This is a genomic window from Pseudomonas sp. DF11 (assembly GCF_058148565.1).
The window spans coordinates 1,208,587-1,266,257 of sequence record NZ_JBYVYN010000001.1 but is presented as its reverse complement, the minus strand read 5'-3'; the positions used below and the strand labels follow the sequence as shown (position 1 = coordinate 1,266,257).

48 protein-coding genes and 1 pseudogene (1 of these 49 running past the window's edge) are annotated in these 57,671 nt (G+C 61.6%); 17 read left to right on the top strand and 32 right to left on the bottom strand.

What is annotated here, in order from left to right; all coding sequences use genetic code 11:
* Window positions 1-146 precede the first annotated feature (146 nt).
* Window positions 147-1,340: a YbfB/YjiJ family MFS transporter gene (locus AC30D9_RS05305; RefSeq protein ID WP_490143596.1), complete on the bottom strand. Its 1,194-nt coding sequence runs from the start codon at window positions 1,338-1,340 to the stop codon at window positions 147-149.
* A gap of 111 nt (window positions 1,341-1,451) precedes the next feature.
* Between AC30D9_RS05305 and AC30D9_RS05300 the strand changes: the two genes are divergently transcribed.
* Window positions 1,452-2,327, top strand: a complete 876-nt coding sequence (locus tag AC30D9_RS05300) for a LysR family transcriptional regulator (protein ID WP_134924994.1) — start codon at window positions 1,452-1,454, stop codon at window positions 2,325-2,327.
* 133 nt (window positions 2,328-2,460) lie between these two features.
* On the opposite strand, the gene AC30D9_RS05295 is transcribed toward AC30D9_RS05300, so the two are convergent.
* Complete coding sequence (locus AC30D9_RS05295; protein WP_490143595.1) at window positions 2,461-3,183, bottom strand: pirin family protein; 723 nt, start codon at window positions 3,181-3,183, stop codon at window positions 2,461-2,463.
* Window positions 3,184-3,515: 332 nt separating this feature from the next.
* Between AC30D9_RS05295 and AC30D9_RS05290 the strand changes: the two genes are divergently transcribed.
* Both AC30D9_RS05290 and AC30D9_RS05285 read left to right on the top strand, forming a co-directional pair.
* Window positions 3,516-4,466, top strand: coding sequence for a GlxA family transcriptional regulator (locus AC30D9_RS05290; RefSeq protein ID WP_134924992.1), 951 nt, complete (start codon window positions 3,516-3,518; stop codon window positions 4,464-4,466).
* Window positions 4,467-4,649: 183 nt separating this feature from the next.
* Window positions 4,650-6,140 (top strand): ATP-binding protein, encoded by a 1,491-nt coding sequence (locus AC30D9_RS05285; protein ID WP_490143594.1) that lies wholly within the window; start codon window positions 4,650-4,652, stop codon window positions 6,138-6,140.
* Here AC30D9_RS05285 and AC30D9_RS05280 read toward each other — a convergent pair.
* Window positions 6,087-8,891: an ATP-binding protein gene (locus tag AC30D9_RS05280; RefSeq protein WP_490143593.1), complete on the bottom strand. Its 2,805-nt coding sequence runs from the start codon at window positions 8,889-8,891 to the stop codon at window positions 6,087-6,089. The two genes, AC30D9_RS05285 and AC30D9_RS05280, sit on opposite strands and share 54 nt — an antisense overlap.
* Window positions 8,892-9,159: 268 nt before the next feature.
* On the opposite strand from AC30D9_RS05280, the gene AC30D9_RS05275 reads away from it, so the two are divergent.
* The 7 genes from AC30D9_RS05275 to AC30D9_RS05245 all read left to right on the top strand — a co-directional run bounded on the left by AC30D9_RS05275 (window position 9,160) and on the right by AC30D9_RS05245 (window position 15,969).
* Window positions 9,160-9,981, top strand: a complete 822-nt coding sequence (locus AC30D9_RS05275; protein ID WP_116832857.1) for an alpha/beta fold hydrolase — start codon at window positions 9,160-9,162, stop codon at window positions 9,979-9,981.
* Between the two features lie 139 nt (window positions 9,982-10,120).
* The gene (locus AC30D9_RS05270) at window positions 10,121-11,068 is read left to right on the top strand and encodes a LysR family transcriptional regulator (RefSeq protein WP_134924989.1); all 948 of its coding nucleotides are present in this window, start codon (window positions 10,121-10,123) and stop codon (window positions 11,066-11,068) included.
* Window positions 11,065-11,478, top strand: coding sequence for a DoxX family protein (locus AC30D9_RS05265; protein ID WP_134924988.1), 414 nt, complete (start codon window positions 11,065-11,067; stop codon window positions 11,476-11,478). Before AC30D9_RS05270 ends, AC30D9_RS05265 begins: the two co-directional genes overlap by 4 nt.
* Window positions 11,471-12,109, top strand: a complete 639-nt coding sequence (locus AC30D9_RS05260; protein WP_134924987.1) for an antibiotic biosynthesis monooxygenase — start codon at window positions 11,471-11,473, stop codon at window positions 12,107-12,109. The genes AC30D9_RS05265 and AC30D9_RS05260 overlap by 8 nt, the downstream gene beginning before the upstream one ends.
* Before the next feature lie 118 nt (window positions 12,110-12,227).
* Window positions 12,228-14,066, top strand: coding sequence for an amidohydrolase (locus AC30D9_RS05255; RefSeq protein ID WP_307572415.1), 1,839 nt, complete (start codon window positions 12,228-12,230; stop codon window positions 14,064-14,066).
* Between the two features lie 145 nt (window positions 14,067-14,211).
* Entirely contained in the window at window positions 14,212-14,841 is a 630-nt protein-coding gene (gene ycaC / locus AC30D9_RS05250; RefSeq protein ID WP_307571765.1) for an isochorismate family cysteine hydrolase YcaC, read from the top strand.
* Between the two features lie 249 nt (window positions 14,842-15,090).
* Entirely contained in the window at window positions 15,091-15,969 is an 879-nt protein-coding gene (locus AC30D9_RS05245; protein WP_134924985.1) for a LysR family transcriptional regulator, read from the top strand.
* Window positions 15,970-16,025: 56 nt separating this feature from the next.
* Here the strand turns inward: AC30D9_RS05245 and AC30D9_RS05240 are convergent, their stop codons facing one another.
* The 15 genes from AC30D9_RS05240 to AC30D9_RS05170 all read right to left on the bottom strand — a co-directional run bounded on the left by AC30D9_RS05240 (window position 16,026) and on the right by AC30D9_RS05170 (window position 32,935).
* On the bottom strand, window positions 16,026-16,502 hold the full coding sequence (locus tag AC30D9_RS05240; RefSeq protein ID WP_109755564.1) for a PA2171 family ribosome-binding persister protein: 477 nt from the start codon (window positions 16,500-16,502) through the stop codon (window positions 16,026-16,028).
* Window positions 16,503-16,695: 193 nt separating this feature from the next.
* Entirely contained in the window at window positions 16,696-17,805 is a 1,110-nt protein-coding gene (locus AC30D9_RS05235; RefSeq protein ID WP_490143592.1) for an NAD(P)/FAD-dependent oxidoreductase, read from the bottom strand.
* A gap of 183 nt (window positions 17,806-17,988) precedes the next feature.
* A complete protein-coding gene (nuoN, locus tag AC30D9_RS05230) occupies window positions 17,989-19,452 on the bottom strand; it encodes an NADH-quinone oxidoreductase subunit NuoN (RefSeq protein ID WP_109755563.1) in 1,464 nt (487 codons plus the stop codon).
* 7 nt (window positions 19,453-19,459) lie between these two features.
* Window positions 19,460-20,992 (bottom strand): NADH-quinone oxidoreductase subunit M, encoded by a 1,533-nt coding sequence (nuoM, locus tag AC30D9_RS05225; RefSeq protein WP_490143591.1) that lies wholly within the window; start codon window positions 20,990-20,992, stop codon window positions 19,460-19,462.
* A 39-nt stretch (window positions 20,993-21,031) separates the two neighbouring features.
* Window positions 21,032-22,885, bottom strand: coding sequence for an NADH-quinone oxidoreductase subunit L (gene nuoL / locus AC30D9_RS05220; RefSeq protein WP_490143590.1), 1,854 nt, complete (start codon window positions 22,883-22,885; stop codon window positions 21,032-21,034).
* The gene (gene nuoK, locus AC30D9_RS05215; RefSeq protein WP_003180046.1) at window positions 22,882-23,190 is read right to left on the bottom strand and encodes an NADH-quinone oxidoreductase subunit NuoK; all 309 of its coding nucleotides are present in this window, start codon (window positions 23,188-23,190) and stop codon (window positions 22,882-22,884) included. The genes nuoL and nuoK overlap by 4 nt, the downstream gene beginning before the upstream one ends.
* Before the next feature lie 4 nt (window positions 23,191-23,194).
* Window positions 23,195-23,695 carry an NADH-quinone oxidoreductase subunit J gene (gene nuoJ / locus AC30D9_RS05210; RefSeq protein WP_003180049.1) on the bottom strand — a complete coding sequence of 167 codons (501 nt, stop codon included), beginning with the start codon at window positions 23,693-23,695 and terminating at the stop codon, window positions 23,195-23,197.
* Window positions 23,696-23,704: 9 nt separating this feature from the next.
* A complete protein-coding gene (nuoI, locus tag AC30D9_RS05205; protein WP_003180051.1) occupies window positions 23,705-24,253 on the bottom strand; it encodes an NADH-quinone oxidoreductase subunit NuoI in 549 nt (182 codons plus the stop codon).
* A gap of 11 nt (window positions 24,254-24,264) precedes the next feature.
* Window positions 24,265-25,272: an NADH-quinone oxidoreductase subunit NuoH gene (gene nuoH, locus AC30D9_RS05200; RefSeq protein ID WP_092196998.1), complete on the bottom strand. Its 1,008-nt coding sequence runs from the start codon at window positions 25,270-25,272 to the stop codon at window positions 24,265-24,267.
* On the bottom strand, window positions 25,269-27,983 hold the full coding sequence (gene nuoG, locus AC30D9_RS05195; protein ID WP_134924982.1) for an NADH-quinone oxidoreductase subunit NuoG: 2,715 nt from the start codon (window positions 27,981-27,983) through the stop codon (window positions 25,269-25,271). Before nuoG ends, nuoH begins: the two co-directional genes overlap by 4 nt.
* Window positions 27,984-28,124: 141 nt before the next feature.
* A complete protein-coding gene (gene nuoF, locus AC30D9_RS05190) occupies window positions 28,125-29,483 on the bottom strand; it encodes an NADH-quinone oxidoreductase subunit NuoF (protein WP_109755559.1) in 1,359 nt (452 codons plus the stop codon).
* Window positions 29,480-29,977 carry an NADH-quinone oxidoreductase subunit NuoE gene (gene nuoE / locus AC30D9_RS05185; RefSeq protein ID WP_109755558.1) on the bottom strand — a complete coding sequence of 166 codons (498 nt, stop codon included), beginning with the start codon at window positions 29,975-29,977 and terminating at the stop codon, window positions 29,480-29,482. Before nuoE ends, nuoF begins: the two co-directional genes overlap by 4 nt.
* Window positions 29,978-29,979: 2 nt before the next feature.
* Window positions 29,980-31,764, bottom strand: a complete 1,785-nt coding sequence (gene nuoC, locus AC30D9_RS05180; protein WP_490143589.1) for an NADH-quinone oxidoreductase subunit C/D — start codon at window positions 31,762-31,764, stop codon at window positions 29,980-29,982.
* A gap of 72 nt (window positions 31,765-31,836) precedes the next feature.
* Window positions 31,837-32,511, bottom strand: coding sequence for a NuoB/complex I 20 kDa subunit family protein (locus AC30D9_RS05175; RefSeq protein ID WP_003180065.1), 675 nt, complete (start codon window positions 32,509-32,511; stop codon window positions 31,837-31,839).
* A 10-nt stretch (window positions 32,512-32,521) separates the two neighbouring features.
* Complete coding sequence (locus AC30D9_RS05170; RefSeq protein WP_003203367.1) at window positions 32,522-32,935, bottom strand: NADH-quinone oxidoreductase subunit A; 414 nt, start codon at window positions 32,933-32,935, stop codon at window positions 32,522-32,524.
* A gap of 864 nt (window positions 32,936-33,799) precedes the next feature.
* On the opposite strand from AC30D9_RS05170, the pseudogene AC30D9_RS05165 reads away from it, so the two are divergent.
* Window positions 33,800-34,816, top strand: a pseudogene (locus AC30D9_RS05165) (methyl-accepting chemotaxis protein); the annotation flags it as partial.
* The gene (locus AC30D9_RS05160) at window positions 34,802-35,719 is read left to right on the top strand and encodes a methyl-accepting chemotaxis protein (protein ID WP_432421868.1); all 918 of its coding nucleotides are present in this window, start codon (window positions 34,802-34,804) and stop codon (window positions 35,717-35,719) included. The pseudogene AC30D9_RS05165 and the gene AC30D9_RS05160, both read left to right, overlap by 15 nt.
* 130 nt (window positions 35,720-35,849) lie before the next feature.
* On the opposite strand, the gene aceA is transcribed toward AC30D9_RS05160, so the two are convergent.
* From aceA to AC30D9_RS05115, 9 genes are all read right to left on the bottom strand, one after another.
* On the bottom strand, window positions 35,850-37,175 hold the full coding sequence (gene aceA / locus AC30D9_RS05155) for an isocitrate lyase (RefSeq protein WP_063320477.1): 1,326 nt from the start codon (window positions 37,173-37,175) through the stop codon (window positions 35,850-35,852).
* Between the two features lie 456 nt (window positions 37,176-37,631).
* Window positions 37,632-38,393, bottom strand: a complete 762-nt coding sequence (locus tag AC30D9_RS05150; protein ID WP_490143588.1) for a secretin N-terminal domain-containing protein — start codon at window positions 38,391-38,393, stop codon at window positions 37,632-37,634.
* Between the two features lie 270 nt (window positions 38,394-38,663).
* Entirely contained in the window at window positions 38,664-39,089 is a 426-nt protein-coding gene (locus AC30D9_RS05145) for a GNAT family N-acetyltransferase (RefSeq protein WP_490143587.1), read from the bottom strand.
* A complete protein-coding gene (locus AC30D9_RS05140) occupies window positions 39,082-40,248 on the bottom strand; it encodes a ribosomal protein uL16 3-hydroxylase (RefSeq protein ID WP_072339630.1) in 1,167 nt (388 codons plus the stop codon). Before AC30D9_RS05140 ends, AC30D9_RS05145 begins: the two co-directional genes overlap by 8 nt.
* Before the next feature lie 84 nt (window positions 40,249-40,332).
* Entirely contained in the window at window positions 40,333-41,703 is a 1,371-nt protein-coding gene (gene purB / locus AC30D9_RS05135) for an adenylosuccinate lyase (protein ID WP_490143586.1), read from the bottom strand.
* A 273-nt stretch (window positions 41,704-41,976) separates the two neighbouring features.
* Complete coding sequence (gene hflD / locus AC30D9_RS05130) at window positions 41,977-42,600, bottom strand: high frequency lysogenization protein HflD (protein ID WP_134924976.1); 624 nt, start codon at window positions 42,598-42,600, stop codon at window positions 41,977-41,979.
* A complete protein-coding gene (gene mnmA / locus AC30D9_RS05125; protein WP_307571773.1) occupies window positions 42,597-43,721 on the bottom strand; it encodes a tRNA 2-thiouridine(34) synthase MnmA in 1,125 nt (374 codons plus the stop codon). Before mnmA ends, hflD begins: the two co-directional genes overlap by 4 nt.
* 60 nt (window positions 43,722-43,781) lie before the next feature.
* Window positions 43,782-44,228, bottom strand: coding sequence for an NUDIX hydrolase (locus tag AC30D9_RS05120; RefSeq protein WP_490143585.1), 447 nt, complete (start codon window positions 44,226-44,228; stop codon window positions 43,782-43,784).
* Window positions 44,229-44,461: 233 nt separating this feature from the next.
* Window positions 44,462-46,687, bottom strand: coding sequence for an NADP-dependent isocitrate dehydrogenase (locus AC30D9_RS05115; protein ID WP_490143584.1), 2,226 nt, complete (start codon window positions 46,685-46,687; stop codon window positions 44,462-44,464).
* Between the two features lie 482 nt (window positions 46,688-47,169).
* On the opposite strand from AC30D9_RS05115, the gene icd reads away from it, so the two are divergent.
* Entirely contained in the window at window positions 47,170-48,426 is a 1,257-nt protein-coding gene (gene icd, locus AC30D9_RS05110; protein ID WP_024779303.1) for an NADP-dependent isocitrate dehydrogenase, read from the top strand.
* An 80-nt stretch (window positions 48,427-48,506) separates the two neighbouring features.
* Here the strand turns inward: icd and AC30D9_RS05105 are convergent, their stop codons facing one another.
* The gene (locus AC30D9_RS05105) at window positions 48,507-48,776 is read right to left on the bottom strand and encodes a cold shock domain-containing protein (protein ID WP_307571776.1); all 270 of its coding nucleotides are present in this window, start codon (window positions 48,774-48,776) and stop codon (window positions 48,507-48,509) included.
* Between the two features lie 226 nt (window positions 48,777-49,002).
* Between AC30D9_RS05105 and clpS the strand changes: the two genes are divergently transcribed.
* Both clpS and clpA read left to right on the top strand, forming a co-directional pair.
* Entirely contained in the window at window positions 49,003-49,365 is a 363-nt protein-coding gene (gene clpS, locus AC30D9_RS05100; RefSeq protein WP_109755548.1) for an ATP-dependent Clp protease adapter ClpS, read from the top strand.
* Window positions 49,366-49,394: 29 nt separating this feature from the next.
* The gene (gene clpA, locus AC30D9_RS05095; RefSeq protein WP_003203340.1) at window positions 49,395-51,665 is read left to right on the top strand and encodes an ATP-dependent Clp protease ATP-binding subunit ClpA; all 2,271 of its coding nucleotides are present in this window, start codon (window positions 49,395-49,397) and stop codon (window positions 51,663-51,665) included.
* 277 nt (window positions 51,666-51,942) lie between these two features.
* Here the strand turns inward: clpA and infA are convergent, their stop codons facing one another.
* The 4 genes from infA to trxB form a co-directional block, all read right to left on the bottom strand.
* Window positions 51,943-52,161 carry a translation initiation factor IF-1 gene (infA, locus tag AC30D9_RS05090; protein WP_002553999.1) on the bottom strand — a complete coding sequence of 73 codons (219 nt, stop codon included), beginning with the start codon at window positions 52,159-52,161 and terminating at the stop codon, window positions 51,943-51,945.
* 122 nt (window positions 52,162-52,283) lie between these two features.
* Window positions 52,284-52,991 carry an arginyltransferase gene (locus AC30D9_RS05085; protein ID WP_109755547.1) on the bottom strand — a complete coding sequence of 236 codons (708 nt, stop codon included), beginning with the start codon at window positions 52,989-52,991 and terminating at the stop codon, window positions 52,284-52,286.
* 57 nt (window positions 52,992-53,048) lie between these two features.
* Window positions 53,049-53,729: a leucyl/phenylalanyl-tRNA--protein transferase gene (aat, locus tag AC30D9_RS05080; RefSeq protein ID WP_490143583.1), complete on the bottom strand. Its 681-nt coding sequence runs from the start codon at window positions 53,727-53,729 to the stop codon at window positions 53,049-53,051.
* Between the two features lie 83 nt (window positions 53,730-53,812).
* A complete protein-coding gene (gene trxB / locus AC30D9_RS05075) occupies window positions 53,813-54,772 on the bottom strand; it encodes a thioredoxin-disulfide reductase (RefSeq protein ID WP_307571778.1) in 960 nt (319 codons plus the stop codon).
* A 308-nt stretch (window positions 54,773-55,080) separates the two neighbouring features.
* Here trxB and AC30D9_RS05070 point away from each other — a divergent pair, with 308 nt between their 5' ends.
* Together AC30D9_RS05070 and lolA are read left to right on the top strand one after the other, a co-directional pair.
* Window positions 55,081-57,486 (top strand): DNA translocase FtsK, encoded by a 2,406-nt coding sequence (locus AC30D9_RS05070; RefSeq protein WP_134924968.1) that lies wholly within the window; start codon window positions 55,081-55,083, stop codon window positions 57,484-57,486.
* A gap of 58 nt (window positions 57,487-57,544) precedes the next feature.
* Window positions 57,545-57,671 carry the start of an outer membrane lipoprotein periplasmic chaperone LolA gene (gene lolA / locus AC30D9_RS05065; protein WP_134924967.1) on the top strand. It continues 497 nt past the right edge of the window, so the window shows 127 of its 624 coding nt (coding positions 1-127); the start codon lies at window positions 57,545-57,547; its stop codon lies off the right edge, out of view.

Sequence of the window (57,671 nt, the reverse complement as noted above, 5' to 3'; positions counted from 1 at the left end):
GATCCCCCTGGTCCGTGGCAACAGACGAGCGCAATTCAGCTAACCCGTGAGCCCCGCCTTAGACGCCGCCGCTCCATTAGATCAAAGCCTGAATTGACCCATTCGCCTGACTTTTTTTAGATGTTTTTCGTCTGAGGTGCATGATTTCAGGACTTTCGAGTGTTTTCTGCCACGGAAGGGAAATCGAGCATCAACGCAAAAAGAATCGCCCCGGCGGAGATCAGGAAAAGCCACGCGTGGTGTCCACCACTGGCATTGAACAGCGCCGAGTAGGCAAACCCGGCCACCGCCTGGAAGGTGGCAAACGAGACGGTGGCGCGGCTCCAGGCCAGTTGTTGGCGATGATGGCTGGGCACCAGTTCATGCACCCGGGCCAGGGCCAAGGGCACGATGCCCGGTGGAAATGAGCCGATGATCACAGCCAGCAGCGCCAGTGCCACGAAGGTGTGTGAAATCGCCAGCAAGCCGAGGGCAATCGCCTGCACGGCCAGGACCAGTCGAATGCTCTTGCGTGCGCCGAGGTGGTCGGCGAGAAAACCGTAGCTCACCGGCCCGATAATCGCCCCGAGGCCATACATCACCCAGACCATTGCCCCCACATGTGCCCCGGCACCGAGGCCGCGCGCCACGTAGTCGACCAAGAAGACCATCGCGGGCACGAGCCCGGCGGCCATGAACGCATACTGGGCGAACAACCGGTAAACCGCAGGGGGCATGGGCTCGTCTGGCGCAGCGCTGGCGATCACCTGCACCGTGTCCCGGGGCCAGCCAAACCAGCTCAACCCGGTCAATGCCAGCGACAGGGCGCCAAGCCCCAGCCAGGTGGCCGGCAGGCCCAGGCTCAACAGTGGCGGCACAATCGTTCCCGAACCGGCGATGCCAAGGCCGATGCCAAGGAAAATCGCACCACTGGCCAACCCTTTGCGTGCCGCCGGCACATGGGGCAGTACGGTCGCCGCCACCAGTACCATGATCGCGCCGCCGGCGATTCCCGACAGCAACCGCCAGGCGAAGTACCAGGTGACCGACACCGGGAAGGCACAGGCGAAAAACGCGCCGGTCACGACCAGCATCATCAGCCGCAGGGCGTTCCTGTTGGTCAGTCGGTGGGCCACGGGACGGCCGAGCAGGGCGCCGATCAGGTAACCGACCAGGTTCGCCGCCCCCAGGTAGACCACGTCGTTGGCCGAAAACCAGTGGGCCTCGATCAACGAAGGGATCAGCGGTGTGTAGGCGAAACGCGCCAGGCCGATGCTGACGAGGCTGGCACAGAGGCCGGCGAAGATGGGCAACCAGATGCCCGTGGGCGCGGAGTCGAGCGCAGCGGAAGAGGTGGTCATGACAGCGATCCTGTGAAGGGTTTATGGCGTCCAGCATATCGGCTATCGTTGATGCGTTTATGCAGCGATTTCGCGGCAATACGATGCAGATTTGCATCACGGGAGGAGCAGATGAATTGGGATGATGCGCGGGTGTTTCTTGCTGTTTGCCGGGCGTCGACCTTGCGTGGTGCCGCGCGGACATTGGGGGTGGATCAGGCGACTGTGGGGCGGCGCATCACAGCGTTGGAGAAATCCCTGAGTGCCGCGTTGTTCCTGCGCACCTCCGACGGTTACGCACTGACAGCCGTCGGCGAGGCGGCGCTCGCGGCAGTGGAAAAGATGGAACATTCGGCGCTGGAACTGGAGCGCCGGATACAAGGCCTGGATGATCGTCTGATCGGCAACGTCCGGGTCGCCACTACCGATTCACTGGCCATTGATTTCCTGATTCCAGCCATTGCCCGCTTGCATGGCCAGCATCCCGATGTGCGGGTGCAGTTGGACGCTTCCACGCAGATACTCAGCCTGGTCAAGCGTGAGGCGGACATCGCCGTGCGCAACACCCGGCCCGACAACCCTGACCTGATCGCCCGGCGGATCGCGCGTTGGCCGGTGGGGCTGTTCGCGTCCCAGGCCTATGTCGATGCCAATGGCCTACCGTCGCCCGGCAGCGAATTCGAAGGCCATGACCTGGTGGTCTACCAGCCCTATTTGCAGGGCAGCAAGGACTTTACCCTGGTCTGCGAGCCGATCAACCGCGGTCGGATCGTGGCAAGCCTGAGTTCGAGCCTGTTGGTGCGCCGTTCGATTGCCGCGGGCATCGGCGTGGGGGAAATTCCGGTGTATATGGGGGAGCGTGACGGGCTGCTGAGGATCTGGCCGGAACGCACGCGCCCGCTGCCTTACGAGGTATGGCTGGTCACCCACGCGGACCTGCGCCATACCGCACGGGTGCGGGCGGTGATCGATGAGATTGTCGAGGTGTTTGCGCTGGAGAATGAGTGAAGCGGTCATGAGGTCCAATGTGGGAGCGAGCCTGCTCGCGATGGCATAGGGTCATTCAGCGTTGATATTGAATGACAGGCTGCTATCGCGAGCAGGCTCGCTCCCACAGTGGGGGCAGGCATAGGCACGGCTGTCATGGCATCTGTGGCAGTTCCTGCGGCCGCAGATCGAACACCAGCACCTCGGCATCCTGGCCGTTCCTCAAGGTCAGGACCTGCTCCTCGCGCACCCGCACGCCATCACCTTCCTGTAACGGCACGCCGTTGAGCTCGACAGTGCCTCGGGCGACATGCACGTAGGCATAGCGATCCGGGGCCAGGGTCAGGGTGGCGCTTTGCTCGTCATCGAACAACCCGGCGTAGACCCGTGCATCCTGGCGCACCTGGAGCGAGCCGTCGGCACCATCCGGGGAGATGATCAATTGCAGACGCCCCTGTTTCTGCTCACGGCTGAAATGCTCCTGTTGATAACGTGGCGTGGCGCCGCTGACGTTGGGCACGATCCAGATCTGCAGGAAGTGCACCGGCTCGTCCGCACTGTGGTTGAACTCGCTGTGGGCCACGCCGCTGCCGGCGCTCATCAACTGCACGTCACCCGGACGAATGACCGAGCCCGTGCCCAGGGTGTCCTTGTGTTCCAGCGCCCCTTCGAGCACATAGGAAAAGATCTCCATGTCCCGGTGGGGATGCTGGCCGAAGCCTTTGGCCGCGGCGACCCGGTCATCGTTGATGACCAGCAGGTCGGAGAAGCCCTGTTGGTTGAGGTCGCGGTAGCTGGCAAAAGAGAACGTGTGGAACGAGGTCAGCCAGCCGTGGCGGGCGATGCCGCGGTCCGAAGCTTTGCGAAGGGTCAGCATGATGATTCTCCTGATGTCTATGGGCGGCGGCTGGGGCCGTTCGCCGGGTTCAGAAGAAGGTTAATGTTTATCGAAATATTCAATAAGTAGATGAAAAACGAAAGACTGTCCGTTTTGGGTAGACAATCCATAATACCTACCGGCGGATGCGTCGCTTCGACATAATGCTGGACGTCAGCCCGACGATGAACCTGTGGGAGCGGGCTTGCTCGCGAAAGCGGCATGACAAGCAATATTTTCATCGACTGATACACCGCTTTCGCGAGCAAGCCCGCTCCCACATGGGATCATCTGTTACCTGCAGTTTCTGGATTTTTTTGGCGTATTTTTTGATGAAAACCGTTGCAATGGTGCTGTTCCCGGATTTTCTGCTGCTCGACATGTCCGGGCCTCTCGAGGTGTTTTCCATCGCCAATCGTTACCTGGCAGCGGAACAGCGTTATCAACTGCTGACCCTGGGGACCGAGCGTGGAGCGTTGCGGGCGTCCAATGGCGTGACGGTGCTGGCCGATATCCATATCGACCAGGCGTGGGCGGCCTATGACGTGTTGCTGGTGCCGGGCGGGCCGGGGGCCTATAACGATCAGCATCCGGGGTTGCATACCTGGTTGCGGGCCGCGGCGCAGCGGGCTACGCGCTACGGCTCCATCTGCACCGGGGCCTTTGTGCTCGGTGAAGCGGGCTTGCTCGACGGTTATCGCGTCACCACCCACTGGCATTACACCGAACGCCTGATCCAACGCTTCCCCAAGGCCCTGGTTGAGACTGACAAGATTTTCCTGCAGGACCGGCGCCTGATCACCTCCGGCGGCGTTACCGCCGGGATCGACCTGGCCCTGTCCATCGTTGCCCAGGACCATGGTCGCAAAGTGGCGTTGGACGTGGCCAAGGTGTTGCTGGTGGTGATGAAACGCCAGGGCGGACAGGCGCAGTTCAGCCCCTCGGTGGCGGCGGTGTCGACGCAGGAATCGGCCATTACCCGGGTGCAGAATCATGTGATGGAGCATCTGGAAGAGCCCTTCACCATCGAGCGCATGGCCGCGTTGGCCGCCATGAGCGCGCGGCATTTCGCCCGGGTCTTCGCCCGTGAAGTGAAGATGACGCCCATGGAGTTCCTGCAGGGCGCGCGTATCGACCGGGCGCGTCAGTTGCTGGAAACCACCGACCTGCCTCTCAAGACCGTGGCGTTTCGCAGTGGGTTTGGCAGTGTGCGGCACATGCGCTTTTTATTCAGTGAAAAACTCGGCCTGACCCCGGTGCAATATCGTCAGCAGTTCAGTTGAGTCTTCGGTGTCCGTCCAGGGCACCGTGATGTCCGTGGTGCTCCCTGTGCCAGCATTGTCCTGAAGCCTGTGCCTGCCAAGATAACGGCGAACCCTTTGGAAAGGATGCGCGGGAGCCGGGGCAGACGTGTTCGTTGATCCGCACACTGACGCCCGGACCGGTTATCCGGCGCTGGATCGCCCATGAACAGTTTCGTTAAACCCGATAGTGAGCCGGCGCTGAGCTTCGGTCCGTTCGTCTTCCACCGGCAGCAGCGGCTGGTCACCCGTGACGGCCAGCCCCTCGCGCTGGGCGGCCGCGCCCTGGATGTTTTGCAGGTGCTGGTGGAGCATGCCGGCCGCTATGTCACTAAGCAGACACTCATTGCACACGTCTGGCCTGACAGCGTCGTGGAGGACATCAACCTGCGGGTGCACATCGCGGCGCTGCGGCGGGCCTTCGGTGATGGGCGGGACGGCGCTCGCTATATCCTCAATCATCCTCGGCAAGGCTATTGCCTTGCGGTGCCCCTGGCGGCGCAAGAGAGCGTCGAGTCGCCTTTCAGCCGCCGGGTCGAGCGGCACAACCTGCCCGCCCGCCTGAGCCCGGTGGTCGGTCGTGACAAAGTCCTGGGGCGGCTGCTGGCACAAGTGCCCCATCAATCCCTGACCACCGTGATCGGCCCGGGCGGAGTTGGCAAGACGACCGTGGTATTGCGGGTGGCGGAGCTGCTGCTCGAGCATTTTGATGACGGTGCCTGGTTCGTTGATCTGGTGGCTGTCGGCGATCCCGCGCAAGTGATAGCGCAGGTGGCCGGCGTGCTGGGCCTGGAGCACGGTTCTTTGGTCCGCTGCCTCGAACCCTGTCGGATGTTGCTGGTGCTCGACGGGTGCGAGCACGTGCTCGATGGCTGTCGGGAACTGGTCCAGGCACTGGCTGCGGCGGCGCCCGGGGTGTCGCTGTTGCTCAGCAGTCGCGAGCCCTTGGACTTGCCGGATGAAAGGCTGGTGTCACTGCCGGGGCTGGCCGTGGCGTCGCCCCAGGAGCCCGAGCACCAGATCGAGGCGTGCCCGGCGGTGCAGTTGCTGATCGAGCGGGTGGGTGCCCGGCAGCAGGGGTTCAAGCCGGGTAGTCGCGACTGGCCGATCCTTGCACAGATTTGCCAGCGCCTGGACGGGTTGCCACTGGCGTTGGAACTGGCGGCGGCCCAGGTCGATGCCTTGGGAGTGGCCGGGGTCCTGGAGCAATTGGATTACGGTTTGTCACTCTTGAGTCACGGGCGGCGTACGGCGGTGGCTCGACACCGAAGCCTGGAAGCGGTGCTGGACTCGAGTTTCGAACGTTTGAGCGCTGACGAACGAACCGCATTCCAGCGCCTGGCGGTATTCGAGGGGCTGTTTACGCTCAAGGCGGCGCAGGCCGTGATCAGTTGCGCTGAACTGAGTGTCGGGCAATTGCCCCGCCTGTTGTCGAGGCTGGCGAGTGTGTCGCTGCTGATGGTCGAACCGCGCGTCGAAGGGGTCCGCTTCTACCTGCTCCACACCACGCGCAGCTATGCCATGGACAAACTGCGGTGTAGTGGTCAGTGGCCTGTGTTTCATCGACGTTATGTGCTGCAAGGTGCTTGGGGAACGCCGCGTTCAAGGCCCCAACCGGCGGGTCAGCTCCTGGAGCAGCGTGCTGGCTTCCAATAAGTCGGGGGTCTCGAAACCTTCGGTGAAGCGTCGATAGACGGGCCCAAGCAGCGCTTGCGCGGCGTGGGCTTGCCCCTGGCGTTGCCACAAGCGCGCCAGGGTCGTGGCGCTGCGCAGTTCCCAGGCCAAGGCATTGTGGCGACGGGCCACGGCCAGGGCGGCCAGCAGTTGCGTTTCGGCTGGCTTCACGAGGGACGGCTCGTTCCGCGCCAGCAGGGTTTCGGCGTCGGCCCGCAGGATCTCTGCCGAACACCAGCCCGCGGCGCCACTGTGGGCCCGTTCGATTTGCGCCGGGCTGACAAAGGCGCTGCTCAGGGTGACGGCGATGTCCTGGATCAGCCCATTCGTCGGGCTCGTTGCCAGGGGCTGGCCATCGAATGCGCAGGCGTAATGGCAAGCCCAGTCATGGAACAGCATCACCGAATGTTTCTTGGCCTGCTGCTTCAACAGGTCGAGCCTTTCCCGGGCGGTCGAATGATCGCCGTTGTAGTGGGCGATCACGCAACCGGTCAGCGCCAGGGTGTAGCAGATCGAAATGCCGTGGTTGATCTGCAAGGCGATCTGCAGCGCCAGGTTGGCGGTGCGTCGGGCTTTTTCGGCAAAACCTTGCAGCCAGAGGATGCGTGCCAGAACCGTCAGCGCGGCCACGCTCTGGTCGTATTGCACGCCGAAGCCGTGGCTGAAACGGCTGAGGTGACCGCTCTGGGCCAGGCGCTGGATCACTTGTTCGGCATCACGCCGCGCCGCGCCCTGGTCGCCGATGAAATGCAGCGCCAGCACCCGCAGGCGTTGAGCGCTCAAGGACAGGATCGGGTCGCCCTGCAAGCCCAATCGATCGAAATCCAGGCTATGTGCCAGGGCCTGTTGGTAGTTGCCGCAACTGAGGTCGACGGTCATTTGCCCGGATACCGCCCGCAGCTCGCCGGCGAGGTCCTGGCATTGCCGGGCCAACTGGCGGGCGGTGGCAAAGGCGCGGACCGTGGCCGGCGTGCCACCCTCGGTGTGGTAGTTGAAACTGGCGTGGGCCAGTTCCAGGGCCAGGGTCAAGCGTGGGCAGGGAGCGGGGCTGGCCCGCAATAATTGCAATGCCTTGTTGACGTAGAGGCCGTGCTCCTTGAGCAGCGACAGCTCCTGCCAGAGAGGCAGGGTGCGGGCGGTCAGGCGGATCGCCACGGCGTGTGAACCCTGCGGACCCAAGCCTCGGTCGAGTGCCGCACGGATGTCGTCGCGATAGTCGGCGTAGCGGGCGATCCACAACCGGGTGGGCGTGTTTTCCCAATCGTTTTCCGCCTGCCCCATGAGCGCCAGGCAACGCTCGGCGTGACGTTCCTGGCTGGCTGCCAGCTCCCCGGCTTCGGTCAGTCGCTCCAGGGCATAGCTGCGGGTGGTGTCCAGCAGGCGATAGCGCACCTCTTCATCGCCGATCTCTACATTGAGCAACGATTTGGCGACCAACTGGCTGATCGACACCAGCACCTGGTCGGGCGCGACATGCTGGCCAACGATCACCGCGGCGGCGGAGGCCAGGTTGAAACTGCCCATGAACACCGCCAGCCGACGCAGGCAGGTCTGCTCGCACGCCGTGAGCAGCGCGAAGCTCCAGTCCAGGGTCGCGCGCAAGGTTTGCTGGCGCGGTGCGGCGTCGGTGTCGTTGTGAAGCAGGGCGACGCTGTCTTGCAATTGCCGGTGCAGTTCCTCCAGGGTGAAACGGCCGAGTTGTCCGGCGGCCAGCTCGATGGCCAAGGGAATGCCGTCCAGCCGCTGGCAGATGTCGATCACCAACGGCACCTCGCGGTCGGTCAGTTCGAAGTCGTCACGGCTGGCCATCGCACGTTCGGCAAACAGTTGCAGCGCCGGGTACTCCAGGGCGGGATAACCCGCGATGGGCATTTCCCGGGGCGGGAATGCCAGGGCGTCCAGGCGTTGCACGTGTTCGCCTTCGGCACGCAGGCCTTCGCGGCTGGTGGCCAGGATGTGCAGGTGGGGAGCGCCACGCAGCAAGGTTTCGCTGAGCTGGGCGATGGCGTCGATCAGGTGCTCGCAGTTGTCGATCACCAGCAGCAGATGCCGTTCCCTGAGCTGCCGGGCAATGGCGTCCAGCGGATCGCCGTCCTGCAGTGGCAGGTCCAGCAATGCACGCAGGTTAGGGGCGATCATGGTCGCGTCGTTGAGCGATGCCAGGTCCAGCAGGTGCGTGCCATCACGGTAGTGGCCGATCAGCCGTTCAGCGACCCGCAGGGCAACGGTGGTCTTGCCGATGCCGCCGGTGCCGACCAGGGTAATGAAGCGTTTTCGCGGCAGCTGGGTCACCAGGTTTTCCACCAGGGCCTGGCGTCCGATCATGCGCGTGCGTTGCAACGGCAGGTTGCGCGCCAACGACGGATGGGGGATATGCGCCAACTGGTCGAGGGGTTCGAATGACAGCGGCGCGACAAAGCTATAACCGCGCTGCGCCACGGTGACGATGTAGCGCTGCCCGGCCTGGCCATCCCCGAGAGCCTTGCGCAGTGCCGCGACGTGCACGCGCAGGTTGGTGTCTTCCACCACGCTCCTGGGCCAGACCCGGGCGATCAATTGCTGCTTGCTCACCACCTCGCCGGCGTGTTCGAGCAACACCAGCAGAATCTCCACGGCCCGTCGTCCCAGGCGCAACGGCTGCCCACCTTCCAACACCAGGCGCTGGCGCGGATGGACCCGATAAGGGCCGAAATGCACCGTCTGTTCGACGGGCAGGCTGAGGTATTGGCTCATGGTGCTCTCAATGTTCTGGTCCCGATGCCTGGGCTTTATCCGAGCATATTCCTCAGGTTTGGCTTCAAGCGCAACGGCGCATCGGCCTATCCAGAGCCATCTGCATACTCAAACACTTGTGGCTAGGGGATTTATCCCCTCACCACAAAAGCAATCCCCACTGAGTTTTTAACACCGCCGTCCCGAAAAAATTAACAACGTTTAACTCACGCCCATGCCGCTCCTGGTCGGACCATAAAGCCATCCACCCACCTCAAGGAGTCATGTCATGAGCACCTTCATCACCCGCGACGGCACCGAGATCTACTACAAGGATTGGGGCAGTGGTCAACCGGTGGTCTTCAGCCACGGCTGGCCGTTGAACTCGGACAGTTGGGAGGCGCAGATGATGTTCCTGGCGTCCAACGGCTACCGGGTGATCGCCCATGACCGCCGTGGGCACGGGCGCTCCAGCCAGCCCTGGGACGGCAACGACATGGACACCTACGCCGATGACCTGGCCGAACTGATCGAACGCCTGGAGCTGAAGAATGCGGTGCTGCTGGGCTTCTCCACCGGCGGTGGTGAAGTGGCGCGCTACATTGGTCGTCATGGCTCCGCCCGTGTCGCCAAGCTCGGCCTGATCTCGGCGGTAACGCCGCTGATGCTCAAGACCCCGGCCAACCCTGGCGGCCTGCCCATCGAAGTGTTCGACGGCTTCCGCCAAGCCTCCCTGGCCGACCGTTCTCAGCTATACAAAGATGTGGCCAGCGCGTTTTTCGGCGCCAATCGTCCGGGGGCCAAGGTCTCCCAAGGCATGATCGACTGGTTCTGGATGCAGGGCATGCTCGCCGGCCACAAGAACACCTACGACTGCATCAAGGCGTTCTCGGAGACCGATCTTTCCGAAGACCTGCGCAACATCGACGTGCCGACCCTGGTGGTGCATGGCGATGACGACCAGGTGGTCCCCATCGAAACCGCCGGCATTGCCGCCGCCAAGTTGCTCAAGAACTCGCAGTTGCTGGTCTACCCGGGCGCGCCTCACGGCCTGACCGACACCCACAAGGACCGCTTGAACGCGGACCTGCTGGCGTTCATCCAGGGCTGACCAAGCACTGACCTGTGGGAGCGAGCTTGCTCGCGAAGAGGCCGGTACAGCAAACATCACATGCAAGCTGAGCCACCGTATTCGTCGGAACACCGCCCGGAGCAGGTTCGCTCCCACAGGATCGATAGGACTCACACCCATGAACCGCAACGATTTACGCCGTCTCGACATGAACCTGCTGGTGATCTTCGAGGCGCTGATGTTCGAGAAAAACCTGACCCGCGTCGCCGAAAAGCTGTTCATGGGCCAGCCGGCGGTGAGCGCGGCGCTGGGGCGGCTGCGGGATCTGTTCGATGATCCGTTGCTGATTCGCCACGGTCGGGGCATGGAACCGACTCCGCGCGCCTTGGCGATCCTGCAAGAACTGCAACCGGCCATGGACACGATTTCCAGCGCGGTCAGCCGGGCCAAGGCATTCGATCCGTCCACCAGTTGCGACGTGTTTCGCGTCGGGCTGTCCGACGATGCCGAATTCGGCCTGTTTCCTCCATTGCTGAGCCAACTGCGCGAAGAAGCGCCGGGGATCATCGTGGTGGTGCGCCGGGCCAATTTCCTGCTGATGTCGTCGCTGCTGGCCAGTGGTGAAATCAGCGTCGGGGTCAGCTACACCACTGATCTGCCGGCCAATGCCAAGCGTAAGAAACTGCGGGACATCCCCTGCAAGGTCTTGCGTGGCGACAAGCGCCCAGGGCCACTGACCCTGGACGAATACTGCGCGCGGCCCCACGCCATGGTCTCGTTCTCGGGTGACCTGAGCGGCAACATCGACCTGGACCTGGCCCGCATCGGCCGGGCCCGTAAAGTCGTGCTGGCGGTGCCGCAGTTCAGTGGGCTGCGGGCCTTGCTGGCCGGCACCGAGTTGATCGCCACCGTGCCCGACTATGCCGCCTGCGCGCTGGTGGAAGGCTGCGCGTTGCGGGCCGAGGACCCGCCTTTCGAGATCAATGCCGCTGAGTTGTCGATGGTCTGGAGCGGCGTGCATGACAACGACCCGGCCGAGCGCTGGTTGCGCTCGCGCATTGCCAGTCACATGTCCCAACCGTTGCCGGCGGCCGCCTTGGCGGACGCGGTCGGAGCTCACCGATGAATATCTCTGACGAACGTTCCCTGCAGGATCTGGGCTTGCTGTTCCTGCGCCTGAGTGGCGCGCTGTTTCTGCTCTGGGTCCATGGGCTGCCGAAGCTGTTGCACTACAGCGTCGAGCTGACCCGTATCGAAGACCCGTTTCACTTGGGCGCGGCCCCGACCTTGATCCTGGCGATTTTCGCCGAGGTGCTGTGCCCGCTGCTGATCATGGCCGGTGTGCTGGTGCGCCTGGCGTGCCTGCCGATCCTGTTTCTGCTGGCCGTGGCACTGCTGGTGGTGCACCCGCAGTGGAGCCTGGAAGAAGGGCAGTTCGGCTGGTTGCTGCTGATCATATTTACCAGCGTATTCATTGCCGGGCCTGGACGCCTGGCGATGAACACGCGTTTTGCTGGAGCGTTACGTCATGTCTGAATCTCAAGCCATCGAATCCACCGCGAGCCCGGCCAAGCCCGGTTTTGACGAAATCGTGACCCTGGTGGTCAAGCACCGGATCAAGGCCGGCCAGGACGCGGCGTACGAGGCCTGGTTGCGCCGCATCGTGCGCGTGGCCGGTCAGTGGCCGGGGCACCTGGGGGTGGATGTGGTGCGGGGCAAGCAGGGCGGGTTGTCACTGTTTACCTGCGTGCTGCGGTTCTGCTCCACCGAGGCCATGCAGCGCTGGCTGGACTCCCCCGAGCGTCGTGAACTGGTGGAGGAAGCCACGCCATTGCTGGCCGACGGCGACCAGACCGAAGTCGCGCAGCACAAGGAATTCTGGTTCGCCCCGTTGGCCGACGCGGCCACACCGCCGCCGCGCTGGAAGCAGGCCGTGGTGACGCTGTTGGTGATCCTGCCGCACACCTTGTTGGTGCCGCTGATCTGGGGACCGTTGCTGCAACTCCACGCTTTTCTTTCCAACTACGTGGTGGCGACGTTCCTGATCACCCTGACCATCGTGCTCTCGGTGGTGTACGTGTGCATGCCGCTGGCGACCCGTTTGTTCGCGCCATGGCTTGAAGCCTCGAAAGCCCACGAGCATTTGGAGCCCGGCCATGGCCAATAAGGACGACCCAACCGATCCGCTGCGTCGCCAATTGCTCGCCGCCGGGTCCTTGCTCAGCGCAGCGGCGGCTTTCTGGCCGCGGCTGTCCCTTGCCTCTACTCATCCAGAAGGAAATCCGATGAACGCCGATCTGATTCTGTTCAATGGCCAGTTCCATACCGTCGACCGTGAAAAGCCCCGCGCCAGTGCGGTCGCCATCAGCCAGGGGCGTTTCGTCGCGGTAGGGACCGACGCCGAGGCCATGGCCCTGCGCGGCAGCGGCACCCAGGTCATCGACCTCAAGGGCCGCACCGTCATCCCCGGGCTCAATGACTCGCACCTGCACTTGATCCGCGGTGGCCTGAACTACAACCTCGAACTGCGCTGGGAAGGCGTGCCGTCCCTGGCCGATGCCTTGCGCATGCTCAAGGACCAGGCCGACCGCACGCCGACGCCACAATGGGTACGCGTGGTGGGCGGCTGGAACGAATTCCAGTTCGCCGAAAAACGCATGCCGACCCTGGAAGAACTCAACCAGGCAGCTCCCGACACCCCGGTGTTCGTCTTGCACCTGTATGACCGCGCCTTGCTCAACCGCGCCGCGCTACGGGTGGCCGGCTACACCCGTGACACGCCGAACCCACCGGGTGGCGAGATCGTGCGCGACAGCAAAGGCGAACCCACTGGCATGCTGGTGGCGCGGCCTAACGCGATGATCCTTTACTCGACGTTGGCCAAGGGGCCGAAGTTGCCGTTGGAATATCAGGTCAACTCCACGCGCCAGTTCATGCGTGAACTCAATCGCCTGGGCTTGACCAGTGCCATCGATGCCGGCGGCGGTTTCCAGAACTACCCGGACGACTACGCGGTGATCGAGCAGTTGGCCCGCGAGCAGCAGTTGACGGTGCGCATCGCCTACAACCTGTTCACCCAGAAGCCCAAGGAAGAGCTCAGCGATTTCAAGAACTGGACCGGCAGCGTCAAGCTGCACCAGGGCGACGATTTCCTGCGGCACAACGGCGCCGGGGAAATGCTGGTGTTCTCGGCGGCGGATTTCGAGGACTTCCTCGAGCCGCGTCCGGACCTGCCGCCGGGCATGGAGCAGGACCTGGAGCCGGTGGTCCGGCATCTGGTGGAGCAGCGCTGGCCATTCCGTTTGCACGCCACTTATGACGAATCCATCAGCCGCATGCTCGACGTGTTCGAGAAGGTCAACCGCGACATCCCGTTCAATGGCCTGCCGTGGTTCTTCGACCACGCCGAGACCATCACGCCGAAGAACATCGAGCGCGTGCGAGCGCTGGGTGGCGGTATCGCGATCCAGGATCGCATGGCCTTCCAGGGTGAATACTTCGTCGACCGCTACGGCGCCAAGGCCGCCGAAGCCACGCCACCGATCAAGCGCATGCTCGCCGAAGGCGTGCCGGTGGGCGCTGGCACCGACGCCACTCGCGTCTCCAGCTACAACCCCTGGACCTCGCTGTACTGGATGGTCAGCGGCCGCACCGTCGGCGGCCTCTCGTTGCATGAAGAGGGCCTGCCGCGCCTGACCGCGCTGGAGCTGTTCACCCATGGCAGCGCCTGGTTCTCCTCGGAGCAGGGCAAGAAAGGCCAGATCAAGGTCGGCCAACTGGCGGACCTGGCGGCCCTGAGCGCGGACTTCTTCAGCGTCGAGGAAGAAGCCATCAAGTGGATCGAGTCGGTGCTGACGGTGGTGGACGGCAAGGTGGTGTACGCCGCCGGTGACTTCGAAAAACTCGGCCCGGCCAGTGTACCAGTGCTGCCGGACTGGTCGCCGGTGGTCAAGGTCCCGGGCCATTGGCGTCCGACTTCACCGTTGCAGGCGCAGGTCCACCAATGCAGCGGTCCTTGCAAAGTGCATTCCCATAGCCATGAACGGGCGCGGTTGTCGAACGTACCGGTCAGCGATTTCCAAGGCTTCTGGGGCGCGTTTGGCTGTTCCTGCTTTGCCTTCTGACTGATTACACACAGATCCCCCTGTGGGAGCGGGCTTGCTCGCGAATGCGTCGGCACATCCGACAACGTCGCAAGCTGACACACCGCTTTCGCGAGCAAGCCCGCTCCCACAGGTTTCGTAACATCCATCCCAAAGGAGTCATCCCATGAGCAACGTTCCCGCCTACAAACGTCTGAACAAGGACGACGCGGTCGTCCTGCTGGTCGATCACCAGACTGGCCTGATTTCCCTGGTCCAGGACTTCTCGCCGAACGAGTTCAAGAACAACGTGCTGGCCCTGGCCGACCTGGCGAAGTTTTTCAAGCTGCCGACCATCCTGACCACCAGCTTCGAAAACGGTCCCAATGGTCCGATGGTGCCAGAGTTGAAGGAGCTGTTCCCGGACGCGCCGTACATTCCACGTCCAGGCCAGATCAATGCCTGGGACAACGAAGATTTCGTCAAGGCCGTAAAAGCCACCGGCCGCAAGCAGTTGATCATCGCCGGTGTGGTGACCGACGTTTGCGTAACGTTCCCAACCTTGTCGGCGCTGGCTGAAGGCTTTGAGGTTTTCGTGGTCACCGATGCCTCGGGCACCTTCAACGAAACCGTGCAGCAAGCGGCCTGGGCGCGCATGGCTGCGGCGGGTGCGCAACTGGTGAACTGGTTCTCGGTGGCGTGCGAGCTGCAGGGCGACTGGCGCAACGACATGGTAGGCCTGGCGAACCTGCTGTCGCCGCGCATTCCGAACTACCGCAACCTGATGAACAGCTACTCGGCATTGACGGCCAAGTAAGCTGCGCTTGGCTGAACTGATGCCCGCCGATGTGCGGGCATCTTTCTATCTGGCAAATGCCCCTTGTGGCGAGGGGATTTATCCCCGCAGGGCTGCGCAGCGGCCCCAGAATCGGCCAACCGGGTGTGTCAGAATATTCATATGATTCAATTATTGGGTCTGCTGCGCAGCCCAGCGGGGATAAATCCCCTCGCCACAGGTTTTGTATTCGGCTTGGATGTCTCTCTAAAGCCCCACCCTGGAATGACAATGAACCCCTTCGAAGAAATGCGCATCTTTGCCCAGGTCATGGAGTCGGGCAGTTTCACCGCTGCGGCGGACAAGCTGGGGCTGTCCAAGCAGTTCGTCAGCCGCAAGCTCATGGCGCTGGAGCAGCGCCTGGGCGTGCGCCTGCTCAATCGCTCGACCCGCCGGCTCGACGTGACGCCCCTGGGCCAGCGCTATTACGAAGCGGCGCTGCGCCTGCTCAATGAAGTCGAACAGGTGGAGCAGGGCATCAGCGGCCAGACCAGCGAGCCCCGCGGCACCATTCGCCTCAGCGCGCCGCTGTCCTTCGCCATGGCGCACCTGGGCAGCTTGTTGCCGTTGTTTCTGCAACGCTATCCGGGCGTCAGCGTCGAGGTGGACCTGAGCGACCGCTCGGTGGACCTGCTGGGGGAGGGCTACGACCTGGCGCTGCGTATCGGTGTGCTGGAGGATTCGACGCTGATTGCCCGGCGCATCGCCACCATCGAACGGGTGTATTGCGCCAGTCCCGGCTACTTGGCGCAAAAAGGCACCCCCGCGCGACCTGAAGACCTGCGCAATCATGACTGCCTGCCCTATGGGCACAGTCGACAAGTGCAGTGGCGATTCGGTGGGGTGGGCAAGTCGTTGACCTTGGAGGTCACCGGACGCATGCGCGCCAATAATGGTGATTTGCTCAGGGACGCAGCCATTGCCGGCATGGGCATCACCTATCTGCCGACGTTCATCCTCGGTGATGCCTTGAAGGATGGGCGGCTCGTCCAGGTCTTGAAAGGCTTCGAAACCGAATCGCTGGCGCTGTCGGCGGTATATCCCCAGCATCGGCAAAGTGCACGCCCGGTGCAGGCGTTGGTGGAATTCTTGCGTGAACAAATGCAGTAAAGCGCCGCGACGCATTCAGCCGTCCCATGACGGCTGAAGCATCCACGGCGCTTCGATCAGGCGGCGAGGTTGGCGCTACTCAGTTCCTTCTTGTACTGCGCTTTCATGGTTTCCATGTCTGCACCCAGGGCATCGAGTTTTGCCTTGCCCAGCAGTTTTTTCGCGAGGGGAAACATTTCCTTTTCTTCTTCCTCGATGTGGTGCTCAAGCAGTTCCTTGACCACTTTCACCCGACCGGCGAATTCCGGTTGGGTCGGATCGGTGGTTTTCAGGTCCGGTAGTACCAGTGAGTCGACGGTGCGGTGTTCTTCCTTGGCCTCGTAATACATTTCGGCCTCGTCCTTGCCCCCTGCCTGCTTGAAAGCCGGGTAAAGAATTTCTTCTTCCAGGCGGGTGTGGATGGAAATTTCCATTTCCAATTTCGCCAACAGGTCAGTGCGTTTTTTCACGGCGCGGTCGGTCGACTCGCTCAGTTGAGTCAGGATGGCTTTGACGCGTTCATGGTCGGCTTTCAACAGGTCGATGGCGTTCATAGTAGCTCCAGGCAATTCACGGTTACGGGTTGGCTTCAAGCGCCAACGCCGTGTAAGAGGTAAATTGCATCAGCCGTGCCAGTTGGGCCTTAATAAAAAGTTGTTTAAAAACAAGTGGTTGAATTTGTCGCTGGTTTTATGTTCGTGCAAGCTGCAAGAGGCTGGGGAAAACGCCTTGCACTTTGCGCTATGGCTAGACGCTTGCAATCAGTTGTTGGACCCGTGCGGCGATCGCCAGGCAGGAGGTCAGCCCTGGCGATTCAATCCCGAACAGGTTGATCAATCCCGGAACCTGATGTTCGGCTGGGCTGCTGATGAGAAAGTCACGGGCAGGTTCGCCCGGGCCGGAGATTTTCGGACGCAGGCCGCTATAGCTCGGTTGCAGGCTCTGGTCCGGCAGGCCTGGCCAGTAATTGCGGATCGCCGGGTAGAAGGCTTCGGCCCGCGCCGGGTCGACTCGGTAGTCTTCGCGCTCGATCCATTCGACATCGGGGCCGAAACGCGCCTGGCCCGCCAGGTCCAGGGTCATATGGATGCCCAGGCCGGCGGCTTCCGGCGCGGGGTAGACCAGGTGCCGGAACGGCGCACCTCCGGCGAGGCTGAAGTAGTTGCCCTTGCAGAGGTGGTCGTCGGGCACCGTTTGCGGCGCCAGGCCGTCGATGCGACGGGCGAGGGCGGGTGCCTGTAGGCCGGCGGCGTTGATCAGTCGGCGGCAGGACAGGCTCATCTGCGCCGTGCCACCCAATTCCAGCAGAAAGCCATCGGCACTGATCCGTGCGCTCGACAGAGGCGTATGAAACGCGAGAGTCGCCCCGGCCGCTTCGGCGTCACCCTGCAAGGCCAACATCAAGGCGTGGGAATCGACGATACCGGTGGAGGGCGAATACAGCGCGGCGACGCACGCCAGGGCGGGCTCCAGTTCCAGCGCCTGTTGCCGATCGAGCAAGCGCAGGTCGTCCACGCCATTGGCCAGGCCTCGTTCGAGCAGGGCGTAGAGCCCGGCCTTCTGCGTCTCGTCCTTGGCAACGATCAACTTGCCGAGGCGGCGGGTCTCGACACCGTGGTGCTCACAATAGTCATACAACCTGTGCCGACCTTCAACGCACAACTGCGCCTTGAGGCTGCCTGGTGGGTAATAGATGCCGGCATGAATGACTTCGGAGTTGCGCGAACTGATGCCCGTGCCGATGGCTTCGCCCGCTTCGATCAGCAGCACCTCGTGACCCGCCCGGGCCATCTCCCGAGCCACGGCGAGTCCGACAACGCCAGCACCCACGACCACGCATTCAAAATCGACTTTCAACCGTATCTCTCCTTCAACACCTGCCTGTTGGCCGGTCTCAAGGATAGCCTTGCTGGAGCATCTGGACGTCATGCCGTCTGGATGGAATCCACATTGCTCAGTGCGCAGGGCTTTGTTTTCAGCAAAAAAAAAGCCCGTATCTTGCGATACGGGCTTTTTCGATTGGCTACAGCGTCCAGGCGATCAGCCCGTCAGGCCTGCCTGCTGGACCAGGGTCAGCAACGGCTGCGGGTACACACCGAGGAAGAACGCCAGTACGGCGATGGCCAGCAGCATCACGCCGCCTGCCTTTTGCTCCCAGTGCAACTCGGCATCGTGGCGACGCAGGTTCGGTTCCATCAGGTACAGGGTGACCATGACGCGCAGGTAGTAAAACACGCCGATGGCACTGCCCAGCACCAGGGAGCCGACCAGCCACCATTGGTGAGCCTCGACGCCGGTGGCGATGATGTAGAACTTGCCGATGAAGCCGGCGGTCAGCGGGATACCGGCCAGGGACAGCATCATCACGGTCAGCACGGCGGTCAGGTACGGGCGGCGCCAGAACAGGCCGCGGTACTCGTACAGGGCATCAGCGTCGCGGCCGTTGTACGGCGAGGACATCAGGGTGATCACGCCGAAGGCGCCGAGGCTGGTGATCACGTAGGTGACCAGGTACACGCCGATGGCTTCCACGGCCAGGCCCTTGCTGGCGATCAGGGCGATCAGCAGGTAACCGAAGTGGGCGATGGACGAGTAACCGAGCAGACGCTTGAGGTTGCTCTGGGTCAGTGCCAGCAGGTTACCGAACAGGATCGACGCGATGGCGATGATGGTCAGCACGTTGCTCAGCACACCGCTGCTGGCCACGGGCGAGATCTGGAACAGCCGCACCATTACTGCGAACACTGCCACTTTCGACGCGGTGGCCAGAAAGGCCGCCACCGGCGCCGGGGCGCCTTCGTAGACGTCCGGGGTCCAGAGGTGGAACGGTACCAGCGACAGCTTGAACGCCAGGCCGATCAGCATCATGCCCAGGCCCAGTTGTGCGATCGGGCTAGGCAGGCCGGTGGCCGCCAGGGCCTGGCCGATGCCGACGAAGTTCAGGGTGCCGGCTTCGGCGTAGAGCAGGGCCATGCCGAACAACAGGAACGCGGAACCGGCCGCCGACAGCACCATGTACTTGATGCCGGCTTCCAGGGAGCGCTTGTTGAAGAAGGCGTAGGCCACCAGGCCGTAGACCGGTACCGACAGCAGTTCCAGGCCGATGAACAGGCTGGCCAGGTGCTGCGCGCTGACCAGGACCAGGCCACCGGCGGCGGCCATCAGGATCAGCAGGTACAGTTCTTCGCGGTTGCCCGGGTAACCCGAGCCGCCATCGCCGAGGTAGGCGTGGGCGAGGGTGACACAGGCCAGGGTGGCGACCAGGATCAGCGCCATGTACAGGCAGGCGAAGCTGTCGATCTGCATCAACGGCGTAACCGCCAGGGGCGCGACTTTCAGGGCCGGCAGGATCGACAGCAGGGCCAGGTTCAGCCCCGCCACCGACAGCAGGAAGGTCTGGGAGTGATTGCGGCGCCAGGCGATTGCCAGCATCACCACGATGATCGTGGCGCTGGTGATCAACAGCGGCGCAAGCGCGATAAAGTGTTGAATCGTGAATTCCATAGCGCTCTTACCGGGCCGAAGCGAGTTGAGAGAAGGCGGTGCCGAGCCACTGCTGCACGCCATGCATGGTGGCGGCAGAGGTGTCGAGGAACGGCTGCGGGGAAACGCCGAGGTAAACCAGCAGCACCGCAAGGCCGAGCACCATGATCAGTTCGCGACCGTCCATGCCGCGCAGCACTTCGTCCGACTTGGATGGGCCGAAGTAGGCGCGGTGAATCATGATCAGCGAGTAGACCGAACCGAACACCAGGCCGGACGTAGCGATGGCGGTGATCCATGGCGCGCTGACGAAAGTGCCGATCAGGATCAGGAACTCGCCGACGAAGTTGCCGGTGCCCGGCAGGCCCAGGGACGCGGCCGCGAAGAACAGGCTGATGGCTGGCAGGTAGGCGATACGCGACCAGATGCCGCCCATCTCACGCATGTCCCGGGTGTGCAGACGCTCGTACAACTGACCGCTGAGGATAAACAGTGCGGCGGCCGACAGGCCGTGGGCCAACATCTGGATCACCGCGCCTTGCAGGGCCAACTGGCTGCCGGAGTAGATCCCGATCAGTACGAAGCCCATGTGCGAAACGCTGGAGAAGGCGATCAGGCGCTTGATGTCGGTCTGGGCGAAGGCCAGGAACGCACCGTAGAAAATCCCGATCAGGCCCAGGGTCATGGCAATTGGTGCGAACTCCGCCGAGGCGTTGGGGAACAACGGCAGGGCAAAGCGCAGCAGGCCATAGGCCGCGGTCTTGAGCAAGATACCCGCCAGGTCCACGGAACCTGCGGTCGGTGCCTGGGCGTGGGCGTCCGGCAGCCAGGAGTGGAACGGCACCACCGGCAGCTTCACCGCGAAGGCGATGAAGAAGCCCAGCATCAGCACGTACTCGGTGGTCTTGGACATCTGCACTTTCAACAGGTCGGCGTAGTTGAAGGTAATCACGCCGGTGTTGTTGAAGTTGACCAGCACCAGCCCAAGGATCGCCACCAACATGATCAGGCCGGACGCCTGGGTGAAGATGAAGAACTTGGTCGCTGCGTAGATCCGGGTTTTCTTGCCGTCCGAAGAACTGTGACCCCAGAGCGCGATGAGGAAGTACATCGGCACCAGCATCATTTCCCAGAAGAAGAAGAACATGAACAGGTCCAGCGCCAGGAACACGCCGACGACGCCGCCCAGGATCCACATCAGGTTTAGGTGGAAGAAGCCGACGTGACGCTGGATCTCTTTCCAGGAGCACAGGACCGAGAGGATACCCAGCAGGCCGGTCAGCAGGATCATCAGCAGCGACAGGCCGTCGAGGGCCAGGTGCACGCTGATGCCGAAGCGCGCGATCCAGGCGTGCTTGAATTCAAGCGCCCAGGTCGGATCGGCGCCAGGGGCCGGAGCGAATGAATAGTCGCCGGTCGCCCACAGCCAGAGGCCGAGCGCGAGTTCCAGGGACATGGTCAGCAGCGCAATCCAGCGCGGGAGCGTGGAGCTGGAGCGCTCCGCGATCCAGCACAGCAGGCCGCCGATGAAGGGGATCAGGATTAGCCAGGGCAGAATCATGACGGGCTCGTTTCCTTTCGCAAGTTCGCAAGGTTCATATCAGACCGCTACCAGCACGATGGCGCCGATAACCAGCACGGCGCCAGCCGCCATGGAAGCCGCATACCAACGCAGTTGACCGGTCTCGGTACGGCTCAGGGCAGTGTGGCCGCCCTTGGCCATGCGCGGGATCAGGCCAATGGTCTGGTCGAGCGGGTCTTTGCGCAGAATGTGGCTGATCGCAAGGTATGGCTTGACGAACAGTTTGTCGTAGATCCAGTCGAAGCCCCAGGCGGCGAACCACCAGGCCGAAAGGAAACGCCCGATACCGCTGTTGGCGATGGCCGTGACGAAACGACGCTTGCCCAGGAACAGCAGGGCGGCCAGCAGGATACCCGCCAGGGCGATGGCACCCGAAGCGATCTCCAGGCTGTGTTTGGCTTCGCCGCCGGCATGGCCGACGCTTTGCGGCAGCACATCGGCCAGCGGTGGGGTGATCATGGCGCCGACGAAGGTCGACAGCACGATCAGCACCGACAGTGGCAGCCAGTGGGCAATGCCGTGGCCAGCGTGGGCTTCGGTCTTGGCTTCACCGTGGAACGCGATGAAGATCAGGCGGAAGGTGTACAGCGAGGTCATGAACGCACCCACCAGGCCGGCATAGAGCAGGCCTTGGTTACCGCTGGCGAACGCTTCCCAGAGGATCTCGTCCTTGGAATAGAAACCGGCGGTCACCAGTGGCAGGGCCGCCAGGGCCGCGCCGCCGACGATGAAGCTTAAGTAGGCCAGCGGCAGTTTCTTCCACAGGCCGCCCATCTTGAAGATGTTCTGCTCGTGGTGGCAGGCAACGATCACCGCACCGGAAGCAAGGAACAGCAGCGCCTTGAAGAAGGCGTGGGTCATCAGGTGGAAGATCGCGCCTTCCCAGGCACCAACGCCCAGGGCCAGGAACATGTAACCGATCTGGCTCATGGTCGAGTAGGCGAGGATGCGCTTGATGTCGGTCTGTACCAGTGCGGCGAAACCGGCCAGGACCAGGGTCACGCCGCCGACGATGCCGACCAGGTGCAGGATGTCCGGCGCCAAGGCGAACAGGCCGTGGGTACGGGCGATCAGGTAGACACCGGCGGTGACCATGGTCGCGGCGTGGATCAGTGCCGAAACCGGGGTAGGGCCGGCCATCGCGTCCGCCAACCAGGTTTGCAGTGGCAGTTGCGCGGATTTACCGACGGCACCGCCCAACAGCATCAGAGTCGCCAGGACGATCCAGAAGTCACCGACCTTGAAGTGTTCCGGCGCCTTGACCAGCAGTTCCTGGATGTTCAGCGTGCCCAGTTGCTGGAACAGGATGAACAGGCCGATTGCCATGAACACGTCGCCGATCCGGGTCACGATGAACGCCTTGAGTGCGGCATTCCCGTTGTTGCGGTTGCTGTAGTAGAAACCGATCAACAGGTACGAGCACAGGCCCACGCCTTCCCAGCCGAAGTACAGGAACAGCAGGTTATCGCCGAGTACCAGGAACAGCATGCTGGCGATGAACAGGTTGGTGTAGGCGAAGAAACGCGAATAACCGGCTTCACCGCGCATGTACCAGGAGGCGAACAGGTGGATCAGGAAACCCACGCCGACCACCACGCCGAGCATGGTGATGGACAGGCCGTCCAGATAGAGGGCGAAGTTCGGCGTGAAGCCTTCCACCGCCATCCAGCGCCACAGCACCTGTACGAACACACCGCCTTCGGGCGGGGCGACGTTGAATTGCCAGATCACGTAGGCCGCGACGATGGCAGACAGGCCGATGGAACCCACGCCAACCAGCGCCGAGAGGTTTTCCGACCAGCGTCCACGGGAGAACGACAGCAGCAGGAAACCGATGAGGGGGAATACGAAAGTCAGAAAGAGTAGGTTCATCCGCGCATCTCGCTGGCAGCGTCGATATCGAGAGTGTGGAAGCGGCGATACAGCTGCAACAGGATCGCCAGGCCGATACTGGCCTCGGCGGCTGCCAGGCTGATCACCAGGATGAACATGATCTGTCCATCCGGCTGCGCCCAGCGAGCGCCCGCGACGATGAAGGCCAGGGCGGAGGCATTCATCATGACCTCCAGGCTCATCAGCACGAACAGAATGTTGCGGCGGACCATCAGGCCGACCAGACCGAGGCAGAACAGGATGCCGGCAACCGCCAGACCATGCTCGAGAGGGATAGCAGGCATGTGATTACTCCTTCGCCTCGTTACGGCCCAAATGGAACGCCGTGACGGCTGCGGCAAGCAGCAACATCGAGGCGAGTTCGACCACCAGCAGGTACGGACCGAACAGGCTGATGCCCACGGCCTTGGCGCCTACGGTGGTGTGGCCGATGGCCTGGCCGCTCTGGTGAGCGAACAGCACATACAGCAGTTCACCCAGCAGCAGGGCGGACAGGATCACCGGTCCCGCCCAGATGCCGGGCTTGAGCCAGGAGCGTTCCTGCTGGACCGCGGCCGGGCCGAGGTTGAGCATCATCACCACGAACACGAACAGCACCATGATGGCGCCGGCGTAGGCGATCACTTCCAGCGCACCGGCAAACGGCGCGCCGAGGGCGAAGAAGGTCATGGCCACGGCGATCAGCGAAATGATCAGGTAGAGCAGGGCGTGCACGGGGTTGGTGTTGGTGACCACGCGAAGCGTGGACACCACTGCGATACCCGATGCGAAATAGAAAGCGAATTCCATCTTTCTTCCTTAAGGCAGCAAGCTCTTCACGTTGATCGGTTCGGCTTCGTTCTGCGCGGCGCCTTTTGGCTTACCGGCAATGGCCATACCTGCAACACGATAGAAGTTGTAATCAGGGTTTTTACCGGGACCGGAAATCAGCAGATCTTCTTTCTCGTACACCAGGTCCTGACGTTTGAACTCGGCCATTTCGAAATCCGGCGTGAGCTGGATCGCGGTGGTCGGGCACGCTTCCTCGCAGAGGCCGCAGAAAATGCAGCGCGAGAAGTTGATGCGGAAGAAGTCCGGGTACCAGCGACCGTCTTCGGTTTCAGCTTTCTGCAGCGAGATGCAACCCACCGGGCACGCCACGGCGCACAGGTTGCAGGCCACGCAGCGCTCTTCGCCGTCGGGGTCGCGGGTCAGGACGATGCGGCCGCGATAGCGCGGCGCCAGATAGACCGGCTCCTCGGGGTATTGCAGGGTGTCGCGCTTGCGAAAGCCATGGCCGAAGATCATGACCAGGCTTCGCAGTTGGGTACCGGTACCCTTAACGATGTCGCCAATATATTTGAACATGGGTCAAATCCTCACTGAACCGCGGCCGCAGGCGCGTTCATCAAAACGATCGCAGCGGTCACCAGCATGTTGATCAGGGTCAGCGGCAGGCAGAATTTCCAGCTGAAGTCCATCACCTGGTCGTAGCGTGGACGCGGGATCGAGGCGCGCAGCAGGACGAACAGCATGATGAAGAACGCGGTCTTCAGGGCGAACCAGACGAAGGACAGTTGCGGCAGGATGCCGAACGGACCGTGCCAGCCACCGAAGAACAAAGTCACCAGCAGTGCCGAGATCAGGATGATGCCGATGTACTCACCGACGAAGAACATGCCCCATTTCATGCCGGCATATTCAATGTGGTAACCGTCGGCCAGTTCCTGTTCCGCTTCCGGCTGGTCGAAGGGGTGGCGGTGAGTCACGGCCACGCCAGCGATGAAGAAGGTACAGAAACCGAAGAACTGCGGAATGATGAACCACAGGTTCTGGGCCTGGTACTCGACGATGTCGCGCATGTTGAACGAGCCGGCCTGGATCACGATGCCCATGAGCGCCAGGCCCATGAACACTTCGTAGGACACGGTCTGGGCCGAGGCCCGCAGGCTGCCCAGCAGGGCGAACTTGTTGTTGCTCGACCAGCCGGCGAACAGCACCGCATACACCGACAGGCCGGCCATGGCGAAGAAGAACAGCAGGCCGATGTTCAGGTCCGCCACGCCCCAGGTCGGGGTGATCGGGATGATCGCGAAGGCGATCAGCAAGGCGCTCATGGCCACCACCGGTGCCAGGGTGAAGATCACCTTGTCGGCAAACGGCGGTGTCCAGTCTTCCTTGAAGAACATCTTGATCATGTCGGCGGCGATCTGGAACATGCCGAACGGGCCGACGCGGTTCGGACCGTAGCGGTCCTGCCACCAGCCCAGCAGGCGACGTTCGACGAAGCTCAGCAGCGCGCCGCAGACCACCACGGCGAGCAGGATCACGATGGCCTTGAGGACCGTCAGGATCACATCGATCACTTCAGGGGTGAACCAGCTCATTGCGCTGCCTCCTGCAGACCGTCGACGGTTTTGCCGAATATCGCCGGTGGGATACCCGCCAGGCCAGCCGGCAGGGCCACCAGGCCGGCGCCCAGTTCTTCATTGATGCGCAGCGGCAGGCGCAGGGTCTGGCCGGCCACGTTCAGGCTCAGCAGGGCGCCGTCGTTGACGCCCAGGCGGTCGGCTTCGGACTTGGCCAGCGACACATAGGCGGCCGGGATGCGTTCCTGCACCGGCGCGGCTTTGGAAGAGTTCTCTTCGCTGCCGAACAGGTGATGGAACGGCACGACCTGCCAGGTGCCTGGCGCCGGGTTGAAGGCGCGCGGCACGCTGGCGAACCAGCTCAGGCCATCGCCCTGGCTTTCGATCAGGCGGGTACCCGGGTCGCCGGCACGCAGGTGACCACCGACTTCGTCCTGGAACTTGTTCCAGGCTTGCGGCGAGTTCCAGCCCGGCGACCAGGCGAATGGCACCTGGGAGCGCGGTTCGGTCGAACCCGAGTAGCCTTCCATGGAGAACGAGAACGCCGTGTCCGTGTCCTGGGAGGTACGCGGCTCATGCACGCTGATGTTCGCGCGCATGGCTGTGCGACCGCTGTAGCGCAGCGGTTCGCGCGCCAGCTTCAGGCCTTTGATACGGAACGAGGCCGACGGGGCGGCATCGACGATACGGGCCAGTTGCGGATTGCTCTCGGCGCAGGCGGCGGTGGCATGGTCCAGTTGCGTCCAGTCCACCGGCTGGTTCAGCAGGGTCGAGCGCAGGGCATGCAACCAGCGCCAGCCTTCGTGAACCAGGATGCTGGCGTCCAGGTAAGTCGGGTCGAACACCTGGAAGAAGCGCTGGGCGCGGCCTTCCTGGCTGACCAGCGTACCGTCGCCTTCGGCGAAGCTCGCCGCCGGCAGCACCAGGTGGGCGCGGTCGGTGGTGGCGGTTTTCTGGTGGTCGGCGACAATCACAACCTTGGCGGCGTTCAGTGCGGCGTCCACCCGGGCTTTGTCAGTGCGGGTGTACAGGTCGTTTTCCAGTACCACGATGGCATCGGCGCTGCCGTCGATCACCGCTTGCAGGGCGGCGTCCACCGATTCGCCACCGAGCATGGCCAGGCCGAGGCTGTTGGCTTCCGGCACGATCAGGCTGATGGAACCGTTCTTCTCCCGCAGCTTCAAGGCCTTGGCGATGTTGGCGGCGGCTTCGATCAGCGCCTTGGAACCCAGGGAGGTGCCGGCGATGATCAGTGGGCGCTTGGCTGCCAGCAGGGCATCGGCGATGCGCTGGGCCAGGGCGGCCGCTTCGCTGTCCAGGCCATCGACGGCCGGGGCACTGGCGTCCAGGGCGTGGGCCACGGCGAAACCGATGCGCGCCAGGTCGTCAGGGGCGGCGTGGACGCATTCTTCGGCCACGTCGTCGAGCTTGGTTTCGGCGAGGCTGGCGATGAACAGTGGGTTCAGCGCGTGCTGGCCGATGTTCTTCACGGCGGCATCGAGCCATGGCTGTACGCGCATGGCATCGGCCATGTCTTCAGCCTTGCCCTTGACCGACTGGCGCAGGGCCAGGGCCATGCGCGCGGCGGTCTGGGTCAGGTCTTCGCCAAGGACGAACACCGCGTCGTGGTCTTCGATGTCGCGCATCGTCGGCACGGGCAGCGGGCTGTCCTTGAGCACTTGCAGGACCAGGCGGATGCGTTCCAGCTCACCGGCTTCGATGCCACTGTAGAAGTGCTCGGCGCCGACCAGTTCACGCAGGGCGTAGTTGCTTTCCAGGCTGGCCCGTGGCGAACCGATGCCGACAATGTTGCGCCCGCGCAGCAGCTCGGCGGCCTTGTCCAGCGCTTCGTCCAGGCTCAGCTTGGCGCCGTTGGCCAACAGTGGCTGGCGAGGACGATCCTTGCGGTTGACGTAGCCATAGCCGAAGCGGCCACGGTCGCACAGGAAGTACTGGTTCACCGAACCGTTGAAGCGGTTCTCGATGCGACGCAGTTCACCGTAGCGCTCGCCCGGGGAGATGTTGCAACCGCTGGAGCAGCCATGGCAGATGCTCGGCGAGAATTGCATGTCCCACTTGCGGTTGTAGCGTTCGGAGTGGGTCTTGTCGGTGAACACACCGGTCGGGCAGACCTCGGTGAGGTTGCCGGAGAACTCGCTTTCCAGGGTGCCGTCTTCAACGCGACCGAAGTACACGTTGTCGTGGGCACCGAACACGCCCAGGTCGGTGCCACCGGCGTAGTCCTTGTAGAAACGCACGCAGCGGTAGCAGGCGATGCAGCGGTTCATTTCATGGGAGATGAACGGGCCGAGGTCCTGGTTCTGGTGGGTGCGCTTGGTGAAGCGATAACGGCGCTCGTTGTGGCCGGTCATCACCGTCATGTCTTGCAGGTGGCAGTGGCCGCCTTCCTCACAGACCGGGCAATCGTGTGGGTGGTTGGTCATCAGCCATTCGACGACGCTGGCGCGAAACACTTTCGCTTCTTCGTCGTCGATGGAGATCCAGCTGCCGTCGGTGGCGGGGGTCATGCAGGACATGACGATCCGACCACGCTTGTCGTTTTCGTCGGTGTACTGCTTGACCGCGCATTGGCGACAGGCGCCTACGCTGCCAAGGGCGGGGTGCCAGCAGAAATAAGGGATGTCGAGGCCCAGGGACAGACATGCCTGTAACAGGTTGTCTGCGCCATCGACTTCGAGCTCTTTGCCGTCTACGTGGATAGTGGCCATGGTTCAAAGTTCTTCGTTGGCCCGGTGTCAGCGGGCGTGGCTAATGGAATCTTGTTATTCGTCCGAATCCAAACAGCCTGGGTAAAAGGCGTCATCGGACGAAAGGCGAAGGGCACGGACCCTTCGCCTTTTAAAGCGTCGTTACGCGCCGACCATGGTCGGCGTGACCACCTGGTTGAGATCGCCCGCGCGGGTTGGCGCGATGCCGGCCTCGAATTCAGGGCGGAAGTATTTGATTGCGCTGCCCAACGGCTCCACGGCACCCGGTGCGTGAGCACAGAAGGTCTTGCCTGGGCCGAGGAAACCCACCAGACCCAGCAGGGTCTCGATGTCGCCGGCCTGGCCTTCGCCGTTTTCAATGGCGCGCAGCAGCTTGACGCTCCAGGGCAGGCCATCGCGGCAAGGGGTGCAGAAACCGCACGACTCACGGGAGAAGAACTCCTCCATGTTGCGCAGCAGCGACACCATGTTGACGCTGTCATCCACCGCCATGGCCAGGCCGGTACCCATGCGGGTGCCCACCTTGGCGATGCCGCCGGCGTACATTTGTGCGTCCAGGTGTTCCGGCAACAGGAAACCGGTACCGGCGCCGCCAGGCTGCCAGCACTTGAGCTTGTAGCCGTCGCGCATGCCGCCGGCGTAGTCCTCGAACAACTCGCGACCGGTAACGCCGAATGGCAGTTCCCACAAGCCAGGGTTCTTGACCTTGCCGGAGAAGCCCATGAGCTTGGTGCCCATGTCTTCGCTGCCGTCGCGGGCCAGGGATTTGTACCAGTCCACGCCGTCGGCGATGATCGCCGGGACGTTGCACAGGGTCTCGACGTTGTTCACGCAGGTCGGCTTGCCCCACACGCCGACGGCGGCAGGGAAGGGCGGCTTGGAGCGTGGGTTGGCGCGGCGGCCTTCGAGGGAGTTGATCAGCGCGGTTTCTTCACCGCAGATGTAGCGCCCGGCACCGGTGTGGACGAACAGCTCGAAATCAAAACCCGAGCCCAGGATGTTCTTGCCCAACAGGCCCGCGGCCTTGGCTTCTTCCACGGCACGGTTCAGGTGCTTGGCGGCGGTGGTGTATTCGCCGCGCAGGAAGATATAGCCGCGGTAGGTCTTCAGCGCGCGGGCGCTGATCAGCATGCCTTCGATCAGCAGATGGGGCAGTTGCTCCATCAGCATGCGGTCTTTCCAGGTGTTGGGCTCCATTTCATCCGCATTGCACAGCAGGTAGCGGATGGTGATGGATTCGTCCTTGGGCATCAGGCCCCACTTCACGCCAGTGGGGAAGCCCGCGCCGCCACGGCCCTTGAGGCCGGAGTCTTTCACGGTCTGGACGATGTCGTCCGCAGCCATGTCGGCAAACGCCTTGCGCGCGGCGGCGTAGCCGTTCTTGGCCTGGTATTCGTCCAGCCACACCGCTTCGCCGTCGTCACGCAGACGCCAGGTCAGGGGATGGGTTTCGGCCGAACGCTGGATGCGGTTGGCGGGCCCGAAGGAAGTCAGGGTCATACGTAGCCCTCCAGCAGTTTGGCGACGCCGTCAGGCTGGACGTCACCGAAGGTGTCGTCGTCGATCATCAGCGCTGGCGCCTTGTCGCAGTTGCCCAGGCAGCACACCGGTAGCAGGGTGAAGCGGCCGTCGGCGGTGGTCTGGCCCAGGCCGATGCCCAGCTTGCTCTGGATTTCGCTGACCACGGACTCGTGGCCGCCGATGTAGCAGACCATGCTGTCGCAGACGCGAATGATGTGACGGCCCACTGGCTGGCGGAAGATCTGGCTATAGAAGGTGGCGACGCCTTCGACGTCGCTGGCCGGAATGCCGAGGATCTCGCCGATGGCGTAGAGCGCGCCATCGGGCACCCAGCCACGTTCCTTCTGGACGATCTTCAGGGCTTCGATCGACGCCGCGCGCGGGTCTTCGTAGTGATGCAGCTCGTGCTCGATGGCCGAGCGCTCGGTTTCGCTCAAGGCGAAACGGTCTGTCTGGATAAGCGTGCTGTTCATGCTTAGCGGTCCACGTCGGCCATAACGAAATCGATACTACCCAGGTACGCGATCAAGTCCGCGACCATGCTGCCTTTGATCACTGAAGGGATCTGCTGCAGGTGCGGGTAGCTTGGGGTGCGAATCCGGGTGCGGTAGCTCATGGTGCCGCCGTCGCTCGTCAGGTAATAACTGTTGATGCCCTTGGTCGCTTCGATCATCTGGAAGGATTCGTTGGCCGGCATGACCGGGCCCCACGAAACCTGCAGGAAGTGCGTGATCAGGGTCTCGATGTGTTGCAGCGTGCGCTCTTTGGGCGGCGGCGTGGTCAGCGGGTGGTCCGCCTTGTACGGGCCTTCCGGCATGTTGCGCAGGCACTGGTCGATGATCTTGATGCTCTGGCGCATTTCCTCGACGCGAACCATGCAGCGGTCGTAGGCATCGCCATTGGCCGCCAGCGGTACTTCGAATTCGAAGTTTTCATAGCCGGAGTAAGGACGCGCCTTGCGCAGGTCGAAGTCGCAACCGGTGGAACGCAGGCCGGCACCGGTGACACCCCATTCCAGGGCTTCCTTGGTGTTGTAGGCGGCGACGCCGATGGTACGACCCTTGAGGATGCTGTTCTGCAGGGCGGCCTTGGTGTATTCGTCCAGGCGCTTGGGCATCCAATCGACGAAGTCCTTGACCAGCTTCTCCCAGCCGCGCGGCAGATCGTGGGCAACGCCACCGATGCGGTACCAGGCCGGGTGCAGGCGGAAACCGGTGATGGCCTCGATCACCGTGTACGCACGCTGGCGGTCGGTGAAGGTGAAGAATACCGGGGTCATGGCGCCGACGTCCTGGATATAGGTACCCAGGAACAGCAGGTGGCTGGTAATGCGGAAGAACTCGGCCATCATGATGCGGATGACGTCGACCTTCTCCGGGACCTTGATCCCGGCCAGTTTTTCCACCGACAGCACGTACGGCAGGTTGTTCATCACGCCGCCGAGGTAGTCGATACGGTCGGTGTACGGGATGAAGCTGTGCCAGGACTGGCGCTCGGCCATTTTTTCGGCACCACGGTGGTGGTAGCCGATGTCAGGCACGCAGTCGACGATCTCTTCGCCGTCCAGTTGCAGAATGATACGGAACGCACCGTGGGCCGAAGGGTGGTTCGGGCCGAGGTTGAGGAACATGTAGTCCTCGTTGGCACCCGAACGCTTCATGCCCCAGTCTTCAGGCTTGAAGCGCGCGGCTTCTTCCTCGAGCTGTTGCTTGGCCAGGGACAGGCTGAACGGGTCGAATTCGGTGGCGCGGGCCGGGAAGTCCTTGCGCAGCGGGTGACCTTCCCAGGTCGGTGGCATCATGATGCGCGACAGGTGCGGGTGGCCGGGGAAGTCGATCCCGAACATGTCCCACACTTCACGCTCGTACCAGTTGGCGTTCGGCCAGATACCGGTCACGGTCGGCACGCTGAGGTCGCTCTCGGACAAGGCGACCTTGATCATTACGTCACTATTACGCTCGATCGACAGCAGGTGATAGAACACGGTGAAATCGACGCCGTCGGGCAGCCCTTGACGCTTGGTGCGCAGGCGCTCGTCCACGCCGTGCAGGTCATAGAGCATGACGTACGGCTTGGGCAGGTTGCGCAGGAAGGTCAGGACTTCGACGAGTTTGGCGCGGGCAACCCAAAGTACCGGCATGCCGGTACGGGTCGGCTGGGCGGTGAACGCCTCGGGGCCAAAACGGTTGTTCAGTTCGACGACCACATCCTGGTCGTCTGCCTTGTAAGGCGGGATGTACAGAGCACTGCCTGTAGTCATGGTTATTTATCGCTTTCGGTCAACGTAAAGAATGAAGCCAGGTTCTCGTTTCTTATGCAGAGCAGAGCTGGATCAGACTTCGTCGGGGCTGCGCAGGTTGGTGACTGCGATACGCTGTTCGCGGCGCTGTTCCTTTTGCGATGGCATCTCGGCGCGATAGACGCCTTGATCACCAACGACCCAGGACAGCGGGCGACGCTCCTGGCCAATCGACTCCTGCAACAGCATCAAGCCTTGCAGGAAAGCTTCAGGGCGAGGCGGGCAGCCGGGCACGTAGACGTCCACGGGCAGGAACTTGTCCACCCCTTGAACAACGGAGTAGATGTCGTACATGCCACCGGAGTTGGCGCACGAACCCATGGAGATGACCCACTTGGGCTCGAGCATTTGCTCGTAGAGGCGCTGGATGATCGGCGCCATCTTGATGAAGCAGGTACCGGCGATAACCATGAAATCCGCCTGGCGCGGCGATGCCCGGATCACCTCGGCGCCAAAGCGCGCGATGTCGTGGGGCGCCGTGAAGGCGGTGGTCATTTCCACGTAGCAGCACGAAAGGCCGAAGTTATACGGCCACAGGGAGTTCTTGCGACCCCAGTTGACCGTGCTGTTCAGCACGTCTTCGAGCTTGCCCATGAAGATGTTTTTGTGGACTTGATCTTCTAACGGATCAGCGACGGTTTCCCGCTCGCCAATCGGATACTGCTCGTTAGGAGCATCGGGGTCGATCCTGGTGAGATTGTATTGCATTGCCAAAGCCTCATTGTTTCAGCTTCGCTTGCCGCTTGCGCCGAGCTTCCGGAGCCCAATCAAGTGCCCCCACCCGGTATAGGTAGACAAGACCTGCCAACAGAATTGCTATGAAAACGAGAGCTTCGACGAATCCGGTCCAGCCGCTTTCGCGGACGGACACAGACCATGCAAAGAGAAAGAGGGCTTCGATATCGAAGATCACGAACAGCATCGCGACCAGATAGAATTTGGCTGAGAGCCGCAAGCGGGCGCCACCGGTAGGTAGCATGCCGGACTCGAACGGTTCATTTTTGCTGCGGCCCCAGGCTTTTGACCCAAGCAGGCTCGACACGCCGAGCATGAAAGCACACAGGCCAACGACGCCCAGAAGGAAAATGGCAAAGCCCCAGTTGTGGGCCATGAGTCCTGTCGCTTCGGACATGCTGGAAATCCTTAACAGAGAGCAAAGGTCTCTGAGCTTGAATGAAATAACGCAGTGACGATATGTCGCAGCAATCAATCGCGGTGATTTTATGGCTAAACACCGGGCAAGTAAAATTCCTATAGCGAAATTATTTATTGGAATAAGGACATAGCGCGCCCCCAAGACCCTGCAGCCCAGGCCCCGTGGGCATTGGCCGACTATTCATTAATAATATTTCGTGCGGAATGCAACAATGATAATGACTTCCAAATGATAATTGTTATTGTTTGTGGCGGCCTTTCTACGCTGCACTTAGTGTCGTGCCTGAGGGGCTGTCTTACATCGCCGCTACTGCAATTGTCAGCGTCGGACGTTTTACTCCTTTTCGGACTGCCCAATACTGCGTTCGATCAATTTTTCTATCCGTGCACCGAAGTTTTGTCGGGGAGGGCCCGTGAAGGGGCGGATCTGCAGGGGGGCTGCTCCTGTGGGAGCCGAGCTTGCCCGTGATCCCGGCAACGCGGTCCCGAGGCAGACTGCGTTCGCTCTTCGCGGACAAGCCTGGCTCCCACAGTTGCAGGCTTGCTCTTACAGCGTAGGTCGCTTCAAAAAAAACGGGTGAAAAAACCGGGTGCTCAGATCAATGTTGCTCAGTAGACCCCGCCCACAGCCTGTGGCCAGGGGATTTGCGCATTAGGCGACACCGTCTTGCGAGCAAAAATTGGCACGAGATTGGCTTAAGGTCTTGAATGGGTGATATCAAATGGCTATCTTTGCGCTTCATTCATCTAATCATCTATATCAATGCTGGTTAGATTTTCGCCCCCTTCTTATATAGCCGTGTCAGTTTTCATCGTTCGCGGCTGATACCAAAGGAATGTTATGAATTCTCGGATCGCGAATATGAGCGTTATGCTCAAGCTGGCTTTGGGCTTTGCTGTTGTGCTGCTTTTGACGGCTATTGTCGCCGCGACCGGCTGGTTCAGCCTGGGGAAAATGATCGAGCGCACTGATCGAATGACCAGCATCACTGAGCTTGGCAACCGTCTTGACCACCTGCGCAGGGCTCGTTTGCAGTACCAGGTGGACAAGGGTGATGAACAAAAGGGTGCATTGATCCAGGCGTCGCTGGAGCAGTTTGTCGCCCAACAGAAAAGCCTCGCAAAAGAGCTGAAGAAGCCTGAAAACCTGGAAAAACTTGCGCTGATCGAGCAGGCCAGCGCGCAGTATCAAGTGGCACTGGATACGATGCGCGAGGCTTATCGCAATGACGCAGCCATGCGCAAGGAGATGGGCGTCAATGCGGTCAAGGGCGCCGCGCTGATTGCCCAGGTCATCACTGACGTAGAAGCGATGCCTGCCTCGGATGAGCGCTTTGACCTTTATAAGCTCATCCTCAAGGCCAAGGAGGACGTGGCGCTGGTGCGTTATGAAGTGCGTGGCTATACCGGCAACCCCAACAGCGCCACCGAACAAGCCGCCACCCGCCAGCTCGAAAATGCGCTCAAGGGCATTGAAACCCTCAACAGCGCTTTTGGCCCGACCTATGCCGACACCATCAAGCAGTTGGAAACCGCGCTGATTGCTTACCGCCACTCGGTACAGAATTTCACCGCCAGTAATCAGGCCATTGGCAAGGCCGTGCAGGACACCATCGATTTGGGCGAAACCATCACCCGTCTGACCGATGAAATGTATGCCAGCCAACTGGTCTCCCGTGACGAAGACAGCGCCCAGGCCCGCGTCCTGCAAATGAGCTGCACTGCCTTGGCGATGTTGTTGGGGATTTTTGCCGCCCTGATCATCACTCGCCAGATTACGCGGCCGTTGCAGGACACATTGGTCGTGGTCGATCGCATTGCCGCAGGCGACCTCACGCAACACATGATCGTGACTCGTCGTGATGAGCTGGGTGTCTTGCAACAGGGTATTCAGCGCATGGGCGCCACCTTGCGCGATCTGATCGGTGGCATCCGCGATGGCGTCGCCCAAATCGCCAGTGCCGCCGAAGAGCTATCGGCTGTCACCGAGCAGACCAGTGCCGGGGTCAATAGCCAGAAAACCGAGACCGATCAGGTGGCGACCGCCATGCACGAAATGTCAGTCACCGTGCATGAAGTCGCGCGTAATGCCGAACAAGCTTGCGCAGCTGCATCAGAGGCCGATGCACAAGCTCGTATTGGCGACCAGGTGGTTGCGCAAGCCATCGTTCAGATCGAGCGCTTGGCCAGTGAGGTCGGGCGCTCGGTCGAAGCCATGAACGAGCTGGAGCAAGAAAGCGGGCGCATCGGCAAGATCATGGACGTGATCAGGGCGGTGGCTGAGCAGACCAACTTGCTAGCCCTTAACGCCGCCATTGAGGCCGCTCGCGCGGGTGACGCCGGACGCGGTTTTGCCGTGGTCGCCGACGAAGTGCGTGGGCTGGCCCAGCGTACCCAGCATTCCACCGAAGAGATTGAGAGCCTGGTGGCGGGCTTGCAGAACGGCACGCGCCAGGTATCGAGTATCATGCAAAACAGCCGTGAACTGACCGACAGCAGCGTGGAGTTGGCCTCCAAGGCTGGCACGTCCCTGGGCAATATCACCCAGGCGGTTTCTGGCATTCAGTCCATGAACCAGCAGATTGCCGCCGCCGCGGTGCAACAAAGCTCGGTGGCCGAGGAAATCAGCCGCAGTGTCCTGAACGTGCGCGATGTGTCCGAACAGACCGCCTCGGCCAGCGAAGAAACCGCAGCCTCCAGCATCGAACTGGCGCGCTTGGGTAACCAGTTGCAGCAGTTGGTCAGTCACTTCAAGGTGTGAAAGCTGGGCTTGACCATCACCGTTGCCGGGGAATGACAGGCGAAAAAAAGCCCCGAACCAGTCGGGGCGTTAGATCGTCGGCTTTGCGGTTAGCTTTTATTCGGTCCGCAAGGGCCGTTTACCGCGTGGATCAGTGGAACTGCTCTTCTTCGGTGGAGCCGGTCAGTGCGGTCACCGACGAAGTGCCGCCCTGGATCACGGTGGTCATGTCGTCGAAGTAGCCGGTGCCCACTTCCTGCTGGTGCGCCACGAAGGTGTAGCCTTTGGCGGCGTCAGCGAACTCCTGCTCCTGCAGTTTCACGTAGGCAGTCATGTCGTTGCGGGCGTAGTCGTGCGCCAGGTTGAACATGCTGTGCCACATGTTGTGAATGCCGGCCAGGGTGATGAACTGGTGCTTGTAGCCCATGGCGGACAGCTCGCGCTGGAACTTGGCGATGGTCGCGTCGTCCAGGTTTTTCTTCCAGTTGAAGGAAGGCGAGCAGTTGTACGACAGGATCTGGTCCGGGTATTCCTTCTTGATCGCTTCGGCGAAGCGACGGGCTTCGTCCAGGTCCGGCTTGGCGGTTTCGCACCAGATCAGGTCGGCGTACGGCGCGTAGGCCAGGCCGCGGGCAATGGCCTGGTCGAGGCCGGCGCGCACCTTGTAGAAACCTTCCTGGGTGCGGGTGCCGGTCACGAACGGTTGGTCGTACGGGTCGCAGTCGGAGGTCAGCAGGTCAGCGGCGTTGGCGTCGGTACGGGCCAGGATGATGGTCGGTACACCGGCAACGTCGGCGGCCAGGCGAGCAGCGGTCAGCTTCTGCACGGCTTCCTGGGTTGGAACCAGTACCTTGCCGCCCATGTGGCCGCATTTTTTCACCGAAGCCAGCTGGTCTTCGAAGTGAACGCCAGCGGCGCCGGCTTCGATCATGCTCTTCATCAGCTCGTAGGCGTTCAGTACGCCGCCGAAACCGGCTTCGGCGTCAGCCACGATCGGCGCGAAGTAGTCGATGTAGCCTTCGTCGCCCGGGTTCTTGCCGGCTTTCCACTGGATCTGGTCGGCGCGACGGAACGAGTTGTTGATGCGCTTGACCACGGTTGGAACCGAATCCACCGGGTACAGCGATTGGTCAGGGTACATCGACTCGGCGGAGTTGTTGTCCGCAGCCACTTGCCAGCCCGACAGGTAGATCGCCTGGATACCCGCCTTGACTTGCTGCACAGCCTGGCCGCCGGTCAGGGCGCCCATGCAGTTGACGAAATCTTTCTCGGGACGGAAGGCTGGCTTGGCGCCCTGGGTGACCAGGTTCCAGAGCTTCTCGGCGCCCATTTTCGCCAGGGTGTGCTCAGGTTGAACCGAGCCACGCAGACGGACGACGTCAGCAGCGGAATAATTGCGCTTCACGCCTTTCCAGCGCGGGTTTTCAGCCCAGTCTTTTTCAAGGGCTGCAATTTGCTGTTCGCGTGTCAGTGCCATGGAGATAAACCTCGTCGCATAGGTCTTGGTGGAAAATTCCTGCTCCTGCCGACCAGGGGTTGGCATACAAGTCGGTTCAGGCGGGGAGGCGACGGGATGAACGATGGGCTCGAGGGGAAAGTGAGCAGGTAGGGGCGGACTGCGGGCGCATTCGGGCGTCGTGGGCCTTTAATACGAACTCAGAGTGATGCCGGGTTACCTAGTTACGCTTCCGTCCCTCGGGACAACTTCGTTCCAGTCGCAACCTCGTCAAACACACCTTGTGGGCGGTACAGACACGAATCGGCTCGCAGGGTAGTTGCAAGCGTCGACCCGAAGGCCCTTGCCAGGGCCCCTGATTAGCGGGAGCGAGGCCATCATGCCTTCGGTTTTTTGGCTCGTCAAACGTTTTGTAGTGCTTTTTTTATAGCACTACATCTTTGGTCTAATACGACTCATCAGTCAGTTTTTGGTGCTTCAGTTCAGGGTATCGACCTTGACCCGCAAAATCATGTCATCGCGGCCCTGGGTCGAGTAGCTGCGGGTCAGGCCCTGTTTGTCGGCCTGATTCTGGCGATTCACGCCCGCCAGGGTGATCCATTCACCCAGGCGACCACTGACGCTTGTGTCGGTACTTTGCACGTTCACTACATCGGGACGTTCCTGGCTCATGCGGTCACGGTTGGTACTGATGCTCAGATGAACGGTCTCACCGGTGACGCTGGCGGTGACATAAAAACCCTGGGTGACGTTGCGGTATTCGGTCTGGCTTTGCATGCGCCCATAGGTGTCGGTCTGGGTGCTGGTGAACGGCACGCTCTGCCCCACCTGGATCAGCGCCGGCTGGCCTTCGCTGGCTTGTATCTGCTGCACGCCGCCTTCACGGCTGGCGGTGCTGCGGTTGATGATGCGGGTCTGGCTGGGGGCGGCGCCGTTGATCGAATAACCCTGGTCGCCCTGCAGGTTGTTTTCGTTGGTGTCGACGGTGATCAGCAGGCGCTTGGGAGCGGTATCCAATTGGGCGAGGAATTGCCGGAGCTCTTCGATCTTGCCGGGCTCGGCGTTGACGATCAGTTGGTTGCCGTAGGCGCTGACCTGGCCGTCCTTGCCAATGAAATTCTGCGCCACCGGCAGCAGGTCGGCGCTGGTGCGGTAATTCAGCGGCACGATTTGCGTGTCCGCCATGACCGACAGGCTGCAGCCGAGCAGCAGGGTGGTGAGCAGGGTGCGTAGGGACATGTCCGTTTCTCCGCGAGACAAAGGCTTGATATTGCCAGTTTGTCGGCCTGGGGTGGGGCAAGTTGAATGGTAGACGGCAAAACGCCCCGGCATCGGTGGATGGCGGGGCGTTTTATGGTGTTGGTGATGCTTTTGTGGCGAGGGGATTTATCCCCGTTGGGCTGCGCAGCAGCCCTTAAAACAGTCACTGCGGTGTGTCAGGTTGAGGCAATTAGCTTGATTGGGGCTGCTTCGCAGCCCAACGGGGATAAATCCCCTCGCCACAGGGTTTCAGGCCGAATGGCGAACCATGTCCACATGAGGAATGCCTGCTTCCAGGAACTCCGCACTGACCACCGCAAAGCCCAGTCGCTCATAGAACGGCGTGGCATGCACCTGGGCGCTGAGCATTTGTTGCTTGAGCCCGCGTTTCTCGGCTTCGGCGATCACGGCGTGCATCAGCGCGTCACCCACCTTCAGGCCGCGCCAGTCCTTGAGCACCGAGACGCGACCGATATGGCCGTCAGTCAACAGGCGCGCAGTGCCGATGGGGAAATCGCCTTCGAACGCCAGGAAATGCACCGCGCTCTGGTCATCGGCATCCCATTCCAGCTCAGGCGGAACGGACTGCTCGGCAATGAACACGGTTTCACGAATGCGCCGGATCTCGGCGTTATCCTTTTGCCAGTCTGCGACACGAACGTGAATTTTATTCATCAGCGAACCCCAGGCTGCCTTGCTTGACCAACTCGCAGACCAGGCCGCGACCGTCTTCGTCGGCCAACCACGGGCCAAGGTTCTCGATGTGCAGGGCGTCGGCGGCGCAGATCATTTTCAGCAGTTCGCGCAGCTTGCCCGGCAGGTAACGGCTCTGGCCGCTGGCGAACAGCAGTAGGTCATCATCGACTTCCGACCAGGCCAGGCGCGCGCTCGGGTTGCGAATGATCACTGCGCCTTGTTCCAGGCTGGCCAGCAGGTCGTCTTCTTCCAGCTCCGGGCCCACCACCAGTTCCGGGTAGCGCGGCTCGGTCATGAACTGGCCGAACCAGGTCAGCAGCAGGCGCTCGTCGCTCATGTGCTCGGCCAGCAGGCCCTTGAGGCGATCGAGGGCATCGTGCTGGATCTGGTGCGGATCGCTCACAGGGCGTGCGTCAGCGTCGGTGTAGCGCTCTTCGTCCGGCAGGAACTGGCTGAGGAAGTCGGTGAAATGGGTCAGTACTTCGGCGGCGCTAGGCGCGCGGAAACCCACCGAGTAGGTCATGCAGTCGTCCACGGCCACGCCACAGTGAGCCAGGCGCGGTGGCAGGTAGAGCATGTCGCCCGGTTCCAGGGTCCACTCGTCGGTGGCCTCGAATTCGGCGAGGATGCGCAGGTCGGCGTGTTGCAGCAGCGGGCTCTCGGAGTCGCACATCTGGCCGATTTTCCAGTTGCGCTGGCCATGGCCTTGTAGCAGGAACACGTCATAGTTGTCGAAATGCGGACCCACGCTGCCACCGGGGGCGGCGAAGCTGATCATCACATCGTCGATGCGCCAGCTCGGCAGGAAGCGGAAGTTCTCCAGCAACTCGCTGACTTCCGGTACGAACTGATCGACAGCCTGTACCAGCAGGGTCCACTCGCGCTCTGGCAGTTTGCTGAATTCATCTTCGGCGAACGGGCCGCGACGCAATTCCCAGGGACGCTCGCCGTGCTCGATCACCAGGCGCGATTCGACTTCTTCTTCCAGGGCCAGGCCGGCCAGTTCGTCGGCATCGATGGGGCTTTGGAAGTCAGGAATCGCCTGACGGATCAGCAGCGGTTTTTTCTGCCAGTAGTCGCGCAGGAACTCCCGTGCCGTGATGCCGCCCAGGAGTTGCAGAGGAATATCAGGATTCATGTGTAACCTATTGAAAAAATATACTTTTCAGCCGCGAATAAAAACGCCCGGCGCGGCCGGGCGTCTCAAAGGTAAAGCCGTGGATCAGATGCGCTTGGCTTGTGCCGCCGCGTTGCCGATGTAGCTGGCCGGCGTCAGCTTTTTCAGCTCGGCGCGGGCGTCGGCAGGCATGCCCAGGCCATCGATGAAAGTCTGCAACGCTTCAGGGCTGATGCCCTTGCCACGGGTCAGCTCTTTCAGCTTTTCATACGGGTTTTCGATGTTGTAGCGGCGCATCACGGTCTGGATCGGCTCGGCCAGGACTTCCCAGCACGCGTCCAGGTCGGCGGCGATTTTCTGCTCGTTCAGTTCCAGCTTGCCGATGCCCTTGAGGCTGGCTTCATAGGCAATGACGCTGTGGGCAAAACCCACGCCCAGGTTGCGCAGCACGGTGGAGTCGGTCAGGTCGCGCTGCCAGCGGGAGATCGGCAGTTTGCTCGCCAGGTGCTGGAGCAGCGCGTTGGCGATGCCCAGGTTGCCTTCGGAGTTTTCGAAGTCGATCGGGTTGACCTTGTGCGGCATGGTCGAGGAACCGATTTCGCCAGCAATGGTGCGCTGCTTGAAGTAACCCAGGGAGATGTAGCCCCAGATGTCACGGTCGAAGTCGATCAGGATGGTGTTGAAACGGGCGATCGCGTCGAACAGCTCGGCGATGTAGTCATGCGGTTCGATCTGGGTGGTGTACGGGTTGAAGCTCAGGCCCAACTCGTCTTCGATGAAGGCGCGGGCGTTGGCTTCCCAGTCGATGTCCGGGTAGGCCGACAGGTGGGCGTTGTAGTTGCCCACGGCGCCGTTGATCTTGCCCAGCAGCGGCACGGCGGCAACCTGGGCGATCTGGCGCTCCAGGCGGTACACCACGTTCGCCAGTTCCTTGCCCAGGGTGGTCGGCGAAGCCGGTTGGCCGTGGGTGCGCGACAGCATCGGCACGTCGGCGAAACGGATCGCCAGCTCGCGGATGGCCTGGGCGATCTGGCGCATCAGCGGCAACATCACCTCATCGCGGCCTTCGCGCAGCATCAGGGCGTGGGACAGGTTGTTGATGTCCTCGCTGGTGCAGGCAAAGTGGATGAATTCGCTGACGTTGGCCAGCTCCGGCAGCTTGGCCGCCTGCTCCTTGAGCAGGTATTCAATGGCCTTGACGTCGTGGTTGGTGGTGCGCTCGATCTCTTTGACGCGCTCGGCGTGCTCCAGCACAAAATTTTCCGCCAGGGCGTTCAGCACCGCGTTGGCTTCGGCGGAAAACGCCGGGACTTCGCTGATGGCAGGATGGGCGGCCAGGCGCTGGAGCCAGCGTACTTCAACCAGGACACGGGCACGGATCAAGCCGTACTCGCTGAAAATCGGGCGCAGGGCCTGGGTTTTGCCGGCGTAGCGGCCGTCAACAGGGGAAACCGCAGTGAGCGAAGAGAGCTGCATGGGGTGTTCTCGGACAGTCGGGCAACGAAATGGGGCGCGTATCATACATGAAAACAATCGCCGGTCCGTCGCCAACTGACCGGCGTGTTACGCGTAACGAGATAAAACTGTTTATTACCTGTGGCGAGGGGATTTATCCCCGTTGGGCTGCGAAGCGGCCCCCAAACCAGGCAACTCGGTGCGCCAGAAGATTGAGTTCGCTGCTTTTAGGGCTGCTGCGCAGCCCAGCGGGGATAAATCCCCTCGCCACAAAAAAAAGCAAGTTGAGGCGACTTATTCGTTGCGCATCAACGGGTAAAGCTCTTTCAGCAATTTGCGCCGACTGACCACCAACTGCCAGCGATGGCCGCCCAACTGTCGCCACAGCCGTGCCGAGCGAATCCCGGCCAGCAACAAGGCGCGGATCTTCGAGGCATTGCTCGGCTGCTGCAGGTTGCGCATGTCGCCATGCACCTGGATACGCTGGCGCAAAGTGCTCAGGGTGTCCTGGTACAGCGCGCCACAGGCCGCGACGACGTTTTCGTGGGACGGGCCGAAGTGCTCGACCTGGGACTGGATCTGCGGCAAGCGTTTGCCGATGGTCTCCAGCAGGTCGTCGCGCTTGGCCAGCTGGCGCTCAAGACCCAGCATCGACAAGGCGTAGCGCAGCGGTTCGCGTTGCAGGGCGCTGGGATCGCGTTCCAGGGCGCCGATCAGGGCGCGATAGCCTTCACGCAGGTTCAAGTCGTCGCCGCCATAGACTTCCAGGGTGTCCTTGGGGTCGCGAACCAGCAGGCTGCCGAGCATGCAGGCCACGCCCGCCTCGGTGGCCTGGCCGGTCTTGGCGATCCGGTCCACCAGCACGGCGGCGAGAAACACGCCGCCCAATGCCGTCAGTTGTTCCTGGATTGGGGTCATGCCTTGCTGCTCCAGGGCTCTGCGACTTCGATCACGCCGCCGCCCAGGCAGACTTCGCCATCGTAGAACACCACGGACTGCCCGGGCGTGACGGCCCGCTGCGGATCATCGAAGGTGGCACGGTAGCCCGTGGCGGTTTTCTCCAGGATGCAAGGCTGGTCGCTCTGGCGATAACGAACCTTGGCCGTCAGGCGGCGTGGTTCGCTGAGGTCGATCGGATTGACCCAATAGATCTCGGAGGCGAGCAGGGCGCGGGAAAACAACCACGGATGGTCGTTGCCCTGGCCGACGATCAGCTCGTTGTGTTCCAGATCCTTGACCAGTACGTACCACGGCTCTTCGCCAGCGTCTTTCAAGCCGCCGATACCCAGGCCCTGGCGCTGGCCGATGGTGTGGTACATCAGGCCATGGTGACGGCCGATGACCTCGCCTTCGGTGGTCTTGATCTCGCCTGGCTGGGCCGGCAGGTACTGCTTGAGGAAGTCACTGAAGCGGCGCTCACCGATAAAGCAGATGCCGGTGGAGTCCTTCTTCTTGGCGGTGGCGAGCTGGTGTTTTTCGGCGATTGCGCGTACTTCGGGCTTTTCCAGTTCGCCTACCGGGAACAGGGTCTTGGCGATCTGTTCGCCGCCGACGGCATGCAGGAAGTAGCTCTGGTCCTTGTTCGGGTCCAGGCCCTTGAGCAATTCAGTACGACCGTCGATGTCGCGGCGACGCACGTAGTGGCCGGTAGCAATCAGGTCTGCGCCGAGCATCATGGCGTAGTCGAGGAACGCCTTGAACTTGATTTCGCGGTTGCACAGGATGTCCGGGTTCGGCGTGCGGCCGGCCTTGTACTCGGCCAGGAAGTGTTCGAAGACGTTGTCCCAGTACTCGGCGGCGAAGTTGGCGGTGTGCAGCTTGATACCAATCTTGTCGCACACGGCCTGGGCATCCGCGAGGTCGTCCATGGCGGTGCAGTATTCGGTTCCGTCGTCTTCTTCCCAGTTCTTCATGAACAGGCCTTCCACCTCATAACCCTGCTCGATCAGCAGAAGGGCGGAAACGGAAGAGTCCACGCCGCCGGACATGCCGACAATGACGCGCTTCTTGGATGTGTCAGAAGGGGCTGGATCACGCATAGGAGTTTCAATGAGTGTCTTGAAAAAGGACGCGATTCTATCAGGCCCGGGCGCGCAAGGCTAAAGAGAAGGACGGATCAGCGTCAGACTATGGTGGTGGCCGGCCAGATAATCGTCGATGCAACGGATGATCAGCTCGCTGCGCCAGTGCTCGCGCTGCTCGAGCAATTCGTCGCGAGTCAGCCACTTGGCGCCCAGGATGCCGTCGTCCAGTTGATAGCCGGGGCGGTGGTTCAGGGCCTTGGCGGCGAAACAGACGCGCTGGTAGGTCGCGCCATTGCTGGGAGCGGTGTACAGGTAAATGCCCACCACGCTGGTGGGTTCGACGTCCCAGCCAGTTTCTTCCAGGGTTTCGCGCACGGCGGCTTCGATCAGGGTTTCGTCCGGGTCCAGGTGGCCGGCGGGCTGATTGAGTACCGCTCGTCCGCCCTTGGATTCTTCCACCATCAGGAAACGGCCGTGGTCTTCGACGATGGTGGCGACGGTGATGTGGGGTTTCCAGTCCATGGGGTTTCCTAGATATCAATGTGCATGGAAATTTCAATTTGAAAACAGGCCATTGTGGGAGCGAGCCTGCTCGCGATAGCGGTGTGTCAGTCAGCATCAGGGTTGAATGTTATACCGCTATCGCGAGCAGGCTCGCTCCCACAGGGGGATATGTTGTCAGGAGGGAAAGTATGGTGTGTCCGGAAACACAAACCCCGGCACCAGGCCGGGGTTCGTGATGTTCCCTTACAACCTTACACCAGCGCAGCAATTGCCGCGTTGAAGGTGGCGCTCGGGCGCATGGCCTTGCTGGTCAGCTCAGGGTTGGCGAAGTAGTAACCGCCGATGTCCACTGGCTTGCCTTGAACGGCGTTGAGCTCGGCAACGATTTTTTCTTCGTTGTCGGTCAGCGTCTTGGCCAGGGCGGTGAACTGAGCCTTGAGGGCTGCATCGTCATTTTGAGCGGCCAGTGCCTGGGCCCAGAACAGGGTCAGGTAGAAGTGGCTGCCACGGTTGTCGATGCCGCCGACCTTGCGCGAAGGCGACTTGTTGCGGTCCAGGAACTCACCGGTAGCCTGGTCCAGGGTCTTGGCCAGTACCAGGGCTTTAGGGTTGTTGTAGGTCACGCCCAAGTGTTCGAGGGAAGCGGCCAGGGCCAGGAACTCGCCCAGGGAATCCCAGCGCAGGAAGTTTTCTTCCAGCAGTTGCTGAACGTGCTTGGGTGCCGAGCCGCCGGCGCCGGTTTCGAACAGGCCACCGCCGTTCATCAGCGGCACGATGGACAGCATCTTGGCGCTGGTGCCCAGTTCCATGATCGGGAACAGGTCGGTCAGGTAGTCGCGCAGTACGTTGCCGGTCACCGAAATGGTGTCCTTGCCTTCGCGGGTGCGGGCCAGGGTGAACTTCATCGCGTCGACTGGCGACATGATGCGGATGTCCAGGCCGGCAGTGTCGTGGTTCTTCAGGTAGGCCTGGACTTTCTCGATCACCACGCCGTCATGGGCACGCATCGGGTCCAGCCAGAAAATCGCCGGGGTGCTGCTGGCGCGGGCACGGTTGACGGCCAGCTTGACCCAATCCTGGATCGGCGCGTCCTTGGTTTGGCACATGCGGAAGATGTCGCCAGCCTCGACGTTCTGCTCCAGCAGGGTGCGACCGGTGCTGTCGGAAACCCGCACCACGCCGTTGGCCTTGATCTGGAAGGTCTTGTCGTGGGAACCGTACTCTTCGGCTTTCTTGGCCATCAGGCCGACGTTCGGCACGCTGCCCATGGTGGTTGGGTCGAAGGCGCCGTGTTGCTTGCAGTCTTCGATCACCGCCTGGTAGATGGTGGCGTAGCAGCGATCCGGGATCACGGCCTTGGTGTCGTGCAGCTGGCCGTCGGTGCCCCACATCTTGCCGGAGTCACGGATCATGGCCGGCATCGAGGCGTCGACGATGACGTCGCTCGGCACGTGCAGGTTGGTGATGCCTTTGTCGGAGTTGACCATCGCCAGGGATGGACGCGCCGCGTAGACCGCCTGGATGTCGGCTTCGATCTGCGCCTGCTGCTCGGCCGGCAGGGCCTTGATGCGGGCGTACAGGTCGCCGATGCCGTTGTTCAGGTTGAAGCCGATCTGCTCCAGCACTTGGGCGTGCTTGGCCAGGGCGTCTTTATAGAACTCGGCAACGATCTGGCCGAACATGATCGGGTCGGAGACCTTCATCATGGTGGCCTTGAGGTGAACCGACAGCAGGACGCCTTTTTGCTTGGCGTCTTCGATTTCGGCGGCGATGAAGTCGCGCAGGGCATTCTTGCTCATCACGGCGCAGTCGAGGATCTCACCGGCTTGTACGGTGGTTTTTTCCTTCAGGACGGTGGCAGTGCCGTCCTGGGCGATCAGCTCGATTTTCACGCTGCCGGCGGCGTCGATCAGGGCGGCTTTTTCGCTGCCGTAGAAATCGCCGGTGCTCATGTGGGCCACGTGGGACTTGGAGTCGGCTGCCCAGGCGCCCATCTTGTGCGGGTGCTTGCGTGCGTAGTTCTTGACCGACAGCGGCGCGCGACGGTCGGAGTTGCCTTCGCGCAGGACCGGGTTCACGGCGCTGCCCTTGACCTTGTCGTAGCGGGCGCGCGCGTCTTTCTCGGCGTCGCTGGTCACGGTTTCCGGGTAGTCCGGCAGCGCGTAGCCCTGGGCCTGCAATTCCTTGATCGCGGCCTGCAGTTGCGGCACCGAGGCACTGATGTTCGGCAGCTTGATGATGTTGGCTTCAGGCGTAACGGCCAGGTCGCCCAGTTCGGCGAGGTGGTCGGCTACGGCTTTGTCACCCAGTTGCTCGGGGAAGCTGGCCAGGATGCGCCCTGCGAGGGAGATATCGCGGGTTTCCACGGCGATATCGGCCGAAGCGGTAAAGGCTTCGACGATCGGCAGCAGCGAATAGGTGGCGAGGGCGGGAGCTTCGTCGGTGAAGGTATAGATGATCTTCGAGCGGGTGGGCATATTCGGATTAACTCTCTTCTTTGCTAAAGCATGCGCAGAAACTCGAGGGGCGCCGGGTAAGCGCGTTCGTTCAAAGTCATCCGTGAGCCGAATGTCGAGGTTTCTTCGCGGTGATGTTGGGTGCATCAGTCGAGCGTCAAGCGGTCGGGCCGCGGTAACGGTCCGGCTTTTAAACTGGCGGAAAGTCCTGTGATAGAGCCGTCAGCCGTCGTGACCCTGTGGTCAGCGGCGGCATTATACATAGGTAGCTGGCGATCTGCCGATGGTTCATAGACTTCCGTACACGTCCATTGGTCTAAACGTCGCACTACCCATGGAGCGGACTATGCTCATGTTTGGCGCTTTTCCCTTGGTTTTCAGGGTTGTACACGGCGAACTGCAAGGCTTTGCCCCTGATGAGCCTAACGTAGGGTTTGCGCGCCGATTCAAGTGGGGTACGCTCGAACGCAGCCAGATGTTCAATCCAAGCAATGGAGTTCAGCATGGGGTATCAAAAGATTCAGGTTCCAGCCGTCGGTGACAAAATCACCGTCAATGCAGACCATTCTCTTAATGTTCCCGACAACCCGATCATCCCCTTCATCGAAGGCGACGGCATTGGCGTCGATATCAGTCCGGTCATGATCAAGGTTGTGGACGCTGCGGTTCAGAAGGCCTATGGCGGCAAGCGCAAGATTTCCTGGATGGAAGTCTATGCCGGCGAGAAAGCGACTCAGGTCTACGACCAGGACACCTGGCTGCCCCAGGAAACCCTGGATGCGGTCAAGGATTATGTGGTTTCCATCAAGGGCCCGCTGACCACGCCAGTGGGGGGTGGCATCCGTTCGCTGAACGTGGCCCTGCGTCAGCAGCTCGACCTGTATGTGTGCCTGCGCCCGGTGCGCTGGTTCGAAGGTGTGCCCAGCCCGGTCAAGAAGCCTGGCGACGTGGACATGACGATCTTCCGCGAGAACTCCGAGGACATCTACGCTGGCATCGAGTGGAAGGCCGGTTCGGCCGAAGCCACCAAGGTCATCAAGTTCCTGAAAGAAGAAATGGGCGTGACCAAGATCCGTTTCGACGAGGACTGCGGCATCGGCGTCAAGCCGGTCTCCAAGCAGGGCACCAAGCGCCTGGCGCGCAAGGCCTTGCAATATGTTGTCGACAATGACCGCGATTCGCTGACCATCGTGCACAAAGGCAACATCATGAAGTTTACCGAAGGTGCCTTCAAGGAATGGGCCTACGAAGTGGCGGCCGAGGAATTCGGCGCGACCCTGCTCGACGGCGGGCCCTGGATGCAGTTCAAGAACCCCAAGACCGGCAAGAACGTGGTCGTCAAGGATGCCATCGCCGATGCGATGCTCCAGCAGATCCTGCTGCGTCCGGCCGAATATGACGTGATCGCCACCCTGAACCTGAACGGTGACTATCTGTCCGACGCCCTGGCGGCGGAAGTGGGCGGTATCGGGATTGCGCCGGGCGCCAACCTGTCCGACACCGTGGCGATGTTCGAAGCCACCCACGGTACCGCGCCCAAGTATGCCGGCAAGGACCAGGTCAACCCGGGATCGCTGATCCTGTCGGCGGAAATGATGCTGCGCCACATGGGTTGGACCGAAGCGGCCGACCTGATCATCAAGGGCACCAACGGCGCGATTTCGGCCAAGACCGTGACCTATGACTTCGAACGTCTGATGGAGGGTGCCAAGCTGGTGTCGTCCTCGGGTTTCGGTGATGCCCTGATTTCGCACATGTAAGCGAGTCGGCGCTCAGCGCAAATGCCCGGCTCGAGTGATCGAGTCGGGCATTTTCATTTGTCCGGGGTGGCGACTGCCGGTCAATGGGTCTCGGTGATCCTGGCATTGACAGGGGCGGGCGTCTCTTCGGCGGTGACAATCCTGATGTTGACCGCGTGCAGGCCCTTGGGTCCTTGGATGACGTCAAACGTCACAGGCTGTCCGGCCTTCAAGGTCTTATAGCCTTCCATGTTGATAGCCGAGTAATGGGCGAAAAGGTCTTCATTGTCCCTGCCGGCCGCGATAATGAAGCCGTAGCCCTTTGCATTGTTGAACCATTTCACCTTGCCATTCATCTTGACGACCGACATAACCCATTTCCCTCTGCAACGCACTCCATCACTGGAGTATCATCCAGTCCATCCGCAGGCTAATCTTGAAAACAGGATAGATTCCACGGACCTTTTTAACCCACGATGGGCTCTATTGGTTGTAACACCGTTTTGCCGATAGTCAAGGTGGCCGGGTGGTCGTGGTTGAAATCGCCCACAAGCGCCCCCATCACTGTATTCGCCAACTAAACGAACCTTTCTTTCCATGCATGCAGTCAGCCAGATTCGACTAACATTCAATCAGGATCGCCCGGATCTACACGACGACGATTCCGCAGGCATTGCTGTTCAGGAGGCAAAGCCGGCATTACAGGCGCCACCGATGTACAAGGTGGTTTTGTTCAACGATGACTACACACCGATGGATTTCGTCGTCGAAGTGCTCGAGTTGTTTTTTAACCTGAACCGCGAGCTGGCGACCAAGGTCATGCTGGCCGTCCATACAGAGGGACGGGCAGTATGTGGAGTGTTTACCCGCGACATCGCCGAGACGAAGGCCATGCAGGTCAATCAGTACGCCCGGGAAAGCCAGCATCCGCTACTCTGTGAAATCGAGAAGGACGGTTAACGCCGACCACTTGGGTATGAGGTGAAGCTATGTTAAACCGCGAGCTCGAAGTCACCCTCAATCTTGCCTTCAAGGAGGCTCGTTCGAAGCGTCATGAATTCATGACCGTCGAACACCTGCTGTTGGCCCTATTGGATAACGAGGCTGCCGCCACCGTTTTGCGTGCCTGCGGCGCGAACCTCGATAAACTCAAGCATGATCTGCAGGAGTTCATCGACTCCACCACACCACTGATCCCCGTGCATGACGAGGATCGCGAAACCCAGCCAACCCTGGGCTTCCAGCGTGTCCTGCAGCGTGCTGTCTTCCATGTACAGAGCTCGGGCAAGCGTGAAGTCACCGGTGCCAACGTGTTGGTTGCCATCTTCAGCGAGCAGGAAAGCCAGGCAGTGTTCCTGCTCAAGCAGCAGAGCGTTGCGCGTATCGATGTCGTCAACTACATCGCCCATGGCATCTCCAAGGTGCCGGGGCATGGCGATCATTCCGAGGGTGAGCAGGATATGCAGGACGACGAGGGCGGTGAGTCTTCTTCTTCAGGCAACCCATTGGATGCCTATGCCAGCAACCTGAACGAACTGGCACGCCAGGGGCGTATCGATCCGCTGGTCGGGCGCGAGGCGGAAGTCGAGCGTGTCGCGCAGATCCTGGCCCGGCGTCGCAAGAACAACCCGTTGCTGGTGGGCGAGGCAGGCGTGGGCAAGACCGCGATTGCCGAAGGCCTGGCCAAGCGCATCGTCGACAACCAGGTGCCGGACCTGCTGGCCAACAGCGTCGTGTATTCCCTCGACCTGGGTGCCTTGCTGGCTGGCACCAAGTACCGCGGCGACTTCGAGAAGCGTTTCAAGGCGTTGCTGGGCGAGTTGAAAAAACGTCCGCAGGCGATCCTGTTCATCGACGAAATCCACACCATCATTGGTGCCGGGGCGGCGTCGGGCGGGGTCATGGATGCCTCGAACCTGCTCAAACCGTTGCTGTCATCGGGTGATATCCGTTGCATCGGCTCGACCACGTTCCAGGAATTTCGCGGGATCTTCGAGAAGGACCGTGCCCTGGCCCGGCGCTTCCAGAAGGTCGATGTGTCGGAGCCTTCGGTGGAGGACACCATCGGTATCCTGCGCGGCCTGAAAGGGCGTTTCGAGTTGCACCACAACATCGAGTACAGCGATGAAGCCCTGCGCGCGGCGGCTGAACTGGCCTCGCGCTACATCAACGACCGGCACATGCCGGACAAGGCCATCGACGTCATCGACGAGGCGGGTGCCTACCAGCGCCTGCAACCCGTGGAGAAACGCGTCAAGCGCATCGAAGTGCCTCAGGTCGAGGACATCGTGGCGAAAATCGCGCGTATTCCGCCCAAGCACGTCACCAGTTCCGACAAGGAGCTGTTGCGTAACCTGGAGCGTGACCTGAAGCTGACGGTATTCGGCCAGGATGCGGCCATCGACTCGCTGTCGACCGCTATCAAGCTGTCCCGCGCCGGCCTCAAGTCGCCGGACAAACCGGTGGGTTCGTTCCTGTTCGCAGGTCCCACCGGTGTCGGCAAGACCGAGGCGGCAAGGCAGTTGGCCAAGGCGATGGGTATCGAGCTGGTTCGTTTCGACATGTCCGAGTACATGGAGCGCCACACCGTATCGCGTCTGATCGGTGCGCCTCCGGGCTATGTCGGTTTCGACCAGGGCGGCCTGCTGACCGAAGCGATTACCAAGCAGCCACACTGCGTGCTGTTGCTCGATGAAATCGAGAAGGCGCATCCGGAAGTCTTCAACCTGCTGCTGCAGGTCATGGACCACGGTACGTTGACCGATAACAACGGGCGCAAGGCGGACTTCCGCAACGTGATCATCATCATGACCACGAACGCTGGTGCCGAAACCGCGGCGCGCGCTTCGATCGGTTTCACCCATCAGGACCACTCGTCCGATGCGATGGAAGTGATCAAGAAGAGCTTCACGCCTGAATTCCGCAACCGTCTGGACACCATTATCCAGTTCGGTCGCCTCAGTCATGAAGTCATCAAGAGCGTGGTGGACAAGTTCCTTACCGAACTTCAGGCGCAGCTTGAAGACAAGCGTGTGTTGCTGGAAGTCACCGATGCGGCGCGCAGTTGGCTGGCCGAAGGTGGTTACGACGTGACGATGGGGGCCCGACCAATGGCTCGCCTGATCCAGGACAAGATCAAGCGTCCGCTGGCCGAGGAAATCCTCTTTGGCGAACTGGCCGAACATGGCGGTGTGGTCCACATCGACATCAAGGACGGCGAACTGACCTTCGACTTCGAAACCACCGCTGAAATGGCCTGACCGTTAGTTGCAACAAAGCAGAAGGCGCCGAAAGGCGCCTTTTTGCTATTTCAGCAATACCCCGTCCTTGTGGGAGGCTGGATAACTGCAGGAGTTGCATTCGCCACAAATCTCCTGTGGGAGCGAGCCTGCTCGCGAAAGCGGTGGGTCAGTTGGCAGTAATGCCGAATGTGCCGGCCTCATCGCGAGCAGGCTCGCTCCCACAGGGGTGTGAGGTGATCGTGGGGGCGGACAAACAAAAACGCCCGGCATCAGCCGGGCGTTTTGTATTGACTTGTTAGCGAGCGCGGTAAGTGATGCGCCCTTTGCTCAAGTCATAGGGCGTCAGCTCGACGCGCACTTTGTCACCGGTAAGAATACGAATGTAGTTCTTGCGCATCTTGCCGGAGATATGCGCGGTTACGACGTGCCCATTTTCCAACTCCACACGAAACATGGTGTTGGGCAGGGTGTCGACGACAGTGCCTTCCATTTCGAAGCTGTCTTCTTTCGACATGCAGTAAAGCCCTCGGTATCCAGTGAATGGCCCGGTGCAACTGCGCCAGGCAAAAGCGGCGTGCATTGTGCCCGAAAAAGGGGGTTCAAGCCAAGGGGTTCTAGCTTTTAAGCCGAAGGGTTCTAACTCAGGACAACCCAACGCTGGTTTATCAGCAGTTCAATGGGGCGATATTGGGTCTTGTAGTTCATTTTCTTGCAGTTCTTGATCCAGTAGCCCAGGTATACCGCTTCCAGTCCCAGGCGCCGGGCTTCGTTGATTTGCCAAAGGATGGCAAACCGGCCCAGGCTGCGCCGCTCTTCGTCTGGCTCGTAGAAGGTGTATACCGCCGAAAGGCCATTGGGCAGCAAGTCCGTGACGGCGATGGCTACCAGCCGTCCGTCCAGGCGGAACTCATAGAAACGCGAAAACGGCAGGTCACGCACCAGGAAGGTCGAGAACTGATCGCGACTGGGTGGGTACATGTCGCCATCGGCATGGCGTTGTTCGATGTAGCGCTGGTACAGGTCGAAATATTCTTCGGTGAACTGTGGCTTGACCGGGCGGACCTGCAGGTCGGCGTTGCGCTTGAAAATGCGTTTCTGTTGGCGGTTGGGCAGGAATTGCGCGACAGGGATGCGCGCCGGGACACAGGCGTTGCAGTGTTGGCAATGAGGCCGGTAGAGGTGGTCGCCGCTACGGCGAAAGCCCATTTCCGACAGGTCTGCGTAGACATGCACATCCATGGGCTGGCTAGGGTCGAGGAACAGCGTCGTGGCCTGCTCCTCCGGCAGATAACTGCAAGAGTGGGGCTGAGTGGCATAGAACTTCAAACGCGCCAACTCGGTCATGATCGACCCTCGGGATAAGCTTTGAATTTAATTGTAAGCCAGGAGCGCGAATGTCGCTCAGCAAACCCATGTCGCATGGTTGGGTTGGTCCAGATGCGCCTTTAGATAATCGGCAAATTCATTGCGTGGGATCGACCGCGCGCCCAGGCTGTACAGGTGTTCGGTGGGCATCTGGCAGTCGATCAGCACGAAACCGGCGGCCTTGAGGTGTTGGACCAGGGTGGCGAAGCCGAATTTCGAGGCATTGTCGGCCCGGCTGAACATGGACTCGCCAAAAAACAGCCGGCCCATGGCCAGGCCATACAGGCCGCCCACCAGCATCCCCTGGTCCCACACTTCCACCGAATGGGCAAAACCGCGTCGGTGCAGTTCCCGATAAGCGGTTTGCATGGCGTCGGTGATCCAGGTGCCCTCGGCATAGTCCCGCGGCTCGGCGCACGCCTGGATGACCGCCGCGAAATCTCGGTCAAACGTCACTTGATAGCGCTGCTTGCGCAGCAGTTTGCCCAGGCTGCGGGATATGTGCAGTTCGTCGGGAAACAATACCGTACGTGGGTCCGGCGACCACCACAGGATCGGTTGCCCCTCGGAAAACCATGGGAAGCAGCCGTGACGATAAGCCTGGATCAGCCGGTCGGCGGAGAGATCGCCGCCGGCGGCCAATAAACCGTTGGGGTCGCGCATGGCTTTTGCCAGTGGCGGGAATTCGAAGCTGTTGCGTTGTAACCAGGTCAGCATTGGTATCCGGCTTAAAGTAGAAGGGGAGGGAGGCAGGTGGCGGGCCTCGCGCATCAGCGAACGCTCGCCTGGAAGGTTAACCGTCAAACGGCAGGGATGTCATCGAGATACTTCTCGGCATCGAGTGCGGCCATGCAACCGGCACCGGCGGAGGTGATTGCCTGGCGATAGACGTGGTCGGCCACATCGCCGGCGGCGAACACGCCCTCGATAGCGGTCGCGGTGGCGTTGCCTTCGCTGCCACCGCGCACGATCAGGTAGCCGTCACGCATCGTCAGCTGGCCCTGGAACAGTTCGGTATTGGGTTTGTGGCCGATGGCTATGAACACGCCAGCCAGGGACAGCGTGCTGGTTTCGCCGGTCTCGCTGTGCCGCAAACGCGCGCCAGTCACGCCGCTGGCGTCGCCCAGGACTTCGTCCAGGTTCTGGTTCCAGTGCAGCTTGATATTGCCGTTGGCGGTTTTTTCGAAGAGTTTGTCCTGCAGGATTTTCTCTGAGCGCAGCTTGTCGCGGCGGTGGATCAGGTGCACTTCCCTGGCGATGTTCGACAGGTACAGGGCCTCCTCGACTGCGGTATTGCCGCCGCCGACCACGGCCACCACCTGGTTGCGGTAGAAAAAGCCGTCGCAGGTCGCACACGCGGAAACTCCTTTGCCAGCGAAGGTTTCCTCCGAGGGCAGGCCCAAGTACTGGGCCGAGGCACCGGTGGCGATGATCAGTGCGTCGCAGGTGTAGGTGCCGCTGTCGCCGATCAATTCGAACGGGCGCTGTTGCAACTTGGCGGTGTGGACATGGTCGTAGACAATCTGCGTGTCGAAGCGCTCAGCGTGCCGCTGCATGCGCTCCATCAGTACCGGGCCAGTCAGGCCTTCGACATCGCCGGGCCAGTTATCGACTTCCACGGTGGTGGTGAGCTGGCCGCCGGCCTGCAGGCCGGTGATGACAACAGGTTTGAGGTTGGCGCGGGCGGCATAGACGGCAGCGCTGTACCCCGCAGGGCCGGACCCTAGAATGATCAGGCGTGAATGCTTCACTTCGCTCATAAAAAACACCTCATAAGCCTTTGTCACAAAAGAGAATGCATGGTCCAATTGGCGCGTGTGCACCCTGTATTCGGCTATGCTGTCAGGCAATGCCTTGGTGTCGACAAACCCGTACAATGCTTGAGTTTTGAGCGCTGGATGGGCTAAAGATCAAGATCCTCGGCAACACCTGTGGTTTTCTGGATGCACCTCACAGTGGTAAAAGTAGTACCGGTTGTGCACATTCACTTTTTTACCTGCTCGTCATGGGCAGTTTTTTATAGTCATTCAACAGATGGACGCGCCGCAGGCGCAGGAAAAGAAGCGTTTTGAAGAAATCCACCGCAGCACCCAAACCAGTCGTTCCGCTCTGGCGCCAGCAATTGCACTACCGGCTCAAGGAAGGTGCGTTGATCGCCATCGGTGCCCTGTGCCTGTTCCTGATGATGGCCCTGCTGACCTACGGCAAGGACGATCCGGGCTGGAGCCATAACAGCAAGATCGACGACGTGCAGAATTTCGGCGGTCCGGCCGGTTCCTACAGCGCCGACATCCTGTTCATGGTGTTGGGCTATTTCGCCTACATCTTCCCGCTGCTGCTGGCGATCAAGGCCTACCAGATCTTCCGTCAGCGCCACGAGCCATGGCAGTGGAGCGGCTGGCTGTTCTCCTGGCGCCTGATCGGCCTGGTATTCCTGGTGTTGTCGGGGGCCGCGCTGGCCCATATCCATTTCCATGCGCCCACCGGCCTGCCGGCCGGGGCGGGTGGTGCGCTGGGGGAAAGCCTCGGCGACCTGGCCAGGAACGCCTTGAATATCCAGGGCAGTACGCTGCTGTTCATCGCCCTGTTCCTGTTCGGCCTGACGGTATTCACCGACCTGTCCTGGTTCAAGGTCATGGATGTCACCGGCAAGATCACCCTCGACCTGATCGAGCTGATCCAGGGTGTCGTGAACCGCTGGTGGGCGGCGCGCACCGAGCGCAAGCAACTGGTGGCGCAACTGCGTGAAGTCGACGACCGGGTCCATGACGTGGTGGCCCCGACGGTGCCGGACAAACGCGAGCAGGCCAAGGTCAAGGAGCGCCTGATCGAGCGTGAGCAGGCGTTGAGCAAGCACATGTCCGAGCGCGAGAAACAGGTGCCACCGGTCATTACCATGGCCCCGGCCAAGCCGCCGGAGCAGAGCAAGCGCGTGCAGAAAGAGAAACAGGCGCCGCTGTTCGTCGACAGCGCGGTGGAAGGCACCTTGCCGCCGATCTCGATCCTGGATCCGGCCGAAAAGAAACAGCTCAACTATTCCCCCGAATCCCTGGCGGCCGTCGGCCACTTGCTGGAGATCAAGCTCAAGGAGTTCGGTGTCGAGGTCTCGGTGGATTCGATTCACCCGGGCCCGGTCATCACCCGCTACGAAATCCAGCCGGCCGCTGGCGTGAAGGTCAGCCGCATCGCCAACCTGGCCAAGGACCTGGCGCGTTCCCTGGCCGTGACCAGCGTGCGGGTGGTGGAAGTGATTCCCGGCAAGACCACCGTGGGGATCGAGATCCCCAACGAAGACCGGCAGATCGTGCGCTTCTCCGAAGTGCTGTCGACGCCTGAGTACGACAACCACAAGTCGCCGGTCACCCTGGCCCTGGGCCACGACATCGGCGGCAAGCCGGTCATCACCGACCTGGCGAAAATGCCCCACCTGCTGGTGGCCGGTACCACCGGTTCCGGTAAGTCGGTGGGTGTGAACGCGATGATCCTGTCGATCCTGTTCAAGTCCGGCCCGGAAGACGCCAAGCTGATCATGATCGACCCGAAGATGCTCGAGCTGTCGATCTACGAGGGCATCCCGCACCTGCTGTGCCCGGTGGTCACCGACATGAAGGACGCCGCCAACGCCTTGCGCTGGAGCGTTGCCGAGATGGAACGCCGCTACAAGCTGATGGCGAAGATGGGCGTGCGTAACCTGTCGGGCTTCAACGCCAAGGTCAAGGAGGCCGAAGAAGCCGGTACGCCGTTGAGCGACCCGCTGTATCACCGCGAAAGCATCCACGACGAAGCGCCGCTGCTGCACAAGTTGCCGACCATCGTGGTGGTGGTGGACGAGTTCGCCGACATGATGATGATCGTCGGCAAGAAGGTCGAGGAACTGATCGCCCGTATCGCCCAGAAGGCTCGTGCCGCCGGTATCCACTTGATTCTTGCGACCCAGCGGCCGTCGGTGGACGTGATCACCGGCCTGATCAAGGCCAACATCCCGACCCGCATGGCGTTCCAGGTGTCGAGCAAGATCGATTCGCGGACCATCATTGACCAGGGCGGCGCCGAGCAGTTGCTCGGTCACGGTGACATGCTCTACATGCCGCCGGGCACCAGCCTGCCGATCCGTGTGCACGGTGCGTTCGTTTCCGACGACGAAGTGCACCGCGTGGTGGAGGCCTGGAAGCTGCGCGGCGCACCTGAATACAACGACGACATCCTCAACGGTGTCGAAGAAGCCGGTAGCGGTTTCGAAGGCAGCAGTGGCGGCGGTGACGACGATGCTGAAACCGATGCGCTCTACGACGAAGCGGTGCAGTTCGTCCTGGAAAGCCGTCGGGCCTCGATTTCAGCCGTTCAGCGCAAGCTGAAGATCGGCTACAACCGCGCTGCCCGCATGATCGAAGCCATGGAAATGGCCGGGGTGGTAACGGCCATGAATACCAACGGCTCGCGCGAAGTACTGGCGCCGGGCCCGATGCGCGACTAACGACCCGGGCGGCCAACTGAAGCGCCGCTCGAACCCCCACGACTTCATGAGGACTCCCATGCGCCTGATTCGCATGTTGCTGTTGCCCGTATTGGCCCTGACCACCTTGTCGGCCCACGCCGATGAAAAGGATGTGGCCCGCTTGACTCAATTACTGGAGCGCTCCCAGACCCTGACCGCGCGTT

Bases quoted from the DNA above. Each gene is read 5' to 3' on its own strand.
- AC30D9_RS05305 (WP_490143596.1), bottom strand. From the start codon at position 1,340: ATGACCACCTCTTCCGCTGCGCTCGACTCCGCGCCCACGGGCATCTGG.
- AC30D9_RS05300 (WP_134924994.1), top strand. From the start codon at position 1,452: ATGAATTGGGATGATGCGCGGGTGTTTCTTGCTGTTTGCCGGGCGTCG.
- AC30D9_RS05295 (WP_490143595.1), bottom strand. From the start codon at position 3,183: ATGCTGACCCTTCGCAAAGCTTCGGACCGCGGCATCGCCCGCCACGGC.
- AC30D9_RS05290 (WP_134924992.1), top strand. From the start codon at position 3,516: ATGAAAACCGTTGCAATGGTGCTGTTCCCGGATTTTCTGCTGCTCGAC.
- AC30D9_RS05285 (WP_490143594.1), top strand. From the start codon at position 4,650: ATGAACAGTTTCGTTAAACCCGATAGTGAGCCGGCGCTGAGCTTCGGT.
- AC30D9_RS05280 (WP_490143593.1), bottom strand. From the start codon at position 8,891: ATGAGCCAATACCTCAGCCTGCCCGTCGAACAGACGGTGCATTTCGGC.
- AC30D9_RS05275 (WP_116832857.1), top strand. From the start codon at position 9,160: ATGAGCACCTTCATCACCCGCGACGGCACCGAGATCTACTACAAGGAT.
- AC30D9_RS05270 (WP_134924989.1), top strand. From the start codon at position 10,121: ATGAACCGCAACGATTTACGCCGTCTCGACATGAACCTGCTGGTGATC.
- AC30D9_RS05265 (WP_134924988.1), top strand. From the start codon at position 11,065: ATGAATATCTCTGACGAACGTTCCCTGCAGGATCTGGGCTTGCTGTTC.
- AC30D9_RS05260 (WP_134924987.1), top strand. From the start codon at position 11,471: ATGTCTGAATCTCAAGCCATCGAATCCACCGCGAGCCCGGCCAAGCCC.
- AC30D9_RS05255 (WP_307572415.1), top strand. From the start codon at position 12,228: ATGAACGCCGATCTGATTCTGTTCAATGGCCAGTTCCATACCGTCGAC.
- ycaC (WP_307571765.1), top strand. From the start codon at position 14,212: ATGAGCAACGTTCCCGCCTACAAACGTCTGAACAAGGACGACGCGGTC.
- AC30D9_RS05245 (WP_134924985.1), top strand. From the start codon at position 15,091: ATGAACCCCTTCGAAGAAATGCGCATCTTTGCCCAGGTCATGGAGTCG.
- AC30D9_RS05240 (WP_109755564.1), bottom strand. From the start codon at position 16,502: ATGAACGCCATCGACCTGTTGAAAGCCGACCATGAACGCGTCAAAGCC.
- nuoN (WP_109755563.1), bottom strand. From the start codon at position 19,452: ATGGAATTCACGATTCAACACTTTATCGCGCTTGCGCCGCTGTTGATC.
- nuoM (WP_490143591.1), bottom strand. From the start codon at position 20,992: ATGATTCTGCCCTGGCTAATCCTGATCCCCTTCATCGGCGGCCTGCTG.
- nuoL (WP_490143590.1), bottom strand. From the start codon at position 22,885: ATGAACCTACTCTTTCTGACTTTCGTATTCCCCCTCATCGGTTTCCTG.
- nuoK (WP_003180046.1), bottom strand. From the start codon at position 23,190: ATGCCTGCTATCCCTCTCGAGCATGGTCTGGCGGTTGCCGGCATCCTG.
- nuoJ (WP_003180049.1), bottom strand. From the start codon at position 23,695: ATGGAATTCGCTTTCTATTTCGCATCGGGTATCGCAGTGGTGTCCACG.
- nuoI (WP_003180051.1), bottom strand. From the start codon at position 24,253: ATGTTCAAATATATTGGCGACATCGTTAAGGGTACCGGTACCCAACTG.
- nuoH (WP_092196998.1), bottom strand. From the start codon at position 25,272: ATGAGCTGGTTCACCCCTGAAGTGATCGATGTGATCCTGACGGTCCTC.
- nuoG (WP_134924982.1), bottom strand. From the start codon at position 27,983: ATGGCCACTATCCACGTAGACGGCAAAGAGCTCGAAGTCGATGGCGCA.
- nuoF (WP_109755559.1), bottom strand. From the start codon at position 29,483: ATGACCCTGACTTCCTTCGGGCCCGCCAACCGCATCCAGCGTTCGGCC.
- nuoE (WP_109755558.1), bottom strand. From the start codon at position 29,977: ATGAACAGCACGCTTATCCAGACAGACCGTTTCGCCTTGAGCGAAACC.
- nuoC (WP_490143589.1), bottom strand. From the start codon at position 31,764: ATGACTACAGGCAGTGCTCTGTACATCCCGCCTTACAAGGCAGACGAC.
- AC30D9_RS05175 (WP_003180065.1), bottom strand. From the start codon at position 32,511: ATGCAATACAATCTCACCAGGATCGACCCCGATGCTCCTAACGAGCAG.
- AC30D9_RS05170 (WP_003203367.1), bottom strand. From the start codon at position 32,935: ATGTCCGAAGCGACAGGACTCATGGCCCACAACTGGGGCTTTGCCATT.
- AC30D9_RS05160 (WP_432421868.1), top strand. From the start codon at position 34,802: ATGATCGTGACTCGTCGTGATGAGCTGGGTGTCTTGCAACAGGGTATT.
- aceA (WP_063320477.1), bottom strand. From the start codon at position 37,175: ATGGCACTGACACGCGAACAGCAAATTGCAGCCCTTGAAAAAGACTGG.
- AC30D9_RS05150 (WP_490143588.1), bottom strand. From the start codon at position 38,393: ATGTCCCTACGCACCCTGCTCACCACCCTGCTGCTCGGCTGCAGCCTG.
- AC30D9_RS05145 (WP_490143587.1), bottom strand. From the start codon at position 39,089: ATGAATAAAATTCACGTTCGTGTCGCAGACTGGCAAAAGGATAACGCC.
- AC30D9_RS05140 (WP_072339630.1), bottom strand. From the start codon at position 40,248: ATGAATCCTGATATTCCTCTGCAACTCCTGGGCGGCATCACGGCACGG.
- purB (WP_490143586.1), bottom strand. From the start codon at position 41,703: ATGCAGCTCTCTTCGCTCACTGCGGTTTCCCCTGTTGACGGCCGCTAC.
- hflD (WP_134924976.1), bottom strand. From the start codon at position 42,600: ATGACCCCAATCCAGGAACAACTGACGGCATTGGGCGGCGTGTTTCTC.
- mnmA (WP_307571773.1), bottom strand. From the start codon at position 43,721: ATGCGTGATCCAGCCCCTTCTGACACATCCAAGAAGCGCGTCATTGTC.
- AC30D9_RS05120 (WP_490143585.1), bottom strand. From the start codon at position 44,228: ATGGACTGGAAACCCCACATCACCGTCGCCACCATCGTCGAAGACCAC.
- AC30D9_RS05115 (WP_490143584.1), bottom strand. From the start codon at position 46,687: ATGCCCACCCGCTCGAAGATCATCTATACCTTCACCGACGAAGCTCCC.
- icd (WP_024779303.1), top strand. From the start codon at position 47,170: ATGGGGTATCAAAAGATTCAGGTTCCAGCCGTCGGTGACAAAATCACC.
- AC30D9_RS05105 (WP_307571776.1), bottom strand. From the start codon at position 48,776: ATGTCGGTCGTCAAGATGAATGGCAAGGTGAAATGGTTCAACAATGCA.
- clpS (WP_109755548.1), top strand. From the start codon at position 49,003: ATGCATGCAGTCAGCCAGATTCGACTAACATTCAATCAGGATCGCCCG.
- clpA (WP_003203340.1), top strand. From the start codon at position 49,395: ATGTTAAACCGCGAGCTCGAAGTCACCCTCAATCTTGCCTTCAAGGAG.
- infA (WP_002553999.1), bottom strand. From the start codon at position 52,161: ATGTCGAAAGAAGACAGCTTCGAAATGGAAGGCACTGTCGTCGACACC.
- AC30D9_RS05085 (WP_109755547.1), bottom strand. From the start codon at position 52,991: ATGACCGAGTTGGCGCGTTTGAAGTTCTATGCCACTCAGCCCCACTCT.
- aat (WP_490143583.1), bottom strand. From the start codon at position 53,729: ATGCTGACCTGGTTACAACGCAACAGCTTCGAATTCCCGCCACTGGCA.
- trxB (WP_307571778.1), bottom strand. From the start codon at position 54,772: ATGAGCGAAGTGAAGCATTCACGCCTGATCATTCTAGGGTCCGGCCCT.